Source organism: Humibacter ginsengisoli, from assembly GCF_054780095.1.
The window spans coordinates 112,856-170,526 of sequence record NZ_BAAGWZ010000011.1 but is presented as its reverse complement, the minus strand read 5'-3'; the positions used below and the strand labels follow the sequence as shown (position 1 = coordinate 170,526).

Here is a 57,671-nt window from a genome sequence, read left to right as displayed (position 1 = left end):
CGAAGCCGGCGTACTCGGCCTTGACAGCCTTCTGCTGGCTAGCGTTCCCGTAGAAGACGAAGGTGAGTTTTCGCGATCCAGTTGAGCCGCCGGACGAGCCGGACGAGCAGGCCGCGAGAGAGGCTGCCGCGGGAAGGGCGGCGGCGAGTCCGAAGAGTTGGAGCGCTCGCCGACGCGTCATGCCGGCCGACATGAAGGATCGGCCGCTTCCGGTTGTCGATTCCACGATGAATCCCTTTCGTTGCTGTGGTGGTGCAGTACCAGTGGGGCGAAAGACCAAATCGATCGGCGCGACGACGCGCAGCTCCTGCCCGCACGCATCCGGGCGGCGCGGAAACGATCGCCACAACGAAATCGATTACAGACATTAGGCCGCTAATGAGGGCGAATGTCAAGATTCGCCTTTCCGGAACCTGCGACACACGGCCAACTCCGTCAAATCGTGAAGCGACGCCGCCGCTTGCACCCGTCGACGATGTGCCCACATACTTGAAACCGATTACAAGAAGGGTTGCGTCGACGATGACAGTTCAGCAAGCGACATCGGCCTCAGCTGCCGCGAGGGTGCTGGGCCCCCAGGCATCCGTCGCGGCGTTCCCGCTCGGCGGCATCGGAACCGGCAACGTGTCGATCGGAGCCAGGGGAGAGCTGCGCGACTGGGAGATCTCGAATCACCCGGACAAGGGAACCTGGCTGCCGTTCACGTTCTTCGCGATCCGGGCAGAGCCGGTCGGCGGAGACACTGTCGTGCGCTTACTGGAGAGCCGGCTGCACGCGCCGCACGAAGGGGACTCTGGTCATCACATCGGCAAGGTCGCCGGGCTGCCGCGTATGCAGTCGTCGCGCTTTTGCGGCGAATATCCGATCGCGACCGTCGACTTCACCGACGACGCGCTGCCCGTGACCGTGCAACTGACCGCCTTCACGCCGCTCGTGCCGCTCGACGCGGATGACTCCGGCATCCCGGGCGCAATCTTCCGCTACACGGTCACGAATCCCACCGACGACGTCGTGCGCGTGAACCTCGCCGCCGCGATGTCGAACCCGGTGGCCATCACGGGCCACAACGTGTTTCAGTTCCCGGAGTATGCCGGCACGCCCACCGTGCAGCTCCGCGACGACGGGCGCATGCGTGGTCTCGCGTTCGGCACCGACCTCGAACCCGACGACGTACGGTATGGCACCGCAACGCTCACCACTACCGACGACGCCACCGCCACGCCGTGCTGGCCCGTGGACTTCTGGCAGGACGGCATCCAACTGTTCTGGGACGCCTTCGTCGCGACCGGCCGGCTCGAACCGTCGCCGGTCTTCAGCCTCGACGGCGATGACGTCGCCACGCTGCCCAAGCTCCGAACCGGCAGTATCTCGGTCGAGCACGAGCTGGCGCCAGGGGAGTCTTGCGATACCGAGTTCGTGCTCGCCTGGCACACGCCGAATCGCCCGAAGGCGTGGAACGGCATGGTCGGGCTTCCCAACACGCACGCCGACGAGATCGTGCAGAACCAGTACGCCACCCGGTATGCGGATGCCTGGGCCGTCGCCTCCGACCTCACCGGGCGCCTCCCGCGGCTGGAGGCGGCGACGCGAGCGTTCCACGACGCGCTCTACGGCTCCACGCTCCCGGCGGAGGCGGTGGATGCCGTCACCTCCACGCTCGTGGCGGCACGCAGCACCACGTGCTTCCGCATCGCCGACGGCACCCCTGAGGGCCGGTTCGCCGCGTGGGAGGGCAGCTTCGACCATGCAGGCAGCTGCGAGGGCACGTGCACCCATGTGTGGAACTACTCGCAGACGCTCGCGGCACTGTTCCCGACGCTTGAGCGCAACGCACGGCGCAACGAGTTCCTCAACGAGACGCTGCCAGACGGACGGATGCGGTTCCGCACGAACTCCGTGTTCGACGCCGAACCGCTGGAGTTCCACCCGGCGGTGGACGGGCAGATGGGCACCATCGTGCGGCTCTACCGCGAGTGGCGCTTCAGCGGCGACGACGACTTCCTGCGCGAGCTGTGGCCTGCCGCGAAGCGAGCCCTCGACTTCGCGTTCACCGCGTGGGACTCGAACGGCGACGGCGTGCTCGACAGCCAGCAGCACAACACGTACGACATCGAGTTCTACGGTGAGAACTCGCTCGCCAACTCGATGTTCATCGCAGCACTCGCTGCAGCGGCCCGCATGGCCGAGCACCTCGGCGACGGGGACGCAGCCGAACGGTACGCGCGGGCGGCCGACACGGCATCGGCGCTGGTCGACAGGATGCTCTACAACGGCGAGTACTACGACCAGCGCCTCGACGACGTCGACGCCCACCGCTACCAGTACGGCACCGGATGCCTGAGCGACCAGCTGCTCGGCCAGACGCTTGCGCATCTCGTCGGACTCGGCCACATCCTTCCCGCCGACCACGTGCGCAGTGCGGTGCACTCGATCCACCGGCACAACTTCCGCCGTGGGTTCGACGACTACGCAAGCGTGCAGCGCACGTACGCGCTGAACGACGAGGCAGGACTCGTGCTCTGCACCTGGCCGAACGGCGGACGCCCGCGCATCCCCTTCGTCTATTCCGACGAGGTGTGGACCGGCATCGAGTACCAGGTCGCCACGAATCTCATCTACGAGGGATTCGTCGACGAGGGCCTCGAGATCGTGCGGGCGACGCGGTCCCGGCACGACGGCATCCGCCGAAACCCGTGGAACGAGGCCGAGTGCGGCAACCACTACGCGCGTTCGTTGGCCAGCTGGGGTGTGCTCCTCGCTCTGACCGGAGCGCAGTGGGATGCCCCGGCCAGGCGGCTGAGCATCGCCCCCGTCGATGCGGTCTTCCGCGACGGTCACGCCAGTGTTCCGTTCACCACTGGCACGGGTTGGGGCGTGGTCGAGCTGGACGATGACGGCGCGCGGATGCGCGTACTCGGCGGGCGCGTGACCGCGGGCGTCGTCGAGGTGGCGCATCCGCGACTCGGCCAGCTCACGGCATCCGATGTCGCACTCGACACGGGCCAGACGGTCGAGCTCCGCTCTGCGGCAACAGGTCTTTCCACACTCGCGCATCCGACCCAACAGGAGATCTACCGATGAGCACGTACACCCTTCCCAGGCCGCTGGACCGCCCCGAGGTGAAGCCGAAGACGCTCTACACGGTGGCCAGCGGTGACCTGCGCCCGAGCGCCAACGTCAAGTGCTGGCCGACGCAGCGCAGGCTGGAGGAGGACTTCGCCGCGGCCGCCGAATCGTTCGGGTGGTCGATCGAGCGGACGCATCCGTTCGACCCGGAGAAGGGTCACGGCTTCATCGACAGCCAGCGTGCGGGCATCGAGGTGTTCAAGAACATCCCGGCCGACGCGCCCGTCGTCGTGGTCGACGCGGTGTGGCAGTACAGCCACCACGTGCTGCCCGGGCTGCGCACGCATCGCGGGCCGATCCTCGTCGTGGCGAACTGGGCGGGCGACTTCCCCGGACTCGTCGGGCTGCTCAACCTCACCGGCAGTATGACGAAGGCGCAGGTCGACTACTCCGCTCTCTGGAGCGCGGACTTCACGGATGCCTGGGCTCGCGCGAAGCTCGGCGAGTGGCTCGAGACCGGCACCATCGTGCACGACACATCGCACGTTCGCGACCTCCCCGGGCTCGACCCGGAAACCCCCGAGGTGCAGCTGGGAACGGCGCTGGCCAGGCAGCTCAAGGACGAGAAGGCGATCATCGGCGTCTTCGACGAGGGCTGCATGGGCATGTACAACGCGATCTTCGACGACGAACTGCTCAACCCGCTCGGAATCTATAAGGAGCGGCTCTCGCAGAGCGCGCTCGTCGCCGAGATGAAAACGGTGACGGATGCCGAAGCCTTCGCAGTGAAGGCGTGGCTGGACGACCGCGGCTTCGAGTTCCGATTCGGTACCGACCCGGCCACCGAGCTCACCGAAGACCAGGTGATGAGCCAGTTCCGCATGTACGTTGCCGCGCTGCGCATCGCCGACGATTTCGGGCTGGATGCTGTCGGCATCCAGTACCAGCAGGGCCTGAAAGACACGGTACCGGCCAGCGACCTCGCCGAGGGGCTGCTGAACAACGAGGAGCGCCCCGCAGTGCTGACTCGCGACGGGAGTCGCGAGCTCTATGCGGGACATCCGCTGCCGCACTTCAACGAGGTGGACGAGGGCGTCGCGGTGGATGCTCTCGTCACCAACCGCATCTGGACCGCGATGGGACTCGATCCCGCCACCACGTTGCACGACATCCGCTGGGGGGAGGAGTACGACGGGGAGTTCGTGTGGGTGTTCGAGATCTCCGGATCCGTTCCCGCCTCGCACAACGGCGGGTATGACAAGAGCTACGCCATGCGGCAGGACCCGATGTTCTTCCCTCTCGGCGGCGGGACGCTGGCCGGATGCTCGAAACCCGGCGAGATCGTCTGGTCGCGAGTGTTCATCATGGACGGCGAGTTGCACGTCGACCTCGGCAGAGGGCACGTCGCTGACCTGCCGGCCGAGGAGACGCAGCGGCGGTTGAACGCGACGAACCCGGAGTGGCCGATCATGCATGCCGTGCTGCACGGTGTGAGCCGCGACCAGCTGATGGCACGGCATAAGGCGAACCACGCCCAGGTGGTGTACGCACCGGATGCCGCCACTGCCGATCGCGCGCTGCTCGCGAAGGCCGCGCTCTTCGCCGAACTGGGCGTGCACGTGCACCTCTGCGGCGACGTGGCGGTGTAGTGGCAGCCGTTCCGGCGCAATTGCCGGACCGCAATCGCTCCGTGATCGCACCCCGGGGGATGATGCTTCAGTGCTTCCGAAGCTGATCCTGATCAACGGCGTGCCCGCCAGCGGCAAGACGACGCTTGCCAGGTCGTGGTGTGACCAGCATGGCGAGCAGCTCCCACTGTGCCTCGACGTCGACTCGATCCGAGCGATGCTCGGCGGATGGCGGTACGCGCTGCACGATGCCGGTCTCGCGGCAAGAGACATCGCGATCGCGGGAATCGAAGCGCACTTGCTCAATGGTCGGAATGTGGTCGTCCCGCAGTACCTTCGTCGCGCGGAGTTCATCGAACGCCTCGCAGCGACCGCTGCTCGCCGTGACGGGTTGTTCGTCGAGACCGCACTGAGCATCGATGCGGCCATCGCGCAGGCTCGGTTCCTGGCACGGGCAGAGTCGGTCACAGATGCTGATCCCCACGGTGCCCTTCCCATTCGCATGGCGGATGTCGTAAGCGAGTTCGAGGACTTCATGACGTCGCGGCCGCGAGCGGTGCGGATCCCGAGCGGCGAGGGTGCCCTGGTGTCGCTTGAGGCCGCGATCGCGGAGGCGGAAGCGACTCGCGGGTAGAGCAGGCTCGCAGCGTGCCACAGTCCTGCCATCAGCAGGGCGCCGTCCAGTGGCGGGTGGTGTCGAATTGTGCGCATCGAGCGGATCGGGGTGGTGAGAGAGCGGATGCGCCGGCGGGCCGCGTAACAGATCGTCACGCTGCAACCGCTTACCGCGGCCGCTCACTAACGTGTCTCGGCGTGACATCGACGACTTCGGCAGACCGGCATCCGACAGGCGACGACACCGCGGGCGACAAGCCCGGACGTAAGCCGAAGCCCTGGTACACCTCCTTCGGCGTGCAGATCATCGCCGGTCTCGTCGCCGGTGTCGTGGTAGGTCTCATCGCCCGCACACTCGGCGGCACGACGCTGAACCCGAACTGGCTCACGGCGACCGTGACCACGATCGGCGGCGCCTACGTCTCGCTGCTGACGGCAGCGGTTGTGCCACTCGTCTTCACCGCCGTCGTGAGCTCGATCGCCAACTTGCGCAAGGTGTCCAACGCCGCGCGGCTCGCCGTGCAGACGCTGATCTGGTTCGCGATCACGGCATTCATCGCCGTGCTCATCGGAATCGCGCTCGGCCTCATCGTGCAGCCCGGCTCGCACACCGGTGTCAGCAAGGCGGATGCCGCCGACCCGACCCACGTCGGCTCCTGGTGGGCTTTCCTCACCGGACTCATCCCGGCGAACGTGTTCGGCCTGTCCGCTCAGTCCCAGGTCGTCGGGACCGGCGCGCAGGCATCCGTCACCACGGCGGTCTCGTTCAATGTGCTGCAGGTCATCGTGATCTCCGCCGCGATCGGAATCGCCGCGCTCATGGTGGGCAAGAAGGCGGAGCCGTTCCTCACCCTGACCACCTCGGTGCTGGCGATCATCCAGAAGGTGTTGTGGTGGATCATCCGCCTGGCCCCGATCGGCACTCTGGCGCTCATCGCCAAGGCCGTCGCCACGTATGGGTGGGATGCCCTGGGCTCGCTGGGCGTCTTCGTGATCTCGATTTACGTGGGGCTCGTGATCATCCTGTTCGTCGTGTATCCGATCATCGTTCTCATCAACGGACTGTCGATCAAGCAGTACTACTCGGGCGCGTGGCCGGCTATTCAGCTCGGCTTCGTTTCCCGCTCGTCGATGGGCACCATGCCGCTCACGGAGCGCATCACCGAGCGCAACCTGGGTGTGCCGCGGGAGTACGCGTCGTTCGCGGTGCCGCTCGGTGCGACCACCAAGATGGATGGATGCGCCGCCCTCTACCCGGCGCTCGCCTCGATCTTCGTCGCGCAGTTCTACGGCATCCACCTGTCGTTCGGGCAGTACCTTCTGATCGTGGTCGTCGCGGTGATCGGATCCGCCGCCACGGCGGGCACAACGGGTGCGACCGTGATGCTCACGCTGACACTGTCGACGCTCGGCCTGCCGCTCGCCGGCGTCGGCCTGCTTCTTGCGATCGACCCGATCATCGACATGGGCCGCACCGCGATCAACGTCGCAGGGCAGGCGCTCGTGCCGACGATCGTGGCCAAGCGCAACGGCATCCTGAACCTCGGTCTCTACAACGCACGGCGGAACGCCAGCGACCCGTTCAACGACGACGACGTGGACGAGAAGGAGCAGGAGCCGGCCGCCGCCTGAGCGGCAGCTCCCGTCCAACCACCCTTGTATTGCCGAGCCACCCGGAAAACTGACGCAGTTATCCGGGTGGCTCGGCAGTTTGCGGGTGGATCGCGTCAGAGGCGGGCCCGCCTACGCTAGACGGGTGCGCAGGCCGACGACACGGATGCTCCGCGCGGCCGCCGTGGTCGCGCTCGCCGGGTCGCTCGGGTCGGGCCTGCTGACCGGGTGCGCCGCACCGGCTCCGAAGCCGCACCGCACGGCATCCGTCGCGCACAGTCATCGGCCCACGCCCACGCCCACGCCGACTCCGGCGGACCCGCTTGCAGGAATGACGCTCCAGCAGAAGGTGGGGCAGCTGTTCATGGTCGGCACGCAGGCGAATGCCGCCGATCCGGCCACGCTTGATGCGGTGACATCGCTGCACGTCGGCAACGTGTTCCTCGCCGGGCGGTCGCACGGCGGCATCGATGCGACGAAGGCCGTCGTGTCGCGGTTCACCGCGCTCGCCACCGCGGACGCGACGGCAGGGCTGCCGCTCTTCGTCGCCACCGACCAGGAGGGTGGCGAGGTGCAGGTGCTGCAGGGTCCTGGATTCGACCAGATGCCGACGGCACTGCAGCAGGGTGCGATGGACCCTTCCGCGCTGAAGGATGCCGCACTCGGGTGGGGAGGCGAGCTGAAGGCATCCGGTGTGAACATGAACCTCGCGCCGGTAGTCGATCTGATCGCGTCGCCGGAGGCCGCCGCGAACAACCCGCCGATCGGCGGATTCGACCGGCAGTACGGCTATGACCCGGCCACGATCGTGACGCACGCGGATGCCTTCCGTGCCGGCATGGACACCGCGGGCGTCGTTCCCGTGATCAAGCACTTCCCCGGCTTGGGCGATGTGACCGCGAACACCGACACGGACTCCGGTGTCACCGACAGCACCACCACGGCGGCAAGCCCGAGCGTCGGGGTGTTCGCCACCGAGATCCAGCGCGGAGCCCGAGTGGTGATGATGTCGACGGCGATCTACACCGAGCTCGACCCCGGCGGTCCCGCGGTCTTCTCGTCCGCGATCGTCACCGGCCTGCTGCGCCAGAAGCTCGGTTTCAACGGCGTGATCATGAGCGACGATCTCTCGGCGGCGGAGCAGACGTCCGCATGGTCGCCCGCGGACCGGGCGATCCTCGCGTTGCAGGCGGGTGTCGACATCGTGCTCGTCTCGGCTGAGCCGTCGCTCGCGGCGCCGATGGTGGCGGCGGTGGTGGCGAAGGCGCAGTCCGACCCGGCGTTCGCGAAAGTGGTCGACGAGGCCGCGCGTCGCGTCGTGGAGCTGAAGCGCTATCAGTTCGGGTGACTAGGGCGCAACGCTCGGCTGCTGCTGCGTGATGCAGTGGATGCCGCCGCCGCGCTCGAAGATGGCGCGGGCATCCACTCCGACCACCTCGCGGCCGTCATATGCCTCTTCGAGTATGTGCAGCGCCTGCTCGTCGTTCGAGTCGTCGAATGTGCACGCGATGACGCCACCGTTGACGACCAGGTGGTTGATGTAGCTGTAGTCGACGAAGTCCTCGTCGTCGCGCAGCACCTGCGGAGCGGGCACCTCGACGATGTCCCATTCCGCTCCGTCGACCGTGCGGGACGCGCGAAGCGTGTCGAGGATGTCGCGAGTGATCTTGTGATCGGGGTGCGAGGCATCCTGCTGGCTGTGCACGAGCATCCGTCCCGGTGAAGGGATCGCGGCGACGATGTCGACATGGCCGCGCGTGCCGAAGCGTTTGGCGTCGCGGTACAGCCCGCGCTTCAGCCAGATCGGATTCGTGGTGCCGATCGTGCGGGCCAGCTCGGCCTCGACATCCTCTTTCGTGCGATCCGGGTTGCGGCCGGGGTCGAGTTGCACGGTCTCGGTGAGCAGCACGGTGCCGAGCCCGTCCACGTGGATGGCGCCGCCCTCGTTGACCAGATCGCTCACCACGCGGGTCACTCCGGCGCGGGCGGCCACGAGTGCTCCGATCACGGAGTCGCTGCCCCACTGCGCCCAGTCCTGTGCGCCCCAGCCGTTGAAGCGCCAGGTCACGGCGCCGAGGTGTCCGTTCTCGCCGATCACGAAGGTGGGGCCGATGTCGCGCATCCATGCGTCATCCAGCGGTGCGGTCACGAGGTCGATCTCACGCGAGAGGTAACGTCTGGCCGCTGCGAGATCGTGCGGGGCGACCACCATGGTCACCGGTTCGAAGCGCAGGATGCTGTGCGCCACCTCGCACCACGCGGTGCGTGCTTCGTCCAGTTCCCCGGCCGTGTCGCCGAGGTAGCCGCCGTCGGGCGGGAACGCCATCCAGATGCGGTCGTGGGGTTCCGTCTCGGCGGGCATACGCCACGCGTCGGGCTTCTCCTCGTCGGATGCTTCGGCCGGCACATCGAGCTCGATGATCTCGCCCGAGGAGTCGACGGCGAACAGCTCCGGTCCGTCGCCGGGAGCCTCACCCCTCGCGGGCGCCGTCTTGCTGTCATCCTTCGTCATTGCATTCCCCCGTAGCCCATCGTGCCCGACCCTGCCCGTGCGGTCGAAGCCTTGTTTCCGTGTTGCGACGCCGATACGCTTCGACATGTTTGATTCCGTGTGAATCTGGTCAACTCTGTGCGATGCGGCGCCAGGGTATGTGCAGGTACTGCACAAAATGCACCAGACTCCGACAACCCAAGGAAGGGACATCCCAATGGAGGGCTGTTTGATGAACACCAAGCGCCGCCGATGGGCGACCATCGCCAGAGCCGTAACCGCAGCGGCCATGACGGCAGGGCTCGCCATCGCGTTCGCGTCACCCGCGAATGCCGCTACCGCAAGAACCGCCGGCGTGGCCGCAACATCAGCCGCAACGACTGTCGCGCCCGCGACCAGCGGGTCGCCCGCGTCCGCGGCATCCACCGTGGCAGCGACGCCACCGATGGGCTTCAACGACTGGAACGCGTTCGGGTGCGACGTCGACGAGCAGCTCATCGAGCAGACGGCCGACTACTTCGTCAGCTCGGGACTCAAGGCGGCCGGCTACGAATACGTGAACATCGACGACTGCTGGATGGAGAAGTCACGCAGCGCCGACGGCCATCTGGTTCCGGACCCTGCGAAGTTCCCGGATGGGATCAAAGGCGTCGCCGACTATGTGCACAGCAAGGGGCTGAAGCTCGGCATCTACGAGGATGCCGGCACCGCCACCTGTGCCGGATATCCCGGCAGCCTCGGGCACGAACAGACGGACGCCGACGACTTCGCAGCGTGGGGCGTCGACTACCTCAAGTACGACAATTGCAACAACCAGAGCGACGGAAGCCTGGCCGACTACCAGGCCAGGTACAAGGCGATGCACGACGCGCTCGCCCAGTCGGGTAGGACGATCGTCTTCAGCATGTGCGAGTGGGGCCAGCTCGAGCCGTGGACGTGGGCTGCTCAGTACGCGAGCCTGTGGCGCACGACGGGTGACATCAGCGACAACTGGTCGAGCCTGAAGTCGATCATCAGCCAGAACATGCCGCTGTCTCAGTACGCGCATCCGGGCGCCTGGAACGACCCGGACATGCTCGAGGTGGGCAACGGCGGCATGACGGACACCGAGTACCGCACGCACTTCGCCATGTGGGCCGAGATGGCGGCTCCTTTGCTCATCGGAACCGACCTGCGCAAGGCCAGTCCGGAGACGCTGAGCATCCTGACGAACAAGCGCATCATCGCGATCGACCAGGATGCGCTGGGTGCACAGGGTGCGGTCGTCGCCGAGCAGAACGGGGGCAGCATCCTGTCGAAGCCGCTGTCGAACGGTGACAGGGCCGTCGCGCTGTACAACCCGACAGACACCGGCCTGCTGCTCAGCACGACCGCGGCGCAGGCGGGACTGCCCCAGGCCGATTCGTACCGCATGACCGAACTCTGGAGCGGGGACCAGTCGTCAACGGCCGGAACCATCGCCGCGTACGTCCCGGCCCATGGCACCGCGATCTACCGCGTGTCGGCGAACGGCACAGGGAACATCGCGCCGTCTGTCGTGGTGGGTGTCTCGTCGAAGTCGGCCAGCGGCACGGCGGATGCGCTCACACAGCCTGGCGGCAGTACCTCGCTGACGAGCACGGTCACGGATTACGCGAATCGTGCCGTGACCGGGCTTCGTGTGACCGCGGATGTGCCCGCCGGGTGGAGCATCGGCGAGTCGGGTGATTCCACCGCTCCCGCGCTGACGACAGGTGCCACGCTGTCCACGGGATGGACGCTGACCGTGCCGGCCTCTGCGGCGGGCGGAACGACGTACCCCGTCACCTTCACGGCGACCTGGCGTTACGGCGATACGCCGGCACGGCAGACGGTGACAGCCCAGGTGCTGGTGGTGACTCCGCCGCCGGCGGGCACGACATCGCTCTCCGATGTTCCCTGGGTCTCGTCGTCGAACAGCTGGGGACCTGTCGAGAAAGACATGAGCAACGGCGAGACCGCGGCGGGCGACGGTCACACGATCACGATCAACGGCACAACCTACGCCAAGGGCTTCGGCACCAACGCCACCAGCGACATCCTGTTCTACCTCGGCGGCAAGTGCACCTCGCTCACCACCGACGTGGGGGTGGACGACGAGGTCGACAACCCGCAGGCCGACGTGACGTTCCGCATTCTCGGCGACAACGGCGCGGTGATGGCCGACAGCGGTTCCATGACGGCCGCCGACAACGCCAGAACGCTCACGGCCGACCTGACGGGTGTCACCTGGCTGTCGTTGTACGTGGACGACGACGGCTCGACCGCCTATGACCACGCGGACTGGGCGGGCCCGCTGATCACCTGCGCATAGGGCGTGCAGCCGAGCCGGTCCGGGCGACACGTCGTCCGGACCGGCTCGTGCTGTTCCGCCGGTTGCGTCCGGACTCAGCCGTTGACCGCGACGCTGACGCGCAGTGCCGCCCACACGCCGGCACGGTCGGCGAAGGAACCGAAGTCTCGCCCGAGCGCCTGCTCCGCGGCGCGGATGCGCGCCGTGAGCGTGTGCCGGTGCACGCCGAGGGTTCGCGCTGCGGCATCGTACACCCCGTTGTGCTCGAGCCAGGTCAGCAGCGAGGCAGCGAGCACACCGTCGGGGTCGCGTGCGCTCAGCGGGGCGAGCAGCGCGGATGCCCGAGCTCGCGCATCCGCGCCGTCCAACGCCGCGAGAAGGTCGCCACCGGCCTCCTGGCCACCGCCCTCCTGCCCACCGCCCGGTTCGGTTGCCCGTGCGGGAGCCGGCGCGTACGCCTGGGAGGACGCGGTCACGGCTCGTCGCTTCGCCGCGACGCGCGACGCCGAACGCTCGAGGGCGGCGACCTCTGCACCGGAGAGGCCGCTCGAATCACCGAGTTCGAGTCCGAGCGAGCGCGCATCCTCGAGCGCCCGCAGCAGATTCCCGCGCATGGCCGCCTGCGCTGACGTGAGCGCGCGGCCCTGCTCTAGGGCGAGCCCCGCGAGGGCGACGACGCCGGTAACGACCTGCTGCGCCGCCTGGTCCACCTCGTCGTCGCCACCGTGTGCGAGCACCCCGAGCAGTCGGTCGCTCGCGCCGATGGTCTGGAGGGATACGACCGTCGTGTCCTCGACGATCGTGGATGCCGCGCGGCGGCGGGCGCGAAGCATCCGTGCGGCTTCGGCCTCGACGCTCGTTCGGGCGGACGCGGCCAGCGCTCTCGCAGGGAACACCCGGTCGATGACGCCATCCGAGTTCACCAGAGCCACCCAGCGACCGAGTTGCCGGGAGAGCTCGGCGAGCGTGGCGGACAGCCCGTCGGCGCGCAGGGCGGCCAGTGACACCGCGCGCTGCGCGGAGAGCGCCCAGGTGTTGCGGGCGTACGTCTGCTCGGCGACGAGGTCGGCCGCGTACCGCGCCACCGCGATGAACGGCGTGCGATACGGCACCTCGAACAGCGGGAGCCCGACCCGAAGACAGGACTCCGGCAGCCCTTCCGGGGTCGCGCGCACGACATCCGTGCCGAAGCCAAGCGCTGCCACTCCGGCTGCGACGAGCCGGTCGACGTAGCCGTTGTAGTCGTCTCCGGCGAACTGGGTGCCCGTCGTGAGCAGCACCTGCCCGGGGATGACGAACGGCGTCGGGTCCGTCAGGTCGGAGCTGTGCACCCAGGAGACATCGGCGTCGAGGGCGCCGCCCGGCAGCCGGGCCGCGGGAGTGAGGAGACGCAGGCCCAGCTCACGGTGGTTGAGCAGTACACGAACAGTAGGGCCCGGCATGTCATGAGTGTACAGAGTGGCCAGAAACGAGCATCCAGATGGACAAGATGTACAGGCTCGCCGTCCGGCGGTCGTCCTAGCCTGGGCGAGACGCAACTCCAGACGAATCGAGGCAAAGATGACCATCGTCGACACGCAGTCAGGCGCTGCACCCGCCGTACCCACCGGAGGGCCCGAGCTGCCGCAGGAGCGCCGGCTCGTCACCGAGATTCCGGGGCCGCAGTCCCGCCGGCTGCTCGAGCGCAAGGCCGAGGCCGTCGCGAAGGGCGTCGGCCACACCGTTCCGGTCGCCACGGTGGCCGCCGGTGGCGGTGTGCTCGTGGACGCGGATGGCAACTCGCTCATCGACCTCGGCAGCGGCATCGCGGTCACCGGCGTCGGCAACTCCGCGCCGCGCGTCGTCGAGGCCGTGCAGCGCCAAGTGGCGCAGTTCACCCACACCTGCTTCACGATCTCGCCGTACGACTCCTACGTCGAGGTCGCGGAGGCGCTGAACCGGCTCACGCCCGGCGACTTCCCGAAGCGCAGCGCACTCTTCAACTCCGGGGCCGAAGCCGTCGAGAACGCGGTGAAGATCGCCAGGCACTACACGAAGAAACAGGGCGTCGTCGTCTTCGACCACGCGTACCACGGGCGCACGAACCTCACCATGGCGCTCACCGCCAAGAGCATGCCCTACAAGAACGGATTCGGCCCGTTCGCGCCGGAGGTGTACCGGGTGCCCATGTCGTACCCGTACCGTGACGGTCTCAGCGGAGCGGATGCCGCAGCTCGCGCGATCGCGCAGATCGAGGTGCAGGTGCGCGCCGAGAACCTCGCGGCCATCCTCATTGAGCCCATCCAGGGCGAAGGCGGCTTCGTCGTCCCGGCCGAAGGATTCCTCCCCGCGCTGCAGAAGTGGGCGAACGACAACGACGTGGTGTTCATCGCCGACGAGGTGCAGACCGGATTCGCCCGCACCGGCACCATGTTCGCCAGCGAGCAGTTCGGCATCGTGCCCGACCTCGTCACGACCGCGAAGGGCATTGCCGGCGGCCTTCCGCTCTCCGCCGTCACGGGACGCGCCCAGATCATGGACTCCTCACAAGTCGGCGGCCTCGGCGGCACGTACGGGGGCAACCCCATCGCGTGTGCCGCGGCTCTCGCCACCATCGAGACGTACGAGCAGGACGACCTGGCCTCGCGGGCCCGCCGGCTGGGCGACATCCTGCAGCGCCGGCTGACCGAGTTCAAGGCATCAGACCCCCGCATCGGCGATGTGCGAGGACGCGGCGCCATGATGGCGATCGAGCTCGTGAATCCCGAGACCGGGGCACCGGATGCCGCGCTCACCTCACGCGTCGCCGCCGCGGTCATCCGACAGGGCGTTCTCGTGCTCACGTGCGGAACCTGGGGGAACGTGATCCGGTTCCTGCCGCCGCTGGCGATCTCGGACGAGCTTCTGAACGAAGGACTGGATGTCGTGGGGAAGGCGATCAAGGAATGCTGAGCGAACAAGAACTCCTGGAGAAGGTGCCCGGCCGGCTGTACATCGGCGGCGACTGGGTCGAGGGTGAGCGCCCGAGCGAGCTGAAGGTGCACGACCCTGCAACGGGTGCAGTGCTGAAGACGATCGCGGATGCCTCGCCCGCCGACGGTATCCGCGCGCTCGATGCCGCTGTCGCGGCAGGCGACGAGTGGGCGGCCACCGCGCCGCGCAAGCGCGGCGAGATCCTGCGGAGGGCGTTCGACCTGCTGCAGGAGCGGGCAGACGACTTCGCGCTGCTCATGACGCTCGAGATGGGCAAGCCGCTCGCGGAGGCACGCGGCGAGGTCACGTACGGCGGCGAGTTCCTGCGCTGGTTCAGCGAGGAGGCCGTGCGCATCACGGGGCGCTACGGCATCAACCCAGAGGGCACCGGGCGCATGATCGTGACGCAGCATCCGGTAGGCCCGTGCTACCTGATCACACCGTGGAACTTCCCGCTCGCGATGGCGACGCGCAAGATCGCGCCGGCGCTCGCCGCCGGATGCACGGTGGTCGTGAAGCCGGCCGAGCTGACGCCGCTGACGACCCTCTACTTCGCGAAGCTGCTCGAAGACGCCGGAGTACCGGCCGGCGTGGTCAACGTGATCACGACGACCACATCGGGCAAGGTGTCCGAGCCGATCATCGAGGACCCGCGGCTGCGCAAACTGTCGTTCACCGGCTCCACCCCGGTCGGGCAGATGCTGCTTCGACAAGCAGCCACCGGTGTGCTGCGCACCTCGATGGAGCTCGGCGGCAACGCGCCGTTCGTCGTGTTCGACGACGCCGACCTCGACAAGGCCGTCGAAGGCGCCATGCTGGCGAAGTTCCGCAACATCGGCGAGGCGTGCACTGCCGCCAACCGATTCATTGTGCACGAGTCCGTCGCCGAGGAGTTCGCGGCGAAGATGACCGAACGGGTGCGCGCGCTCAAGGTCGGCCGCGGCACCGACGAGGGTGTCACCATCGGACCCCTCATCGACGACAAGGGCGTGGCCAAGGCATCCGAACTGGTGAAGGATGCCGTCGACCGCGGCGCGACCCTCCGCATCGGCGGATCGAAGATCGAGGGCGACGGAACGTTCTTCGAGCCCACCGTGGTCACCGACGTCGTCGCGGGCAGCGACATCCTCCGCGAGGAGATCTTCGGACCCGTGGTCGCCATCGTGCCGTTCCACGACGAGGACGAAGCCGTGCGCATCGCCAACGACACGGAGTACGGCCTGGTGGGCTACGTGTACACGAAGGACCTCGCCCGCGGACAGCGGATGATCGAACGCCTGCAGACCGGCATGATGGGGCTGAACCTCGGCGTGGTGTCCAACGCGGCGGCACCGTTCGGCGGGGTCAAGCTCTCAGGGTTGGGGCGCGAAGGAGGGTTCGAGGGCATCCACGAGTACCTGTCGACGAAGTACACGTTGACGCCGAATCCTTTCGGGTAGGCCTCGCGTTGCAGGGCACGGGCAGGACATCCCCGTGGGTACTCGTGCGTGCCGTTGAGGGCAAGTGAGAATGAGGTGAGCTCGATGGAGCGGGACGTTGTCGTCGTGGGGGCAGGGGCGTCGGGGCTGACCGCCGCGTGGGAGTTGCGGAAGGCCGGGCACAGCGTGGTGGTGCTCGAGGCACGGGACCGGGTCGGCGGACGACTGTGGACCGACGAGATCGACGGGGCCATGCTCGAACTCGGCGGGCAGTGGGTGTCGCCCGAACAGGATGCCCTCAAGGACACGCTCGCCGAACTCGGCCTCGAACGGTACGAGAGGTACCGCGCCGGCGACAGCGTCTACATCGGGCGCGACGGCGCGCTCAAGCGGTTCCAGGGCGAGATCTTCCCGGTGGCGCCGCCCACCGAGAAGATCATGGTCGAGCTGATCGCGAAACTGGACGCGCTCGTCGCGCAGATGGATCCGGAACGTCCATGGGAGCATCCGGATGCCGCCGCCCTCGACCGCGTCTCGTTCGAACGCTGGCTCGAGACGCAGACCGATGACCAGGAGGCGCGCGACAACATCGCCCTGTTCATCGCCGGCGCGATGCTCACGAAGCCGGCACACGCGTTCTCAGCGCTGCAGGCGCTCCTGATGGCGGCATCCGCCGGAAGCTTCTCGAACCTGGTGGATGCCGACATCATCCTGAACGAACGCGTCATCGGCGGACTCCAGCAGGTGCCGCTGCGCCTCGCGGAACGTCTCGGCGACGACGTGCTGCTGAACGGTCCCGTGCGCACGCTGCGCTGGGGTGCGGACGGCGTGACCGCGGCCACCGACTCCGTCGAGGTGGATGCCCGCTTCGCCGTGCTGGCCGTACCGCCGCACCTGATCAGCAGGGTGAGCTTCGAGCCGCCTCTGCCGCGCAGGCAGCAGCAGCTGCACCAGCACCTCTCGATGGGATTCGTCATCAAGGTGCACGCCGTGTACGAGACGCCGTTCTGGCGCGAGGAGGGCTTGAGCGGCACCGCGTTCAGCCCCTACGAGCTGGTGCACGAGGCGTACGACAACACGAACCACGGGGATGCCCGCGGCACGTTGGTCGGGTTCGTCTCGGACCGCAACGCGGACGACGTGTTCCGGCTCAGTGCAGAGGAGCGCAGGCGGCGCATCCTCGAGTCCCTGTCCCACTACTACGGCGAGCAGGCGCTCTCGCCCATCGTGTACTACGAGAGCGACTGGGGTAGCGAGGAATGGACGCGCGGCGCCTACGCCGCGAGCTTCGACCTCGGCGGCCTCGAGCGCTACGGCTCGGACCTGCGCGAGCCCGTCGGCCCGATCTGGTTCTCGTGCAGCGACCTTGCCGGCGCCGGATACCAGCACGTCGACGGCGCGATCCGCATGGGCCGGCGCACGGCCGCGGCGATCGGCGAGCTGCTGTAGCTGCCGCAAGTCCTGTTCAAGTCGCGAAGTCGGTCGTTATGGCGTCTCAAAACGACCGATTTCGCGACTTGAATCGGGCCTGACGGTCCTGAGCCGAGGCTCGAGCTGCCGCTAATGTCGGCAGGGTGGGGGAGCGAAGGCATGTGCCGTGGTACCGGCGGCACGCCGTCATTGCGTGGGGGTCCGTCGTCATCGTGCTCGCGATCGGCACGGTGTTCGCGTTCGTCAATCCGTGGCCGAGTGCCCTGTTGATCCGAACGGTCTTCGAGATCAACGCACACCAGACGGTGCAGACGATGCTGAAGTACGCACCGACGAGCGGGCTTCGCGAGCGGATGAACGTGCCGTACGAATCCGGCGGATCATCCGACACCACATTCGACCTGTACGCGCCCTCGGGCCCGGTGCAGCAACGTACAACCGTGGTGTGGATCCACGGCGGCGCCTGGATCTCCGGCAGCAAGGAGAACGTGGACCCGTACGTGGAGATGATCGCCTCGCACGGCTACACCGGCATCAGCCTGAACTACACCGTGGCGCCGGAAGCACAGTATCCGACGGCGCTGAAGCAGCTCAACTCGGCGCTCGGCTACCTCATCGATCACGCTGCCGAGCTCGGCATCGACCCGTCGCACATCGTGCTCGCTGGGGACTCCGCGGGCGCTCAGTATGCGGCGCAACTGGCGGTGATGGTGACGAACGAGGCGTACGCGAAAGGGCTGGGCATCCGTCCCGCGTTGACCTCCGACCAGCTGGCCGCGGTCATCCTGAACTGCGGCATCTACGATGTGCGGGGCATCCCGAAAGCGCCCGGCATCGGCGGATGGGGGTTTCGGGTCGCGCTCTGGGCGTATCTGGGTACGAAGGACTGGTCTCACACGCCGGGCGGCGAGGCGATGACGACGATCGATCACGTCACGAAGAACTTCCCGCGCACCTGGATCTCCGGCGGCAACGCGGATCCGCTCACTGCCTCGCAGTCGAAGCCCATGGCCGCGAAACTGAAGGCCCTCGGGGTGCCGGTGACGAGCGTCTTCTACCCTGCGGACGAGAACCCGCCGCTCGAACACGAGTACCAGTTCCACCTGAACCACGCGGCAGCGCGGTCGGCACTGGCATCCACCATCGCCTTTCTCGGCACGATCGGATGAGTACGCGCCGGACGCCGGCTGAAAGCCGAATGCTGCCGGCCGCGTGTACCCCGTGCTCGCCGTCGCGCCGAACGACACGGTCGAGGCGACCTTGGCACGCTTCGGCATCACCGCCGACGACTTCTCTTACCTCAACCCCATCAGCGGTGACGTCGACGACGCGGAACTGAAGTGTGGCACCGTCTACAACCTGTCTTCGGCGGACCGTCGTGTGCCGCCTGGTACGTGACGCGACTTGGCCGCCACAGTCAGCACCGCACTCAGCACAAGCAGCGGGAGTACGTAGAGCGCGGCGACGGTGTAGCCCCGTGCGTCCGGGAGAAGTGCACCCGGTCGGGTCGCGGTGGCGAGCAGGAGGCCCGCGACGGCGCTGCCGATGCTGAACCCGACGCTGCGCACGATCTGATTGACGGACAGAACGCTGGACGTCTCCTGCTGTGGAACATCCTGAAGCAGGAGCCTCGGCATGGTCGCGGAGACTCCCCCGACGCCGAACCCGAGAAGCGCCATGGCAGCCAGGACCGCAGCGAGCAGGCTCGGAGCGAGGGCGAACACGACCGCGGCGAGGATGACGAAGGCGGCGTGGATCACGAAGGTCCAACGGGTGGAGACACGGTTGGTCAGCCACGGCGTGAGCCGGCCTGCGACGAACCCGAGCACGGAGAACGGAATGAGTGCAGCGCCCGCCAAGACGCCCGAAAGCGCGAACCCGTATCCCGCGCTGCTCGGAGTCTGCACGTACCGCGTGAGAAGCGAGAACAGCAGATACATTCCGACGCCGGCGGTGAGCATCGCCGCGTTGGCGCGGAGTAGGCCACCTCGTCTGAGGAGGCCGAGGTCGACCAGCGGCACCGCAGCCCGCCGTTCGACCGCGGTCCAGGCAACGAGAGCGATGGCAGATGCGGCGAGAATGGATGCTCCGGCCCACGGCATCCGCCACACCGCGGGTTGCGCCACCGTAAGCAGCACGCCGAGGGTGCCGACGGCCAGCAGGATCGCACCCGGGTAGTCGACCCTGCTGCTCCCGCTCTGAGCATCCGTTCGGCGCGGAGTATCCTTCGGGATCGTTCGCCACGCGATCAGCGCGGCCGCGAGCGAGATCACGAAGCCGACGCCGTACGCGATGCGGAGCCCTGCGACCTGATCGATGAGACCCATGAGCGGGTAGGCGACGCCGATGCCCACGGTGCCCGCGACGGAGATCGTCGCGATCGTGGAGTGTGCGCGTTCACCGGGCAGGTGGTCGCGGGCGACACTCATCAGCAACGCGATCAGGCCGAGGCCGAGGCCCTGCAAGGCGCGTCCGAGCAGCAGCGCCGTGAAGGGCAGCGCACCTGCAGGCAGCGGTAGCGCGGTGAGTAGTCCGCCGAGCGCCACGAGGGAGCTGGTGACCAGGATGCTCGCGCGTCGGTGCTCGCCTGTGCCGAGTCTGCCGAGCACGGGAGCGGTGATCGCACCTGCAAAGAGTGTCACCGTGAGCGTCCATTGCGCGGCATCCAGCGGCACATGCAGGTTCAGCGCGACGGACGTGACCAGCGGTGCGCCGACTCCGCCGATCACGGCACCGAGAAACGCGATGGCGACGAGCGCCGAGCCGAGGCGCCTCGTCGTGTTCACTTATTCGTCTCGGATGTGATGTGCTCGAACAGCCCTGGCATGATGCGCGTGCGGATGCCATCGGCCCACGGCTCGCGCACCTCCTGGATGTCGATCGCAGCGCCGGCGTTGAGCAGCATCCCATATGCCAGGAACGATTTGACGGTCACGGCATCCAGCCCGGTCACGTCGGCGACGACCTGCCACATGCGCGCCAGCCCCTCGCGGACGGCGGTCTGCACGTCCGGGTCCCCGCAGGCGGCGAAGCCCTGCAGCTGGAGGAGCAGCGACGTGCGGTTCTCGAGCTGGTCGTAGTACCGGGTGCCCATGCGACTCAGCGCCTCTCGCCCCTCGGTTCCGTCGCTCGCCCGGAGCATGCCGTTGCTGACTCGGTCGAATGCGGTTGAGACGAGTTCGAGGAACAGCGCCTTCTTCGTGCCGAACATGCGGAACACATACGCCTGCGTGATCCCCGCCTCCCGGGCGATCGCCTCGGTGGATGCTCCGTGCAAGCCGTGCTGTGCGAACTCGCGCGCCGCGATCTCCAGTACCTGCGCGCGCCGGTCGGCACCGCGCATCCGCTCAGCCATGTCAGATATGTTAATGGATAGTAACTAGTAACTATTGCGAGAGGCGCTCTCGCCACAGCCACCGCAAGGCATCGGGCAGGAGAACGCCGGCATGGTTCGGACTGTGGCCGCCATCGCCGACGACGAGTCGAAAGTCATAACCGTTCTCGGCAAGCGCGGCGGCGGTCTTGAGGTTTTCGGCGAACCAGTTCGATGTCGGCTGGTTCCAGTTCACGTCCCGATGGGCCGCGTGAAGGAAGATCCGCAACGGACGCTGCGGTACCTCTGCGAGGAGGCGTGGGTAGGGGTTGCCGCCGGGCATCTGCACGAAGCTCGAGTTGAAGGCGATGACCTTGCCGATGCTCTCCGGGCGCATCCAGGCTGCCGTGAAAGCGGCATTGCCGCCACTGCTCCCACCGCAGATGGCCCGCATGCGGCGTTCGTCTGCAATGGCGAACCGGGAGCCCACCAGTGGCAGAACTTCGTGCAGCAGGAAGTCGGCGTAGCGCGCGTCGAATGCGTCGTATTCGACGTTCCGGTTCTTCTGTGCCACGCCGTCGACAAACCGGGTTCCCGGGTCTACGAAAACTCCGATCGTGGGCGGAATGGCGCCACTTGCCGCGAGATTGTCCAGCACGGTTCCGGCGCGCACATCACCGTCGGGGTCGAGGTACAGCCATCCGTCATTGAAGAACATGATTGCGGCCGGCTCGTGCGGTTGATGACCGTGCGACGCGTGGATCCAGACCCGGCGCGATGTGCCGGGATACCTCGTGCTGTGATCGAGCACGAGGTCTTCGATATGCCCAACCTTGACTCCAGGCCGGGGCGATGAGTCCGGCCCGTACGTGTAACGGATGCCCTCCTGCTGGATCGGCAACCGGACGTACGGCAAGGCATCGGTCACGGGCCAACGCTAGCTGTCAGGTGCTGGTCCGGTCACTGCGATTGCTCTTTCGACCGCCAGGTAACGGAACGGTGTGATCGCTGCGGCGACGAGTGCGAGGCGGCCAACGACGGTCGGTGCGGCCCACGCGCCTGGTCCGGGTTTCGAAACCGTGCCCGGCACTGCACGTCGTGACGCGTCCGCCTTTCCCTCGGAGTCGGGCCCTTGCCGTGCCGCCCTCTCGTCTCGAGGTTCTTGCCCTCGCGCCCTGGGTTCTTTCCGTCCACAGGGGCGCGTTTGACGGGCTTATCCACAGGTGAAAGTCCTGGTCAGGGATTAGTTCGGAATGTCGGTGGGTGCTGGTTGACTTGGTTGTATGAACAGCTCGAACGCACCGGTCGCCGACTCGACGGCGGCACTGTCGGATGCGTTCGATGCGCTGACGGCTGCGCTGGATGACGTGCTGTCCGCGACGGGTGTGCACGGTCTCGAGGACGAGACTCTGCTCGAGGCGACCCGGGCGGTGGAGACCCTGGGTCGGAAGGTGGACGCCCTGCGTGCGCATTGTGCTGGGGAGATTCTGGAACGCTCTCCGAAGGGACTCGGCGCGGAACGGCTCTCCGCCCGTAATGGGTGCCGCACCCCAGCGGAGTTGACGGCACGGTTGACCGGGGTGTCGGAGGCGACCGCCACCCGGCGTGCCGCGCTCGGGCAGGCGGTCACGGTGCGGGGTTCGGTCACCGGTGGCCTGTTGCCGCCGAAGTTTCCCACCGTCGCACAAGCAGTCGCGACCGGGGATCTGGGTGAGGATGCTGCCCGGATCATCGTCTCCACCCTGGCCGGGATCGAGCATCGTGCTGATCCGGACGATTGGGCCGCCGCGGAGGCCGACCTCGTCGCCTCTGCCGTGCACGAGGGGTTCACGGCGGACCAGACGAGGGTGCAGGCCACGGTGTGGCGGGTCGCGTTGGATCCGGACGGGGTGGAGGGGGATGCGGAGGAGGCGATGCGGCATCGTGCGCTGACCCGGTTGGGCACGAGGGGTGGGCTGATCAGGTATCGGATGGAGTTGATGCCGGAGATCTCCGGGAAACTGGAACAAGCCATCGCCGCGGTCGTGTCCCCGAAATCGAAACCCGCCTTCCTCAACGGCGACCAGCCCGGTGACCGCGATTTGGATGACCGTACGTCGCCGCAGCGGCGGCATGACGCGTTCGCGTCCCTGATCGATGCCGCCGCCCGATCCGCTGAGGTTGCCTCGATGGGGGGTGCTGCACCCACCGTGCTGGTCACCGTGGACGAACACGACCTCCGTGAGGGTCGTGGTGCCGGGTGGATCGACGGGGTGGACGAGCCGATCCCGATGGCAGCGGTCACCCAGTTCGCCTGCGCCGGCGGCATCCAAAAACTCCTGATCCGTGAGGGGCGGATCGTGTCGTTGTGGTCACCGCAACGCTGCTTCACCCCCCAGCAACGCCGCGCGATCGCCGCCCGCGACCGTGGCTGCGTGATCCCCGGCTGCCGTATCCCGGCCAGCTGGTGCGAGATCCACCACGTGCAAGAACACTCCAACGGCGGACCGACGGAAACCGGGAACGGAGTAGCGCTGTGCTGGTACCACCATCACTACGTCGACACCGGAGGCTGGGCCATCAAGATGATCGACGGGGCACCACACGTCCGAGCACCAGCATGGATCGACCCCACCGGAACCTGGCGACCCACCGGCAACCCACGCATACGGCGACGACAGTAGGACCGAGGATCGGGTCGAACGCGAACGCGAACGCGAACGCGAACGCGTCAGGACGGGCGGTGCACGCGCACGTTTCGTAATCTTCGGGCGACGAAAGGCCGAAGAGCCGGCGGTCCTGACTAGCGTGGTCGAGGTGAAGATCGAGGACGTCTGGCCGCTGTTCAGGCTGCGACTTCGCACGCCTCGCCTCGAGTTGCGTCCCGTGCGCGACGATGACCTTCCCGCCCTGGTCGAAAGCGCTCTTGCTGGCATCCACGATCCCGAAAGGATGCCGTTCGGGGTGCCCTGGACGGATGCCGAGCCCGAAGAGCTCGCCAGGTCTTTCGCCGAATATCACTGGCGCAACCGGGTCAACACAAGAGCCGATCGCTGGGGGATCCAGTTCGCCGTGTTCCATGGCGGGCGTCCGATCGGAATTCAGGAGCTCCATGCCCGCGATTTCGCGGTTCTGCGGACCGTGGAGAGTGGATCATGGCTCACCCGAGCACACCAGGGTGTCGGACTCGGGACAGAGATGCGGGCAGGTCTCCTGATGTTCGCCTTCGACATCCTGCATGCAGAGTGGGCGCAGTCGAGCGCCGCCGAATGGAATCGCGCATCGCTCGGAGTCTCCGACCGACTCGGCTACGCCCGGAATGGCGTCAACCGCGTCCAATCGCGCCCGGGTGAGATCACCAACGAGATCCGGCTGCGGCTCCATCGTGACGCATTCGCGCGACCGGACTGGCGACTGGCGGCCGACGGAGTCGAAGCGGCCTTGCGACAACTTGGGGTCGAGGAGCGCGGCAACGCTGGAGACCAACCACACTGACGCGTGGCGATGCGAGACCTGCAGCGCAAAAGGGGTCGACGCGCACCCGCCGGATGGATATCATCGCCATCGGTGAGCCCGAACATGAAAATCATTGACATCCCTTGCGGATGTGCCCGGCCATGAGCATCCAGTCGAGCATTCAGGCGCTGACGGATGGCTACCCGCCGTCGATGAAGCGCATCGCCGAGGTGATCGTTGCGCGGCCGCAGGCCGTGCTCGAACTCACCATCACGGAGCTCGCCCGGCTCTGCGAGACGTCGGAGACCACGCTCGTGCGGTTCGCCAGAACGCTCGGATTCGCCGGATACGCCGCGCTCAAGCTGCAGATGGCGGCCGAGCTCGCCGCCGAGACCGCGCAACTCGGTGCGGAGAGCAGCTACGGATCCGACATCGCCCCCACCGACACTCTCGCCGAGACCGTGGCGAAGATCAGCGGGTCGGAGCTGTTCGGCATCCGTGAGACCGCGGCAAGCCTCGACCTCGACACGCTGCAGAAGGTGATCGACGCGGTCTCCGCGGCCCAGCGCACCATCGCGTTCGGCGTGGCGGCCAGCAATATGGGTGCCCGCGACCTCAGGGAGAAGCTGCTGCGCATCGGACGCGTCGCACTCGGATTCACGGATGCCCACGACGCGGTCAGCTCAGCATCGCTGCTCGGTCCGCACGATGTTGTGATCGGGCTGTCGCACGGCGGCCAGACCCGGGAGGTGTGCGAACTGCTGCGGGTCGCGCACGCCGGAGGGGCGACGACTGTGGCGATCACGAACGTTCCCGACTCACCCGTCACCCACGACGCCGACCTTGTGCTGACGACATCCGTGCGCGAGACCACGTTCCGTTCTGGCGCGATGGCCAGCCGCATCGCCCAGCTCACCATCGTCGACTACATCTTCGTCGGCGTCGCCCGCACCACCTACGAGGCGAGCGTTCAGGCGCTCAAGACCAGCCGCGAGAGCCTCACCCGGCTGCGCGGAGACCGGTGACGAGGATGAGCGTGGCGCGGAGGATGCCGTGAGCCCGGTAGTGACGCAGGCGAGCGACGGCACGCCGGTCGTCGCGTACGCACTGCTCGACGAACACGGGCGGATGCTCGCATCCCGTAGCCCGCGCACCGCGTTCTATGCGGCATCCACTGTGAAACTCGGTGTGATGCTCGCCGCGGTCATCGCGGCAGAGCGGGGTGAACTGAGCCTGGACGACACGCTCGAGTGCCGTCGCGAGTTCGAGTGCGCGAATGCGGATGGCGTCACTCAGGCTTTCCGCCTCCAGCCGGAGGACAGCGACCCCGAGTTTCCTGCGGACGGCGAAGAGGCGAGCATCCGTGACCTGGTAACGATGATGATCACCCGCTCGTCGAACGAGGCGACGAACGTGCTGTTCGACCGGCTCGGGCCGGCGCCGATCGCCGAGGCGTTCCGGCTCTGCTGCGCTCCGGACACGCGCATGGAGCGCAGGATCGGCGACCCGTGCGCGATGCGCTCCGGCCTCACCAACGAGTCGACTCCGGCCGATCTTGCCGCGATCATGCGCCGCATCGTCGGCAGCGGACTGACCACTCGCACCAACGCGGACTGGATGCGCGGTGTGCTGGAGGCGCAGGAGCATCCGCGCATCGGATCGGTCGTTCCCGATGGAACGCCGTGGGGCTCCAAATCGGGAGACGTGCCCGGCGTCGAACACGACGTCGCGTTCGTCGGATCCGCCGGGGCCCGGCGCTTCCTCGCGATCTGCACCAGGGGCTACGAGCCGGAGCAGGGACGCGAGGTCATCCGAGCGATCGCGGACGCACTGCTGGGCGGATAGAACTTGGTTCCGGCCCATCGGGGGATCGGAATCTCCCAAAGGAGGGACGACAAAGTGGCACATGCACACGACACAGGTCTCGGCTCCGGCCCAGGAGACGCTCCACGGCCGAGGCGCAGGCGTGGGCGCTGGGTCGCCCTGGCACTGCCTGCGGCGCTGATCGCGACGTTCGCGCTGGCGCAACCGGCCTTCGCCGACACCGCATCGACGGATGCCGCAACAACCGTCACGATGACGACCGCGTCGCAGGCATCCACTGCAGACAACAGCGCGCTGCGCGCCAAGATCGCCGGCATCGCACTCAGTCAGGTCGGAAGAGGCGACAACCCGGTGGTGACCGGGTTCGGCGGCCTCAACTGCAACCCGTACACCACCATGGTGGCGGGGTTCTCCGCCAACTCGAACGGCTGCGGATACGACTCGACGTTCAACGTTCGCAACTCGAACGAGAACTGGTGCTCCGACTTCGCCAAATGGGTGTGGCAGCAGGCCGGCGTCACACAGGACATGAACACCATCAACGCCGCGGCATCCAGCTTCGTGCAGTGGGCGCTCGACGACGGTCAGAACCCGGTGGCGGACTCCGGCACTCCACAGGTGGGCGACGCCGTCGTGTTCTTCCACGCCGGCGCCATATCCCCGGCGCGCTACGCCGACCACGTCGGACTGATCGTCGCGGTGAACGCCGACGGCACCGTCGACATGGTCAACGGCGACTTCAGCAGCTCCACCAACGTGAAGGTCGAACACGACACCAACCTCGACCTGACGACCTTCGCGCACAAGACGTGGAGCTCCGGCGAGGTGTGGGCGCTCGTCTCCCCGCCGACGGCGGCGCAGCACGCGAACCCGCAGGCATCCATCTCCGGTCCCGACACGGCGGTAGTCAGCACGGATGCCGTCTATCACGCCAGCGGCACTGAGGCAGGCGGCTCGATCACCGGGTACTACTGGACGTTCGGCGACGGGCGCGCGACCAACAGCAACGGCGCGGATGTGACGCACACGTTCGCGACGCCCGGCATGCACACCATCACGGTGACTGCGACCTCCAGCTTCGGCACCATCTCGACCATCACCAAGAACGTGAACGTGGTGGGCGCATCCGCGAGCGTCGCAGCTGTGGCGTCCACGGACACGTGGTACTCCAGCTATCCCGTCTCGTACTACAGGTTCGTGCGGGCCAGCGATGGCCTCGCGGCGGACCTGTGGGATGGCGCGAGCTGGCTCGAGCTGCAGGCGGCAGGCACGCCGGCATCCAGCGGCGCGATCGCCGCGCTGTCGTACATCGACCCCGAGGTGAATTCCGCGACCACGCCACACGCGTACTACCGTGCGCAGGACGGCTCACTGGCCGAGTCGTACCTCGGCGCGAACGGATGGGTGAGCAAGGACCTTCCGGGCACGCCCGCCGAAGGAGCCGACGTCGTCGCGGTGTACACGGCATCCGGACCCGAGTTGTTCTTCGTGGATGCGAACGGCTACCTGAACGAGACGAGCGAGAGCTCGGGCACGTGGTCGACCAGCACGCTGACCGACTTCGCCGTGAACCCCGCGCCGCTCGCTCTGAGCGAGACGGCAAGCGGACCGACGCTGTTCGCGGTCGGTCACAACGGCAAGCTCACGACGATCTCGCAGTCAGGAAGCGACTGGCCTGCCGTGCCATCGAAGGTCGGCGTGTCGAAGGATGCGACGCTGTCGGCGGTCACGACTCCCGAGGGCGTCGCGAGCGTAGTCGTCAACGGTGCGTTGGGCGTGAGCGGTGACGGCGGGCGTGCGTTGGCTCAGGTCACCGAGAGGTCGCGAGGTGCATGGAACGTCGCCACCCTTCCCGGAAGCCCTGCCGCCGGCGCCATCTCCGCGTCGACGTACGAGTTGCCGAGCGCGGTGTCCGGCCCGATCGGGAACTTCCCGAACCCGCCGGGAACGCTCGTGGACGGACCGGCTCAGCCGCTCGGAACGGTCGTCGCCTACCTGGGCGCCGACGGGCATCCCGCGGTGACGTACAACGACGGTTCGGGCTGGCAGACCGCGGCGCTTCCCGGCACGGCCACCGGCGTCACGGGCATCGCAGCCGAGCCGATCGCACACCAGCCGCTGCAGGTGTACTTCGACACGGCATCCGGTCCCGCGATGGACACCACGGGTGACACGGCACCGCCGAGCGGTCCGTGGACCACGCAGGCACTGCCGAAGACGCCGGCGACGTTCGCCGACCGGGTGCTCGTGTACTCGGCCGGGTCGGGCGACCTATCCGCGGCGCAGGCTGCGGCGGCCGCCGCCGGTCTGCCGTCGAGCCAGGTGACCACCTCGTTCCAGGTCGCATGGGCGGCGACGCTCTCCGGCAACCACTTCGTGGTCGCGGTGGGCCAGGCGGCGCTGAACGCGCTGGAGTACAACACGTGCGGGTGGACGAACCCCTCCGCCGTCGATCCGGGCAGCACGCCCTTCGACTACGTGACCCGTCTGCTCGACGTGCTTCCGGGACCCGACCTGTTCATGAACGGGGCGGCGGCGACAGCGTCGCAGACGCAGGAGCGCGCGACCGACATCGTGTACTACGCGGTGCACGGCACGCTGCCCACCGGGGAGACCACGATTCCGGCCGCGGCCCGCTCGTCGCGCACGTGCCTCGGCTCGGCGAGCTAAGGCCGATCGGACCGATCCGCAGCGGGTCGAAGAGCCTTCACCGGCCCTTCGGCCCGCTGCCCATCTGCCGGGCAAGTGCGGTGGCTCACCTGACGCCGCGTCAACCCGCCGAACACGTCACCCGCGCTCACTGTGCCGCTCCGATCGATCGAGCGGCAGCATCCAGACCGCGATGAACTGCACGAGCACCGCCGCGACGATCATGACGCCGAGCGGGATGTGCAGCCACAGCGGTCCGTGCATTCCCGCGTAGTACTGCAGCGTTTCTGCCGCCGCCAGCACTGCCGACGAGATCAGCGGCCAGAGCACGTGCAGCCGTCGCCACACCACGATCGCGATGACCAGTTGGGCGTAGCCGATGCCCGTGACCAGGTTCGCTCCGGCCTCGTGCATCGACAGCGCATCGAAATCGCCCGACAAGTAGACCCCGGCGAACACGGGCTGGCCCATGATCACCACCAGGTGCAGGCTCACGATGGAGCGCAGCACCCACCCGGCCGGCCGCGTATCCGGCAGCATCGCGTCACGGCTCAAGGTCGGTCACGCCCCTACCTGTGCTGATGTCGAACGGCACGGAAGCCTGGTCGTGCACGATCAGCCATGCGCCATCGATACGGCGGAGGCAGAACGTGGCGCGCACCCACATTCCCTCGACGACGGAGCCGTCCAACAGCGTTCCGCCGAGCCGACCGAACCCGTGCGCAAATGCCACGTCGTCGCCGACGATGACATGAAGGTCGCGTACCTCGTAGTTCAGCCGGGCGAAGACGGAGAATGCGCGCTCCCAGTTGCGCATCTTCGCCGCTCGTCCCACATGCTGCAGGGGCGGTTCGACATCGAAGGAGACGACGTCGTCCGAGTAGTGGCGAGCGAGGGCATCAAGATCTTTGGCACCCAGCAGTTCGATCAGCCGGTCGATGTGCCGGCGGATATCCGCGACGGCCTCCTCGTCGCGCGGCTTCAGCAGGGTCTTGTCGCGAGAATCCATGGGTCTGTCCTTTCGTGTGCGACTGGTCGTGAATGGATCGGTCGTTCAGGTACGGTTCGCATCGACACGCGCCGGCATCGCGGATGCCGCGTTTCCGGTCGGCCGGGGACCGCCCTTCGGCCACGGCAGTAGCCGGCGCCGATGACGACGACCCTGCTGCGAGCATGAGGTGTGCTCATCGGAGATCCTTTCTCGTGGGCGGGAGACGGGCATCCACCCGCGGACGGCGTCTCACTAGAGCGACAATGCATGACCCGGAAACGTCAGGCGCGGCATCCGCCGCCGAAGCACCTGACATTCCGAGCGGCTGCGCAGTCAGTTCTTGGAGGAGGCCGCCGACGGGATCTCCGGCAGAATGCGTTCGAGAAGGGACACAATCATGAGCGACGAGTCCGGCTCGGATGACCGGGGCGATACCGTCGAGGTCATCGAGCGTTCGCGGCGTCGCCTGATCAATCTCGCGTATCGCATGCTTGGGTCGCTCGCCGACGCCGAAGACGTGGTGCAGGAGACGTACGTGCGCTGGTACACGATGTCGCGCACCGAGCAGGAGGCCATCGAGACTCCGGATGCCTGGCTCACCACGGTTGCGAGCCGTCTCTGCCTGAACGTGCTCCGCTCGGCTCGTGTGCGGCGCGAGACCTACGTGGGGGAGTGGATTCCTGAGCCGGTGCCGGAGTCCGATGTGTGGTCGGAGAGTCGCTCCCTGGGCGTCGGTACCGACCCCGCTGATCGCATCACACTCGACGAGTCGATCAACATGGCGTTCCTCGTGGTGCTGGAGTCGATGACGCCTGCCGAACGGGTGGCGTTCATCCTGCACGATGTCTTCTGCTACTCGTTCGCCGAGGTCGGGGAGATTGTGGGACGCACCCCGGGAGCGTGCCGACAGCTCGCATCGTCGGCACGGCGTCGCATTCGCGAATCGCGTACGCCCGCGACTCCGTCTGCGCAGCAGGCCGGCATCATCCGGGAGTTCAAGGAGGCGTGGGAGGCGGGCGACATCGACTCGCTCGTCGGGCTGCTCGCGCCCGATGTCACGGCCACCAGCGACGGCGGAGGCCGAGTGAGCACCCTGCTGCACCCGGTCGTGGGAGCGGACAAGATCGTGGATGCCTTCGTACGGCTGAAGAACGTGTTCGGCGACCTGACGATTCTGGAGCGCACCGTCAACGGCCAGCCAGGGCTCATCGCACAGCGCGATGGGGTGACCGTGTCGGTCTACGCGTTCGAACTCGAGGGCGCGCTGATCAAGCACATCTGGACGATCCGCAACCCGGAGAAGCTCCGCTCCTGGAGGGAGTGACGGTCCCGCGGCGCTGAGGCTAGTGCAGCCGGCGGATGCCCAGCCCGGGCTCGGCGGACATCGTCACGGTCTCGCCGTGGTACCCGATGCCGCCTTGCACGGGCGACTCACTCAGCCACAGTCCGGCGTCGAGGTCGTGCGCGGTCGTGGACCCGGACCGCCCGTCGATCACGGCAGCAACGGCGCTCGCGGCCCCGATGCCGACGTGGCTTTCCATCATGCAGCCGACGATCGCCGACATCCCCGCGCGTTTCGCGAGGTCGAGCACGACCAGCGCCTCCCGGATGCCGCCGGTCTTCGCCAGCTTGATGTTCACCATGTCCGAGGCCCGCCGCGTGATCGCCTCGCGAGCGTCACGCGAGGTCCACACGCTCTCGTCCGCCAGCACCGGTGTGTCCACGTGCGCTGTCACGAACGCGAGACCGTCGAGGTCGTCCCGGTGCACGGGCTGCTCGACGAGCTCGACGGCGAGCCCGGCATCCTCCCACGCACGGATCACGTCGATCGCTCGTTGGGGCGCCCAGGCCTGGTTGGCGTCCGCGCGCAGCGTGACCTCGTCGCCGACGGCATCCCGCACTGCCCGCATCGCGGCCACATCGTCGCTGCCCGCACCGACCTTGAGTTTGAGTGTGCCGAAGCCGGCGTCGCGATGCCGTACGGCCGTCTCGACAAGGCCTGGTATGCCGTCGTCGCTGGCGATCGCGGAAAGCGTCATGTCGGTGCGCACGGTCGGCGAGGATGCCCCGAGCAGCGCATGCAATGGGAGTCCAGCCGCCTGCGCCGCCAGGTCGTAGATCGCGCAGTCCACCGCCATCCGAGCGGCCGAGTTGCGCACGACCGCGCGGTCCAGGGCGAGACTGGCCTCGGCTGCGGCATCCGCCGTGCCGTCGACGGGCATCCCGAGCACCGCGTCGCGCAGCGGGCCCTCGACCGCTGCGGTGACGCTCGCCGGGCTCTCGCCCGTGACGCGCCAGCTCGTCGGCGCTTCGCCCCATCCGCTGCCTCCGTCGCTGTCGACGACCTCGATCAGCAGCGCCTCGATCTGCGTCGCCGTGCGCACCGCCGTCACGAAGGGGCGCACCAGCGGAACGGTGGCGCGGTGCAGCCGGACGTCGGCGATGGTGGTCACGCGATCAATCCTTCACGCCGAGGCCCGCAGCCACTGCAGCGTGGATGCGCCGGGCACGGGCCGCAGGCGACCCGCCGGAGGGTTCGAGCAGCACCGTCTGAAGGGCTGCAGTACTCGCGCCGACGAACGCGCCCGCCAGCCCGGCCGCGCGTGCGGCGTCGAGGTGGCGAAACTTCGAACGGAGCGCGTTGCCGATCGCCTTGACACCCGCCAACTGCTCCGCGGCGGCGCGTGCGCGAACGGCGGGAACTGATTCGACGAGCCTGAGCCGCAGTATCGCCGGCTCGCTCACCATGTCGGCCGCGTCTACCTGTGCCGCGTCGTCCAGAGCCCGGAGCAGCACGCGTGCCGGGTCGTCGTCGGTAGACGCCTCCGCGATCGTCTGCACCGCGAGCGCGATACGGTCGCCGCCCGACCCGAACAGCAGCGCGTCCTTGCTCTCGAAGTAGCCGAAGAACGTGCGCGTGCCGATGTCGGCGGCCGCGGCGATGTCGGCGACGGTCGTCTCGTCGTAGCCCTTCGCGGTGAAGAGCCGCACCCCAGCCTCGATGATGCGTTCCCGCGTCTGCGCCCGTTTGCGGTCGCGCAGAGTCAACGGTTCAGGCATGGTCACAGTTGACACTCTAGCATTCAGTGCTAACTTGCAGTGGATGCGGGAATGCACTGAATGCGAATTGCGGGAGCGACGCGGATGCCGATCACAACAGCACTGATCTCGGGCGCGGGAATCGCAGGCGGAGCACTGGCGTGGCAGCTCGCCGAGCGGGGCATCGACGTGACCGTGGTGGAGAAGTCGACCGGGCTGCGCTCGAGCGGGAACCCGGTGGATGTGCACGGTGAGGCGCTCCGCATTGCGGAACGGATGGGCGTCGCCGACGAGCTCCGGGCCGCTGCCACGAGCGTGAGACGTCTCGTCGCGGTCGACCGGGAGGGACGCCGTGTCGCGGCCGTGCCCGCGTCCGCCGTTGTCGCGGGCAGCGACGGAGTAGAGGTACCACGTGCGGTGATCGCCGAGATCCTGGTGCGGGCAGCACGCAATCGTGCGCACGTGATGTTCGACGAGGCGATCGCCGGGCTTCGCGAGCGTTCCGACGGTGTCGAGGTCGACTTCGAATCGGGTCAATCCGGCCGCTACGACATCGTTATCGGCGCCGACGGGCAGCACTCCCGGGTGAGGACGCTCGCGTTCGGGCCCGAGACGCGGTTCGCGGACCGCATTGGCATGTTTGTCGCCACGGTCGCCGCTCCGGGCGCTGAGGTCGATCCGGAGGAGATGACCATGCTGAACGTACCCGGGCTCTCGTTCTCGTTGCATCCGTCGACGGGAATGCCGATCGGAGCCTTCATCTTCCACAGCCCGCTCGCCGCGGCCTTCGACTCGCGCGAGGCCGACTCCGCCCGGTCCATCGTGACGGATGCCTACGCCGGCCTGGGCTGGCGTGTTCCGGAGTTCCTCGACCGCTTCGTCGCCGCTCGCGACGTCTACTTCGACACTGTCACCCAGATTCGGCTGGATGCCTGGCACACCGCCCGCGTCGCCCTCCTCGGAGACGCGGCCTCGTCGGTGTCGTTGTTCGGCGATGGATCGTCCCTCGCGATCGTCGGAGCGAGCACGCTCGCGGATGCCGTGGCCAGGCATCCGGACGACTCCGCATCCGCGTTCGCCGAGTACGAGCGGCGGCACCGCGTGTTCGTGATGCCGAAGCAGAGGCTCGTACGCCGCAGCGCGTCGATGCTGGTGCCGAAGACCGCCTCGGGCCTGGCCTTGCGCAATCTCGTGCTGCGCGGCATCCAGGGATACCAGTCGCTGCGGCACCCGTCGCAAAACCGTCGGGAATCGGCCGATTCGTCCGTGCGGGGTGCTTCGCGGCATCCGTCGTGAACAGAATGGGGAGGCGCATCGCCGCCGCCCGAGCGCGGAAAGCGGCGCGCGATACGAAAGGCAGGGCACGATGACGAGCACCGAGACACTGACGACCGCGCAACCCGCTCTCGACGAGGCGAGCCTGCAGGCGAAGGCACGCGACCACCTGTGGATGCACTTCGCCCGGCAGTCCGTCATGGAAGACGGCCCCGGTGTGCCGATCATCGTGCGCGGCGAGGGTCACCGGGTGTGGGACATCCACGGCAAGGAGTACATCGACGGACTGGCCGGGCTGTTCACCGTCAACGCCGGTCACGGACGCAAACGACTCGCGGATGTCGCGGCCCGGCAAGCGGAGCAGCTCGCGTTCTTCCCGATCTGGTCGTACGCGCATCCGTCGGCCATCGAGCTCGCCGACCGTCTCGCCGGCTACGCACCCGGCGACCTCAACCGCGTGTTCTTCACGACGGGCGGCGGCGAGGCAGTGGAGACCGCGTTCAAGCTCGCGAAGTACTACTGGAAGCTGCGCGGCAAGCCCACGAAGCACAAGGTGATCTCACGGTCGATCGCCTACCACGGCACGACGCAGGGCGCGCTCGCGCTGACCGGCATCCCGGAGATGAAGGCCATGTTCGAGCCGCTCACCCCCGGCGGGTTCCGGGTGCCGAACACGAACTTCTACCGGGCACCAGAGCACGGTGACGACCTCGAGGCCTTCGGGCAGTGGGCGGCGGATCGCATCGCGGAGATGATCGAGTTCGAAGGGCCCGACACGGTCGCCGCGGTGTTCCTGGAGCCGGTGCAGAACGCCGGCGGATGCTTCCCGCCGCCTCCCGGATACTTCCAGCGCGTGCGCGAGATCTGCGACGAATACGACGTGCTGCTGGTCAGCGACGAGGTGATCTGCGCCTTCGGTCGAATCGGCCAGTGGTTCGCGTGCGACGAATACGGCTACGTGCCCGACATGATCACCTGCGCGAAGGCCATGACGAGCGGATACTCACCCATCGGGGCCTGCATCGTCAGCGACAAGGTGTACGAGCCGTTCAAGCACGCCGAGGCATCCTTCCCGCACGGATACACGTTCGGCGGGCATCCGGTCTCAGCCGCGGTGGCGCTGGAGAACCTCGACATCTTCGAGGAGGAGAAGCTCAACGAGCACGTTCGCGAGAACTCGCCGCTGTTCCGGGCCGAGCTGGAGACCCTGCTCGACCTGCCGATCGTCGGCGACGTGCGCGGCGCGGGGTACTTCTTCGGCATCGAGCTCGTGAAAGACAAGGCGACGAAGGAGACGTTCGACGACGAGGAGTCGGAGCGGCTCTTGCGCGGATTCCTGTCCAAGGCGCTGTTCGACGCGGGGCTGTACTGCCGGGCGGATGACCGTGGAGACCCGGTCATCCAGCTGTCGCCGCCGCTCACCATCGGTCCCACCGAGTTCGGCCAGATCCGGGACATCCTGCGCGGCGTGCTGACGGAGGCCTCCGCCCGCATGTAGTGCGGTGCCCAGAACCTCCCGTTCAGGTCGCAGTTTCTGTTGCTTCAAGCAGCTTGAGACGACAAAAACTGCGACCTGAGTCGCGTCCACCTGGACCGCGACGTACGCCAACTCGTTGAGGGCGCAGTTTCTGTCGCTTCAAGCAGCCTGAGACGACAAAAACTGCGACCTGAGTCGGGATGGCTTCCCGAGGCGACTCCGTCACCGCTTGTGGACAACGCTCAACGTTTGTGGACACCCGGTTGGGGTCATCCGCCATATGCCACGTTGTGACGATGAAACCTCCACGAGCACTACCGGCCGACTTGCCAACGCGGTTCAGCGTCGCGGAGGCAAGCCGACTAGGCGTTTCACCCGGGCGGCTCCGTCATCATGAGCTTGAGCGACCCTTTCATCGCGTTCGCTCGCTGGGAAGCGAGCCCCTGGTCGATGAGGACGAGGAGATCGACCCATACGAACTCCAGCGACGTTCGCGCGTGATGCGTGCCCGCGAGTACTTGCCACGCATGCACGAGAACCACTTCTTCTGCAAAGACACGGCGGTTTCTGCCTGGGGAGGCCCGCTTCCGCTGGTCCTCACGGAGTCCGGCGATCCCGCCATCGGAGAGGACCTACCACTACACGTCGGCGCGTTCGGCGAAGCCGCGCTGCCGCGTGCGCAGGGTGTGACGCGACATCGGGCACAGGCGCACATGACCTCGGTGCGCGAAGTCGACGGGCTCCGCGTGACCTCGCCCGCCTCGACCTGGGCCAGCATGGGAACTCTCGCCCTGCCCGACCTCATCGCACTCGGTGACTACTTCTGCCGGGTTTGGCGTACGGGATTCCGTCGTCCCCATCCGGGTAAGCCACCGTTGGCGACGCGTGAGCAATTGCGAGCCGCACTCGCTGCGGGCCGCCGTCGGGGTGCCGCACGATTGCGTGAAGCGCTCGAGCTTATCCGGGAGGATTCCTGGTCGCCGCGAGAGGCGCACGTTCGCTTCGAACTCGTAAGCCGCGGTCTACCCGAACCGGAACTGAACGTCGATGTGTACGACGCTTCTGGCAGGTTCATCGGATGCGTGGACATGCTGTACCGGCAACAGCGGGTGATTGTGGAGTATCACGGTGAGGTTCATCGCTCGACCTGGGCGGCGGACGTAGAGCGCATCGCGGCGCTACGGGCGGCAGGATGGACCGTCATCGAGGTCACGGCACCACTGCTCCGGGACCCCGACCGGTTGGCGCGTCGCGTTACCGAGGCTCTCGGCTGCTGAAGCTCGGCGCCCCCGATTGTCATGCTCAGGTCGCAGTTTCTGTCGCCATGATGCGCCGAAAGCGACAAGAACTGCGACGTGAACGGGAAGACGGGGGCCTGTGCGGAACGGATGGCACGCCGGGCTACGCTGACGGATGCCCCATCCACCTTCGTACAGCGGAGCCCGCATGCGCATCCTCGACTCCATCGACGACGCACTGATCAGCCGGCTGCGGCAGGAGCAGGAGTTCTTCTGGCTCGACCTTCCCGACCCGAACAGGGAGCAGGTCGAGCACCTGGGTGCGGTTCTGGGGCTGCATCCGCTCGCCGTCGAAGACAGCGTGAAGTTCGGACAGCGGGCGAAGCTCGACACCTACGGCGACACGGCCCTGCTCGTGCTGCAGGGCGGCGTCGAATCCGAGCCGGAGGACGAGAACCTGCATCCGCTCGAAGAGGTGCACTGCCACCTGAGCGGCGATTTCATCGTCACGCTGCACCGCAACCCGTATCCGCCGCTGCAGCAGCTCAGGGACCAGTTCACTCGCACGACGGCTCCCAAGACGGAGCGGTACTACGTGTACAAGATCGTCGACGTGGTCGTCGACAGCTACTTCCCGATGCTCGCCAGCCTGGATGAGGAGATCAACGACCTCGAAGACGCCATCGTCTCGGGCGCCGGGTCACGCGAACTCGGTGAGACGTTCCGGCTCAAGCGTCTGCTGCTCAGACTCCGCAAGGCGGTCGTGCCCATGCGGGATGTCTTCGCGCGCGAGATCGAGGTGATCACCGATCTCGCGGGGCTCGAGCCCGACAGCCACGACTACTTCCGCGACATCTACGACCATCTCATCCGCATCAGCGACGAGCTGGACTCGTACCACGAGATGGTGGCCAGCTGCACCGATCTCTATCTCTCCACCGTCGCGAACAAGCAGGGCGCGACATCCAAGCAGCTCGCGATCATCGCGTCGATCTTCCTGCCGCTGAGCTTTCTGACCGGGTTCTTCGGCATGAACTTCAGCTGGGAGGTCGGGCACGTGCTCGTCGGTCCGTGGGCGTTCTTCCTGCTCGGCCTCGGCACCATGGCGGTCTCGGCCGGCCTGATGTGGTGGTGGTTCCATAGAGAGCATGAGGGGGCGCCGGTTCTGGTGTCGTCCTGATTCTCGCTTCCATCGTCGTCGCGGCGTTGCCAGAGTGGTGCTGCTAGCTCCGACAGCCCGGTCTGACTCTTGGTTCCATTGACGCGTTGGTTGTCTTCAAGTGGATTTGTCGACCACTGCCGGGGCTGGTGCAACACAGTCACCGACGTGACGGCCGTGACTTGATAGGAGCTTGCAGTAACAGGCCCGTCTCTGTGCGGTCCAACCGTCACGCCGGCGACTTCATCACCTATCCATCTGATGAAGGACGGCAGGACAAGCATGACAAACCAACATCTGGATCGCACCGTGGTGGGCGGGGTTGATACCCACCGGTCCACGCATCATGCTGCGGCTCTGGACACTGCGACCGGGCAACTCCTCGGCGATCGCGAGTTCCCGGCGACCGCGTCCGGGTACGCGCAGCTGGTGACCTGGCTGCTCGCGTTCGGTGTTCTCCTGAAAGTCGGGGTTGAAGGGACGGGATCGTTCGGTGCTGGCCTTCAACGACACCTCAAGGACAACGGCATCACCGTCGTGGAGGTCCTGCGACCGAACCGGCAGGATCGCAGAGCGCGAGGGAAGTCGGATCCGATCGACGCGATCAACGCCGCGCGCGCGACACTCAGTGGCGCCGCGTCGACCACACCGAAAGATCGTGACGGGTTCGTGGAAGCAGTCCGGCTGATCCGTACGACACGGCGCAGCGCTGTCCGCGCCCGGCGAGTGGCGATCCAACAGATCCATGGCGTGCTCTACTCCGCTCCGGAACAGCTCCGCGAACGCCTGGCCGGTTACGACCGGGCTGCACTGGTGACACGTTGCGCGAAACTGCGCCCGCCCACTGACCTGGCACTGGACGACCCGGCGGCGGCCGCGCAGCGCATGCTGCGTCGCCTTGCCCGCAGAATCGAGCAACTCGACAACGAGATCACCGAAGCCAACAAGGAGCTCGAACTCATCCTGCACCAGCATGCCCCGACGCTGATGAAGACCTTCGGCGTCGGACCCGAAGCGGCCGGACAAATCCTCACTACCGCCGGCGAGAACCTGAACCGACTCCACTCCGAAGCCGCCCTCGCCCGCATCTGCGGCGTCGCCCCCATCCCGGCAAGCTCAGGCAACACCACCCGCTACCGACTCCACCGCGGCGGCGACCGAGCAGCGAACTCCGCGATCCACATGATCGTCATCAACCGGCTGCGCTGGCACGAACCCACACGCACCTACCTCGCCAAACGCACCGCCAACGGCAAAACCAAGAAAGAGACCATCCGATGCCTCAAAAGAGCCATCGTCCGAGAGCTCTACCGAGCACTCCGAAAAGACCTCGAACTCACCCTTGACACTGCATAGGAGCATCCACAAGGGCTGGACCCACGCCGACGGATGACCGACCCTGGTATCGGTGACCGGGTCCCGTCGGTCGCGTGCAGGGAGTGAGGCGAAGGATGCCTGCGGTCAGCGTGCGTTACATCGTCAACGACGTCGACGATGCGATCGGCTTCTACGTCGACCGGCTCGGGTTCGAGTTGATCATGCATCCAGCTCCGGCTTTCGCCATGCTGGCGCGCGGCGAGCTCAGGCTGGTGCTGAGCGCGCCGAGCGGAGCTGCCGGCGGTGGCGCGGCGATGCCGGACGGCACGCTGCCGCGGCCCGGCGGCTGGAACCGCTTCGCGCTGGAGGTCGACGACCTGGACGCACTCGTTGAACGGCTCCGCGAGCAAGGCGTGCGGATGCGGAACGACATCGTCGACGGCGTCGGCGGCAGGCAGATCCTCATCGAGGACCCGTCCGGCAATCCCGTCGAGCTCTTCGAGCCAACGATCCCGGAGGCGCGGCTGTAGCAGGCGAGCGGCCGGGCGTTCAGGTCGTCGTCACGTCCACCTGCTTACGCATGATCCAGCGTTCCCGCCCGCCGCTATGGGCCGTGGTTTTCATCGCGCGTTCGAAACCGGCGCGCTCGAACAGGGTTGTCGTGCCGACGTAACCCGAGATGATGTCGACCCGTGCCTCGCCCGTCACCTCGATCGGGTACCCCTCGACGAAGCGCGCACCGTGTTCGCGCGCGTGCCGCACGGCGCCCTCGAGGAGCGTGTTCATGAGCCCCTGGCCGCGGTAGGCGGGCTTGACCACGAAGCAGACGGCGCACCAGGCATCCTCGTCGTCCACGAAAGGTATGGTGCGCGAGTTCATCAGCCTGCGGTAGGAGGAGCGCGGGGCGATGGAGCACCATCCGGCCGGTGTGCCGTCGACGTAGGCGAGCACGCCGGGGCCGGGTTCGCGCTCGCACTCGGCCTTCATGTAGGCGCCGCGGTCGGGCACGCTCGTGTCGCGATATGACATGCACCAGCATCCCTTGCCGCCCGGCTTCTTCACGCCGATGACGTCGTAGAAGCCGTCCCAGTGATCGAAGGCGGAGACCACCTCGACCTCGGCGCCCTCCAACGGGATGCGTTTCGCCATGCGGTCAGGGTATAGCGGGGCACCGACAGAGCAGCTTGAGCCTGTTGCGCGGCGGGCCGCGAGCGCAGGGCGCTGCGCGAGCGGTGGTACGGTGTGCGGCCTACGCCAGCGAGTCGATCTCGGCCAGGCTCGCCGCTTCAGCCGTTGTGAGCCCTTCGTCGGCGAAGACACACTTGAGGAACGCAAGGCGTCGTTCGGCTGCCAATTGTCCTCCGCCCTCGTGCCCGTTGAACGGGTACACGTCGATCGTCTTCGGCCCCGCATAGCGGTTGTACGCGGCGAACACGGTCGAGGCAGGGGCGACGTCGTCCATGAGTGCGACGGAGAACCGGGCAGGAGCCGTGGACCGTGCCGCGAAGTTCATGCCATCGAAGTAGCTCAACGTGGTGAAGGCGCGATCGATCAGCTCCGGCCGTGCGCGCCCGAACTCCGTGAGCTCGAGGTAGGGACCCGCTGATGCGACATCCGCCGCTCGGCGGATATGGCTGAGAAAGGGGAGGTCAGCGAGCACGGCGACCGGAATGTCGTCGAGCGCTGCGACCGCCAGCGCCAGAGCGGCCCCCTGGCTGCCGCCGGCGACCGCGACCCGAGCGGCGTCGACCACCGGATGCTCCACTGCCGCGCGCACCGCGCCGACCGCATCGACGATGAGCCTGCGGTAGTAGAAGGTCTCCGGGCTCAGCACGCCCTTCGTGAGGAACCCGGATGCCTGCGCCGCCTGCGTCCCGTCGCCGTCGGCGGTGTCGCTGCCCGCCTGGCCCCTGTTGTCGACGATGAGATTGGCGTACCCCGCGGCGCTGTAGAGCAGGTTCTGCAGCGTGACCGGCGTTCCTCGCCCTGTTCCGTATCCCATGTACTGCACGACGCACGCCAGCTCGCTCTCGCGATGGCGGGGGAGGTGCAGCCATCCCTTGACCGGCTGCCCGTCGAACCCCGGAAAGGTCACGTCATACGTCTCGATCGTCTCCAACGGAGAATCGACCGGTTCGAATCGGGCGCTCGTGGATGCTCGCGCGTGCTCGGCGAGAGTGTGTCGCCAGAAATCGTCGAAGTCGGGTAGGTCGGTGCTCGCCGGCAGGTAGTTTCGGAGCTGGTCGATGGGCAGATCGAGCACGGGCATGGACTCACCGTCCTTTCTGGTCGCGATTTCGCGACGGCGTTGGCGCACTGTCGAGAGCGCTTCGACGCGGCGTGCCGTCGTCCGGCACGCTGGGCGAGTCACCGGATGCGACGCCACCATTGACGAGCATCCTAGCGACTATCGATGAACGATAGCATTGACGAGAACTGAGGAGGAAGACATGGCGAGGATGCCGGTCGATGTCGACGACGAGTCGGAGCGGAAGGCGCGGGCCGCCGTCGGCAGGGATTTCGAGGGCCGCGTCGCGGTGGTGATCGGAGGCGCCTCGGGAATGGGGCAGGCCACCGCAGAGCTGTTCGCGGCCCGCGGCGCCAAGGTGAGCGTCTCCGACCTGGATGCGGAACGCGGAGAGCGCGTGGTGGCCGACCTGCTCGGCGAAGGTTCGGAAGCGATCTTCACGAGGGCGGACATCCGGGTGCTCTCCGAGCTCGAGCAGCTCGCCGAGCGAACGGTTGCCGAGTTCGGACGCATCGATGCGGTGTTCCTGAGTGCAGGCAGGGTCGAGGCCGACCTCGGTCCGATGCTCGAGCTGTACCTGCAAGGCCCGGCGAACTGCGTCACCGCGCTGGTACCGCACCTCGCTCGCTCGGATGCAGCGAGCATCACGTTCACGGGCTCGACCTCAGGACTGCGGGCGCACCCAGGCGCGCCCTGGTACGCCGCGGCGAAGGCCGGGCTCGTCGGCATGACGCGCACGCTCGCAGTGGACCTCGCATGGCAAGGCATCCGGGTGAATGCGGTGTGCCCGAGCGGTGTGGACACACCGATGCTGCGCGCGACGATGCGCGGCACGGCGGAGGAGATCGACGCGAAGCTCGCCGAGCAGGCAGAGCGGAAGCCGCTCGGGAGATGGGTGACGGCCTCCGACGTGGCCGAGGCCGCCGTGTTCCTGGCGTCGCAGCACGCGTCCATGATCACCGGGGTATCGCTGCCGGTCGACGGCGGAGAGAGCCTGTGAGCGCCGCCGAGGTCGTCGCCCGAGGACCCGCTCGGCGAACAGCCCGCCCTCTGAGCTTCGACCTAGCGTGCGTCCCCGGCTTGACGCCGGCATCCGCTCGTGTCATTCTTTCGACTATCGATAGTCGTTCGCGCATGGACGATGGTCGAAACGAGCAACGAGGCTAAGGTCTCTTTTCTCGCCTCACCCCCAGACATCAGAGTGGAGTCGGAATGAAAGGCAAGGGGATCTGGCGGCGCATCGGCGCCGTTGCAGTGGTCGCCGGCGCAGCGTCTATGGTGTTGGCCGGCTGTTCCGGAAACGGTTCGTCGGGCACGGGCGCCAGTGCCTCGAAGGCGGCGAGCGCGCATCTGCGCGTCATCGTCAACATCTCGCCCAACCTCACCGTCGCGTACTGGACGAAGCTGTTCGACAAGTACGAGAAGGCGCACCCCGGCGTGACGGTCGCGCTCGAGCGCACCGGCACCATCTCGGCGAGCGACAAGCTCAACCAGGACCTCGCCGCCGGCGACCCGCCGGACATCGTGCAGCAGGTCACGCCCACCGCCGCTACGGCCAAGCTCTTCACGGACCTGTCCAAGCAGTCGTGGACGAAGGACACGCCGCTCGTCGACAACTACAAGATCGACGGCAAGACGTATCTCGTCGGCGCCGGTCAGCAGGTGCAGTCGCTCGTCTTCTACAACAAGGCGGCGTTCAAGAAGGCCGGCCTCGACGCATCCAAGATCAAGACGGTGTCGCAGTTCACCGATGCGATGGGCAAGCTGAAGGATGCCGGCTACGAGCCGCTGCAAACCGCAGGCCAGTGGGTCACCGGCTCGCAGTTCACGCTGTTCAACGACTCGACGACCATGACCAAGACGCCGGATTGGATCAGCCAGCGCAGAGCCGGCAAGGTCACGTTCGCCGGCGACAAGGACTACCTGAACTCGCTGAAGACGTACAAGTCGTGGGTCGACAAGGGTTACCTGCAGAAGAGCGACCTGGGCCTCGCATACGCCGACGGCCAGACGAACTTCCTCGAGGGCAAGTCGGCGATGTACATCATGGGTTCGTTCTTCGTCCCTGCGGCGGACCAGGCGAAGGTCAGCGACCAGTTCGGCGTCTTCTCCATGCCCACAACGGGCAAGTATCCGACGAAGCAGTTCAGCAACATCGCCGACCCGTACGTCGTGGTGAAGCAGTCGAAGAACCAGCAGGCAGCGATCGACCTCGTGAAGTGGCTGACGACGGACAAGACCGCGGTCGCCAGCGAGCTGGCAGCAGACGGCAACTTCCGCAAGGGCTACACCTACACGATGTCCAGCCTGGGCGAGGGCGTGCAGAAGATCGTGGATGCTTCTCCCGGGGCCTTCGTAGAGGCCGCGGACGAGCAGCCCTTGCCCGGGTACTCGACAGAGCTGGGCAGCCAGATCCAGTCGCTCTACTCGGGGTCGACCCCGCAGCAGGTCGCGGAGAACTTGGACAAGTGGTGGGACTCGCAGGCGCAGTGATCGCCGACGCACGCTCTCCCCGGACCAGCTCCGGGGAGAGCGCTGCGGCGCGCAAACGCAACAGAAGGCTCAGGGACACGGCGATATCGCTGGGCATGGCGGGCCCCGCGGTGCTGCTCTACTCCGTGCTCATGGTCGTTCCGGTGATCGTGGCCATCTACCTGAGCTTCACCGACTGGGACGGCTTCTCCGAGGCGAACTTCCTGGGCATCCAGAACTACCTGCACCTCTTCCAAGACCCGAACACGACGCACTCGATGTGGGTGACGGGTCTCATCGTCGTCTTCGGCTCGGCGTTCGAGATCGGGCTCGGCCTGGCATACGCCCTCGCGCTGCGCCAGAAGTCCCGCACCAACTCGGTGTTCCGGGCTCTGACCTACTACCCGCATGTGATCAGCGCGCTGATCCTCGGGTTCCTGTGGAACGCCATCCTCGGCACCAAGGGTGCGCTCAACACCCTGCTCGCGCCGTTCGGCATCGGACCGGTCGGGTTCCTCTTCGAGCAGAATCTCGCCCTGATCTCGCTCATCGCCGTCATCGTCTGGGCCGGGTTCGGCTTCAACGTGGTGCTCTTCGTCGCCGCGCTGCAGACCGTGCCGCTCGAACTCATCGAGGCAGCGGAGATCGACGGGGCAAGCCGCTGGAAGATCAACCGGCACATCGTCATCCCGATGATCGCCCCGGTGGTCACGGTGGCATTGATACTCAATCTGATAGGACTGCTGCGCGCCTACGACATCGTCGTCAGCCTCACCGGCGGAGGACCGGCAGGAGCGACCTCGACCTACGCGTATGTGATCCTCGTGCAGTCCTTCGGGGGCACGAAGATCGGCTACGCCAACGCGCAAGCGGTCTTCCTGATGATCGTCTCAGCGGCGCTCGCGCTGCTCGTGACGGCGCTGCGCAATCGCAGCGACCGAGCGGCAGGAGGGGATGCATGACCACCGAGATGCTGACCGCAGAGGCGATGGCAGCCGAGGCGAACCAGATGCCGCGGCAGCGCCTGCACGCGCGGAAGCGGCCCAATGTCGTGCGCATCATCATGCTCGCGCTGTTGGTACCCCTCATGGGCGGGCCGGCGTACATCCTGGTGATCAACGCGTTCAAGACGCAGCAGGACATCCAATCGCAGCCGTTCGGCATCCCGTTCGACAGGCTGACGCTGCAGCCGCTGATCGCGGCCATCACGAGCCCCGAGTACAACGTGGTGGCCGCGTACGGCTTCACGGCCTCGATCGTGATCGTGGTCGACCTCATCTGCATCGCCCTAGCCGGGCCTGCGGCGTACGTCATCGCTCGCAGCACGAGCCGCAAGACCCGCCTGCTGTTGCTGTACTTCCTGGCCGGCACGTTCATCCCTGGCGCGGCGATGGTCATCCCGGCCATCTATGTGCTGCGCACGCTCGGACTCGTGAACAGCTTCGCGGGTCTGGTGCTCTACGACTCGGCGACCACTCTTCCGGTGAGCATCTTCCTCATGGTCGGCTACATCTCGACAGTGCCGAGAGACATCGACCAGGCGGCCTCCATCGATGGGGCCGGGCGGCTCCGCACGTTCTGGACGATCATCTTCCCGCTGCTGCGGCCCGCAGTCGTGACGATCCTCATCCTCAACTCGATCGGCCTTTGGAACGACTTCGTCAGCCCGCAGATCCTGCTCGGGCCGTCCTCCAACCAGTACACCGTCACGACCGCGATCTACACCGGCATCAGCCAGTACACGACCGACCTCACCAAGGTGTTCCCGAACCTCCTGCTGGCGATCGCGCCGGTGATCATCTTCTTCATCTACATGCAGCGGCACATCATCAGCGGGCTCACGGTCGGGGCGACGAAGGGATGACCGCACCCGAGTGGGCGCTGCTGCAGCTGAGCCTGCGGGAGCGGCTCGAGGCGGCGTGGCGGGAATTCGCGGCGAAGTACGTCGCTCCTGACGGGCGACTGAAGCCGGGCGGACGACCGATCGGCAGAGACGGCGCCGATGACTTTCTCGAGGCGATCTTCAACTGGCCGACCTTGTACCTGGTCGGCGGCAGCCCTGAGCTTCTCGAGTGCAGTCTGCGCGTGTGGCGTGGAGTGACGACTCAACTGGAGGAGCTCGGCCTCTTCAGCGACGGCTTCGAGATCGGCTACGACTGGTTCCACATCGGCGAGGGGCTGGAGCTGTTCTACGGGCTGTGTGCAGCGGCGCCGCAGAACGCGGAGTTGCGGGATGCCGTCATCCGATTCGCGTCCCTCTACCTGCCCGACTCGCCCGCGAGGAACTATGACGACACGCTCAACCTGATCAGGGCTCCGCACAACGGCGCGGGTGGTCCTCGGACAGGGCTCGAGGATGAACTGCCCCGCTTCGGCACGGAGCGCGTCGAGTTGCGAACGTACGGGCTTCCCGTGCGAGGGCTGCCCGGCATCGACACCTGGGACGACCTCGACGAGCCGGGCAACGCAGATCGCATGGCCGAGGCGATGCAGCGCCGCTTCGGAGCGGGCGACGTGGCCGTCAACCTCAACGTGGTGTCGCTCGTCACTCTTGCGTGGCTCCTCACGGGGGAGACACGCTGGCGCGATTGGATCGAGACGTACGTCACCGGGTGGGTCGAGCGGGCGCGCGACAACGGAGGACTGCTGCCCGACAACGTGGGAACCGATGGGACGGTCGGCGGTGACCCAGTGGGATCGTGGTTCGGTGGCCTCTACGGCTGGACGTGGCCGCACGGCATCCACAGCCTGCTCCCCGCCGCACTCAACGCGGGGGCCGGCCTGCTCACCGTGAGCGGCGACGAGAAGGCGCTCGATCTGACCTCCGAGATCCTCGAAGCCATTCGGGCGCGAGCCGTGCGGGATGTTCCCGCCGGCCGCGAGATGACCATGAAGCGTCGCTGGAGCACGCACTTCGCAGACGAGTTCGGGACCGAGCTCGAGCTGTGGCCCACGCGGCTCTCGCCCGACGGATGGTTCGACCACCAGCCGCCACAGGTCGCGTTCCCGGTCTGGCTGTGGTGGCACGGCAGGCGCCAGAGCGACCGAAAGCGACTTGAGGTGCTCCGAGCGGCTGGAGGCTGGGACTGGACGCGCGTGCGCCCGTTCCGCGACAAGGAAGAGGCTGGCCACGAGGATGCGTGGTTCGCTGCACTCGAAGACGGCGACGTCGAGCGATTCGCGGCCTCGTTCCTCGCCGTGGCGCACCGGCAGGTGGACGAACGGCTGGAGGCACTACGCGCCGACGACATCGGCTCGGGATTCGACCAGGACCGGTGGCAGCGTGTGAACCCGGTGGTCACCGAGGCGCTCACGATGACTGCTCTCGGCGCGCCGCAGGCGCTCTACAACGGCGGACTGCAGCACTCGTTCGTGCGGTATCTCGACCCGGAGACCGGGCGACCAGGGCTCCCGGCGCAGGTAGCGGCGCTGGTGGAGTCCATAGAGCCGGAACGGGCAGCTGTGCAGCTGGTCAGCATGCGCGACACTCCGGTCGAGCTCGCTCTGCAGGCCGGCGGCTTCGGTGAGCACCTGATCGAGCACGCCGTACTGCAGAACCTGGGAACAGGGACGGAAGCCCCGCTGCGACCCGACGGCCCTTCACGGGTCACGGTGAGCCTGGGAGCGGGCGAACATGTGCGCATCGGCCTGCGTCTGCGGTTCAACGCCGGGCAGGCGAGGCTCCGCTGAGGCGATGCTCGCGTGGCCGGCCCGTTTCTACGAGCTCGATGCGCAGCGCCGGTTACGGGCTCTGCAGCGAGGCGTGCCTGGCGAATGCTTCGGCTGCGGCATCCGCGGCGTCGGCATGCAGCAGGCCGAGAAGCTGGGCGTGGTCGTCGGCGATCTTGCTCCAGTCGCCCCCGAACAACGGGTCGCCCACGGCACGAGACGACCGCAGGGCCGGCTCGATGACGTCCCAGCACTTCACGATCAGCGGATTGCCGCTCGCGATGCAGACGTGGCGGTGGAACGAGAAATCGAGCACGCGGAACGCCGCGACGTCTTCGAGTGCCGCCGCCTCTCGCATCCGCTCGACGATGGACTCGAGCTCGGTGCGCGTCACGTCATCGATCTCGGACGCGGCGAGCCTCGCCGAGGTGCGCTCGATCATGGTGCGTGCTGCGACCGCGTGCTCGAGGTCTTCCTCGAGCGCGACGGTCACGAAGTGGCCCCGGCGCGGAACGTGCGTCAACACTCCCTCGTACGCGAGCCGCTTGACGGCATCGCGGACGGGCGCCTGGCTGATGCCGAGTCGCTGGGAGAGCTCGAGCTCGACCACCCGGTCGCCCGGCTTCAGCGCCTGCTCCATGACGAGTCGGCGAACCAGGTCGTACACCTGGTCGGAGAGGAGGTCGCGTCCGAGGTTGCCTCGCTCGGCCTCCAGGCTGCGCCTGAGCGCCGCCCGCGAGTCGGCGGGATTCTGTGCCGGGCCCTCGTCGGGAGCGGCGTTGGTCTCAGGCTGTGAAGCCGAAGTGTTCGACACGGGCATGAGTCTATCTATCGATAATCCAGTAATTCGTGGTTGACGGGACCTCGACGGTCGCGCTAGCTTCATCGATTATAACCTATCGATAGGAGCAAGGATGCTTGCTATCCGCCCACGGAAAAATTCACCTCGGCTCGTCAGGCGCGCCGGCGTTAGCCGATCGCGTACGCACGACGTCGGCCTGTACCGACGCGTGCTGACACTCGGCTTCGTCGCCATGGCGGCCACTGCGCTTGCTGTGCCCGCATCGGCGGCAGCGGTGACGCCTCAAGGAACCACCTATTACGTCTCTACGCACGGTGACGATCACGCGAACGGCCGCTCACCAGGCGCAGCGTTCGCGACGATCCAGCAATGCGCTGATGTCATGATCGCCGGCGACACCTGCGTTATCGCAGGCGGCACGTATCACGAGACCGTCACACCGAAATCATCCGGAACTGCTGACGCGCCGATCAAATATGAGGCCGAGCAGGGCGCAACGGTCACGGTGTCCGGCGCCGATGTCGTGCACGGCTGGCACAGGGTTCGCGCCGGCGACGTTGCAGAGCTGGCTCAGTCGGATCCGTTCGTCGTCGGCTCCGCGTTCAGCCAGGCGGTCGATGCCGGCGACGTGTACAGAATGCTCATCGATCTCGGCGACGACGTGAGCCCGGTCCAGGTGTTCACCGACGGCCAGATGGACGTCGAGGCGCAGTGGCCATACCCCGGAACGGACCCGATCCATCCGCTGACGATCGAGAGAGCGGCGACGGGGAGTGCCGGTGCCACGCTCGTCGATCCGGCCCTGACGCAGCCGGCGGGCTACTGGACCGGTGCTCGGGTGCTGACGAGCTACTGGTACGCAACGGAGACGGGGACCGTCGTCGACTCGGCTCCTGGTTCGCTGACGCTGAATGCCGCGCCGCCCTGCGTGCACACGATCAAGCCGGCTCAAACCCGGTACACGCTCGCCGGTCAGATCGCTGAGCTGTCACACGATGGCGAGTGGTACTACGACGCATCCGCCAGGCAGCTGTACCTGGTCAGCCAGGATCAGCCCGACAGTCATCGCATCGAGACGAAGCAGCGCCAACTCGGCTTCGACCTCACGCAGGTGAGCCACACGACGATCAGCGGCATCCATCTCTTCAGCACGTCGATCGCCACCGGAGACAACAGCACGGGGATCGTGCTCGACGGGATCGTGGGAACGTACCTGTCCCAGTACACCGACATCACGGAGGGCGCGACCAACTGCGGCACAACGGTGAACCGCGGGATCACCGACAGCGGCATCGTCATCAAGGGCACAGGGAACACGGTGCGCAACAGCACGCTCTCACTCAGCGCGGGCAACGGCATCGCGCTGCTGGGGAGCGGCAACACCGCAACGGGGAACGTGATCACCGACGTCGACTACGCGGGCACCTATGCCGCCGGTATCGCCGTGCAGGGCAATGGACAGACTGTCATGCACAACACGATCTCGAGAGTGGGCCGCAGCGGCATCAACCTGCAGTGGACGCTGCCTGGCGGTGCTGCCGGCGCACCCGACCGCATCGCTTATAACGACATCTCGCAGTACGGCAACCTCAACCTCGACACCGCGGCGATCTATGCCTGCTGCAGTTCGTCGATGGCTGGCACATCGGTCGACCACAACCTGCTCCACGATGCGACGCCCGCGATCGGCACCACCGAGAAGTTCGCCATGGCGGGCGTCTATGCCGACAACGGACAGAGCGATCTCGTGATCGCGAACAACGTGGGCTGGAACAACCCGACACAGACGGTCATGCTGAACGGGCTGGGAACCGGAACGCACGACGTCGGCGTCTACAACAACACCGGTGGCGTCTACATGATGTATGTCAAGGGTCCGGGGGAGTCGACGGGCACCGTTGTCGAGAACAACATCGGACCGATGGTCGGCACGACCGACGCGACGAACGGCGGAATGGTGTTGAGGAACAACATGGGCTCCGACGTCGATCCGCTGTTCACCGACCCGGCGCACAACGACTACACGCTTCAGGCCGGCTCGCCCGCGCGCAATGCGGCCATTCCGCTGCCGGGCATCAACGACGGATCGACGGACCCGATCCCCAGCCTGGGTGCCTACCAGTACGGTGCTCCGCGCTGGACGGCGGGGGCGGAACGCGACTCGTCACGATGAGGGTCGACGCGCACGTTCACGTGTGGGCCGGAGGGCCCACGGCAAGTGACGTGCGTGAAGGAACGGGGGTGCTCGACCGTAGGGACACGGTCGAGCGCCTCCGGCCGCTTGCGGCGACCGCCGGAATCGACGCGGCAGTGGCCGTGCAGACGGTGGGCAGCGAGGCCGAGACCGAGCGGCTCCTCGCACTCGCCGCCGGCGAACCCTTCATCGGCGGTGTGGTGGGCTGGGTCGACCTGGCGGCTGCGGATGTCGCGACCCGACTGGACCGCCTACGTGCGGGAGCGGGAGGCGAACGATTGGTGGGCATCCGCACCATGCTTCCGGCCACCAATGCGGCCGTGCCCGAGCCGGCCCTTCGCCGCGGAATGCGTGCCCTCGCCGACTGCGGCCTCACGCTGGACCTGCTGCTCTCGCCCGAGGGTCTGCCCCGTGTGCGTGCCGTCGCCGACGCCATGCCGGAGCTCCGCATCGTCGTGGACCACCTCGCCAAACCGTCGTTGAACCAGGACGAGCTGCAGCACTGGGAGCGCGGAATACGGGTGCTCGCGGAGCGCCGGAACATCGCGGTCAAGCTATCCGGGCTTCTCACGCAGTTGGGGCCGACGCTGGGGACCGATGCGTTGATGCATCCGGTCTCCGTCGCTCTCGACGCATTCGGTGGACAACGCGCGATGATCGGATCGGATTGGCCGCTCTGCGAGCCGTTCGGCGGGTACGAGCGTGCGATCACCGCCATGGAGCGGCTCGCTGCCGAGTGCGGGGCGGATGCCGGGCTCGTGAGCGGCGGAACCGCGGCGGCCTGGTATGGGCTCGCGGTTCGCGCCCAGGGTGAGTCGTGAGGCCGGGGACGAGACGGACGGGCGCGATGCTCGCACCGCCGATGAGGGAACAGTACGGCTTCGATCCCACGCACGGCTTGGACCTCGATGCGCTGCTGGAGATACGAGCGCCCGAGCACGAGCCGCCCGATCTCGATCTGTTCTGGGCGGGACTCGTTCATGAGGCAGCCGAGCTCGACCCTCAGCTCGAGGTCGGCGAATGGCGGCCGCTCGAGAGCGAGCCGCAGGTGCAGGTAGCCGACGTGCGCTACCGCAGCCTGGACGGCATCCGGATCGGAGGCTGGCTGACGCGACCGAACGGCGCGGTCACACGGGGGCTGGTCGTCGGACACGGCTACGGCGGTCGCGACGCTCCGGATGCGGCGATCGTTCCGAATGACACGGTCGCACTGTTCCCGGTCGCGCGGGGACTTCCTTCCCGAAGCCAGGTGGAGGGCGTCGGCGGTGACACCGGTCTGCATCACGTGTTGTGGGGCATCCGCTCGCCGCGCGGCTACAGCCACGTGGGATCCGTTGCCGACACCTGGATCGCGGCAGGACTCCTGCGCACCCTGTTCCCGCACCTGGGCCGTGTCGACTACCTCGGGTCGAGCTTCGGCGGCGGCATCGGCGCCCTGGCCATGGGGTTCGGGGACTGCTTCGACGCCGGCGTGCTCGAGGTGCCGAGCTTCGGCCACCATGCGTGGCGGGTTTCCGTGCCGAGCACGGGGTCCGCTCACCTCGTCGCGGAGCACGTGCTCGATCACCCGGAGGCGATGCACACGCTGAGCTATGTGGACGCCGCCTGCGCCGCTCGGCGGGTGCAGGTACCCGTGCTCGTGCTGCCTGCGCTCGCAGACCCGTCGGTTCCCTCTCCCGGTCAGTTCGCGATCGCGAACTCGCTCGGCGGGCCCACCTGGATGCACGTGCTCGCGCACGGCCACTGCGCGGGCGGCGACGGATGCGACGACGCGAGTCGCGGCGACATGATCAGCGTGTTTCTGGAGGGCCTTCCGAGCCATGCGTGAACAGACACTGGAGAACGACCTCACCGTGGTCGGCGGTGGTCTCGCCGGAGTGTGTGCGGCGATCGCGGCGGCGCGCCTCGGCAAGCGCGTCGCGCTCGTCACGAATCGTCCGGTGCTCGGAGGCAACTCCTCGAGCGAGATCCGGGTGTGGGTGTGCGGCGCGACGGCCCACGGCATGCAGCGCTTCGCCCGGGAGACCGGCATCATGGGCGAGCTGTATGTGGAGAACCAGTACCGCAACCCCGAGGGAAACCCGGTGCACTGGGACGAGGTCGTATTCGATGCGGTGCGTGCCGAGCCGAACATCCAGCTGTTCCTGAACACCGACGTGCACGTGGTGCACGCGACGGGTCCGGATGCGGATCGTGTGATCGATCATGTCCGCGGTTGGACCATGGGTTCCGAGCTCTGGACCACCTTCCGCAGCACGTTCTATGTGGATGCGACCGGCGACGGCCTCGTCGGCGCGCTCGCCGGCGCGCACTTCCGGGTCGGACGCGAGGGAAGGGACGAGTTCGGCGAGAGCTGGGCACCGTCGGAGCCGGACGGGCAGTTCCTCGGATCGACCATCCTTTTCTATACGAAGGACGCCGGGCACCCCGTCGACTTCGTGCCGCCGGCGTCGGCCAAGGACATCACGACGACGCCCATCCCCAAGGCGCGAATCATCCGCAGCGGAGACCGCGGCGCGCACTACTGGTGGATCGAATGGGGCGGCGAACTCGACATCGTCGCCGACAACGAGCGCATCCGTGACGAGCTGCGCTCGGTCATCTTCGGCATCTGGGACCACATCAAGAACTCCGGAGAGTTCGATGCAGAAAACCTCGATCTCGAGTGGGTGGGCGCGCTGCCGGGCAAGAGGGAGTACCGCAGATTCGTCGGCGACCACACGCTCACGCAGAACGACATCCTCGACCAGACCGAGTTTCCGGATGCCGTTGCCTTCGGAGGCTGGTCGATCGACCTCCACCCCGTCGAGGGCATGTACGCCACGACGGCCGGTGCGCACCAGCGGTTCCCTCGCGGGGTCTACGGCATCCCGCTGCGCAGCTACTACTCCGCGAACGTGCGCAATCTCTTCGTGGCCGGGCGCGACATCTCCGCCACGCACGTCGCGTTCGGATCGTCCCGCGTGATGGCGACGTGCGCGGTCGGCGGGGAGGCGGTGGGCACCGCGGCGTCGCTGGCGATCGATCTCGGTGTGTCCCCGCGTGAGCTGGCGACAGAAAGTGCGGAGCGATTGCGACAGCTGCTGCTTGCACAGGATGCCTCGGTGATGGGAGTGCGCAACGACGATCCGCTGGACCTGGCCCGCCGTGCCCGGGTGAGCGCATCCAGTGAGCTTCGCTCGTTCGATCCACGCTCTTGGAGCGCGGAAGATCCTGCCGGTCGGGAGCAGCTCGAGTGCGCGGACGACGTCGAGACCGGCGACGAGCTGTTCCCCTTGGAACGTGACCTCGGCATCCTCATCCCGGTCGACCCGGAGTTGCGGCTGGTGCGCGTACTCGTGCGCACCGAGCGCGACACGACGCTTCACGTGTCGCTGTACACGACCGGTGCGCGGCAGAATGCTGTTCCCGCGCATCGTCTCGGCGCTGTCTCGGTGGCGGTGGAGGCGGCTTCGTCGCCGCGGTGGATCGATCTCCCGCTCGAATGGATGCCTGGAGCGGCTGAGAACGTCGTCGTCGTGCTGCACGAGAACCGCGACGTGCACGTCGTGCTCACGGACCGCCCGGCTCCCGGAGTTCTGCTCCTCTCGCATCGGCCCGAGAACGACGGTGACGCGAACGTGGCGTTCGACGAGGCGGATCTGCTCGTGCAGTGGCCTGCGCACATCCTGCGCGGTCGCGGACTGCGATTTCGGGTGCATCCGGCCACCGAGGCGTTCTCGGCGAGCAAGGCGGTGGGCGGGTACCACAGGCCGTACGGCGGTCCGCAGCTGTGGGTGTCGGAGCCTCTCCGCTCAGGCTCGACTGAGTGGCTCGAGCTACGGTTCGACGAGCAGACGGCGGTCGGCGAGGTGCGGCTGGTGTTCGACGACGACGTGGATGTCGAGCTCAACACGCTGCATCATCATCGAACGCCGCACCGTGTCTTCCCGACTCTCGTGCGGGACTACAGTGTGGAGCTCCAGGTGGATGGCGAATGGCAGGTGGTCGCGACGATCACCGGCAATCGTCGCCGGCATCGGATCCACGCGCTGTCGGCGAGAACAGTCGCTCAGGCCGTGCGCGTGATGGTGACGGCGACGAACGGAGACCCGTCGGCACGGATCGTGAGCGTGCGAGTCTACTGACTCCGGAAGATCGAACGGCTCAGCGTCCCAGCACGGACTCGATGAGACCGGGGAACCGCTCGTCGAGCTCCGCCCTGCGGAGAAGGATGTCGTGCTGCCGCCCGTTCACGATCGTGCGGGTGAGCCCTGCCTCGCGTAGCGTCTTGAAGTGGTGCGACAGCGTGGACTTCTGCACGTCGAAGTCCCACAGCTGCACGGTCTTGGGGCGCGGCTCCCCGTCGGCGAGACGTCGCACGACTTCGAGGCGGATCGGGTCGGCGAGGGCGCGAAGCACATCGACCAGCTGAACGTCGGCCAGATCGGGAATCGGGTAGGCGACGGGATCGGACGGATCGGGTGCCCCGGCGTCTTCGCTCACGACTTCTCCGAAAATAGTTTGACGAACATCGAACTGGCGGACTACCTTGATGGTATGACCGTTATCGAACAATCGTACCGCGGTTCCACACTCAAGCTCCTACTGCTCGCCCTCGGCCTGTTCGCGGTGGGCACGAACGCCTTCGTGATCGCCGGCCTGCTGCCGCACATCGCGCATGAGCTCGACGCGAGTCAGGCATCCGTCAGCTACACGATCACGCTCTACGCGCTGGTCGTCGCCGTGGCTTCGCCGGCGGTTTCGATCGGGTTATCGCGGGTGCCGCGATGGCTGCTGATGGCATCCGGAGCACTGCTCTTCGCGATCGGCACAGTCGTCGCAGCGCTGAGCACCTCGCTGATGGAATTCGGCGTGGGCCGCGTGATCGCGGCGCTCGGCGGTGCGGCACTCGTGCCCACCGCGACTGCCGTGGCCGCGACGATCGTGCCGGCGGAACGACGCGGCCGGGCACTGGCCATCGTCGGCGCCGGGTTCATCGTCTCGATCGCCGTCGGATCTCCGCTGGGCACCGAGCTCGGCACGCTCTTCGGCTGGCGCATGCCCATGTGGTGCCTGGTCGTCATCGGCGTGCTGGTCACGGCCGCGATCGTGCCGATGTTCCGCGGTGTGCCGCATCCGGCACCTGTTTCGCTGCGCACGAGGCTGCGCCCGCTTGCGGATGCCCGTGTGCTCGCCACCCTCGGAGCCACGCTTTTCATCACCACCGGCTTCAACGTGGTGTACATCTTCTCGGCGGAGGCGACGTCGGCCGCGACGGGCGGATCCGGCACACTGCTGGCGGTGCTGCTGGCCGCCTATGGTGTGGCGGGCATCGTCGGCAACGCGTTCGCCGGCCGGATGACCGACCGTTTCGGCAGCCGCTCGAGCGCGACGGTGGCGATCACCGTACAGATCGTCGCCCTGCTGGCACTCGCGGCGCTCGCGTGGTCGTTCGCGGCATCCATCGTCGTGTTCGTCGTGTGGGGCGCCGTCGTGTCGGCGATGATCATCCCCGTGCAGCATCGGCTCGTGAGCATCGAGCCGGCGCACGCGCAGCAGACCATGGCTTGGTACTCGACAGCGATGTATCTCGGCATCTCCATCGCGCCGCCGCTCGGCAATGCCTCGCTCGCACTCGGCGGGCCGTGGCTGGTACCGATCACCGGCGCCGTGGTGAGCGCGATCGCGCTGACGTTGTTCCTGCTCGGTTTCCGCAACCGCGCCTCGTCGCTTCGCGTCGCAGTTTCGGTCGCCTCAGGGCGCGTGAAGCGACAGAAACTGCGACCTGAACGGGATGTGCCGGGCCTGGCGGCCGCTCCGGAAGCCCCTATTGAAGGCTGACCTTCTTCGGCAGCGCGAACACCAGCAGGAAGGCGGCGACGGCGAACACCGCGCTCGTCAGCATCGCGAGCGCGGCCCCGTTGCCGAATGCCGTTGCGAGCTGATGGTCGACGTACTGCTGGATCGCGTGCTTGACGGCATCCGCTCCGCCTGTCGCATGTTGCTGTGCGATCTCCGCGGCCTTCGCCTTGCTCGGCGCGAATGAGGCGGGCACCTGCGCGAAGAGAATGCTGCCGATCACGGCGATGCCGATCGCGGAGCCGATGCGCTGCATGGTCTGGATGACGCCTGCCGCAGCGCCGGCCTCCGCGTTGTCGACCGTGGCGACGATGAAACGTGCGTTCGGCGCGACGAACAGGCCGCTGCCGAAACCGGCGACGAACAGTGGCGGCAGCAGGTCCCAGTTCACGAGGTCTTGGGTGGGCTCCCGCCAGATGATCAACCACAGGGCGATGAGTCCGAGCGCGACGAGGCCGGTGCCGAGGCTCAGCACGTTGCGACCGAGCCGACGGGCGAACCGGTCGCTGAGAGGTGCCCCGATGATGCTTCCGATCGAGAACGGGAGCGAGACCAGGCCCGACTCGAGTGCGGTGTGCTGCAGTCCGGCCTGCCAGAGCAACGAGATCGTGAAGAAGATGCTGGTGAACGCCGCGAAGTAGACGAACGCGAGAAGCACACCGCCGGTGAACTGCGGATGCGAGAACAGGTGCGGCGGCACCAGCGGCTCCGTCTTCGTGGTGGCGACGTGTCGCTCCCAGAACGCGAACAGCACGAGCAGCACGGCGCCGCCGGCGAGGCTCAGCCACGTCCACAGTGGCCAGCCCTGATCCTCGCCCTCGATGAGCGGAACGAGCAGCGCGACGAGGCCGGCGATCGCGAGAAGCAGGCCGACGGCATCCGTCGAGAGCCGCTTGCCCTCCGCGCCGCCCGGTACGAACAGCACGGCGGCGATCACGGTGAGCACGCCGATGGGGGCATTCACGAAGAAGATGAAACGCCAGCCCTCCTTCTCGCCGAACGCTTCGATGAGCAGCCCACCGATGAGCGGTCCGAGCGCCGTCGAGATGCCGATCACGGCGCCCATCACCCCGAACGCCTTGCCGCGAACGAGCGGCGGGAACATCAGCTGGATGAGGGATGCCACGGCGGGCACGTAGATGCCGCCGCCGATGCCCTGCACCACCCTGGCGACCACGAGCTCCGTGCTCGACTGGGCGAGTCCG

At 67.2% G+C, this 57,671-nt stretch carries 49 protein-coding genes (2 of these 49 running past the window's edge); 33 read left to right on the top strand and 16 right to left on the bottom strand.

The features are described 5' to 3' along the window. Positions 1–226 carry the 5' end (the start) of an ABC transporter substrate-binding protein gene (locus tag ACYVI5_RS15045; RefSeq protein WP_460580925.1) on the bottom strand. The gene continues 1,112 nt to the left of window position 1, outside the view, so only the first 226 of its 1,338 coding nucleotides appear in the window; it begins with the start codon at positions 224–226; the stop codon falls past the left edge of the window. 296 nt (positions 227–522) lie between these two features. On the opposite strand from ACYVI5_RS15045, the gene ACYVI5_RS15040 reads away from it, so the two are divergent. From ACYVI5_RS15040 to ACYVI5_RS15020, 5 genes are all read left to right on the top strand, one after another. Then, positions 523–3,081 (top strand): GH116 family glycosyl-hydrolase, encoded by a 2,559-nt coding sequence (locus ACYVI5_RS15040; protein WP_460580924.1) that lies wholly within the window; start codon positions 523–525, stop codon positions 3,079–3,081. Next, positions 3,078–4,715: a fucose isomerase gene (locus tag ACYVI5_RS15035; RefSeq protein WP_460580923.1), complete on the top strand. Its 1,638-nt coding sequence runs from the start codon at positions 3,078–3,080 to the stop codon at positions 4,713–4,715. The genes ACYVI5_RS15040 and ACYVI5_RS15035 overlap by 4 nt, the downstream gene beginning before the upstream one ends. 70 nt (positions 4,716–4,785) lie before the next feature. Beyond that, the gene (locus tag ACYVI5_RS15030) at positions 4,786–5,328 is read left to right on the top strand and encodes an AAA family ATPase (protein WP_460580922.1); all 543 of its coding nucleotides are present in this window, start codon (positions 4,786–4,788) and stop codon (positions 5,326–5,328) included. Between the two features lie 179 nt (positions 5,329–5,507). Then, positions 5,508–6,941, top strand: coding sequence for a dicarboxylate/amino acid:cation symporter (locus ACYVI5_RS15025; protein WP_460580921.1), 1,434 nt, complete (start codon positions 5,508–5,510; stop codon positions 6,939–6,941). 124 nt (positions 6,942–7,065) lie between these two features. After that, a complete protein-coding gene (locus ACYVI5_RS15020; RefSeq protein WP_460580920.1) occupies positions 7,066–8,268 on the top strand; it encodes a glycoside hydrolase family 3 N-terminal domain-containing protein in 1,203 nt (400 codons plus the stop codon). Here ACYVI5_RS15020 and ACYVI5_RS15015 read toward each other — a convergent pair whose 3' ends face one another. Further along, on the bottom strand, positions 8,269–9,282 hold the full coding sequence (locus tag ACYVI5_RS15015; RefSeq protein WP_460581288.1) for an agmatine deiminase family protein: 1,014 nt from the start codon (positions 9,280–9,282) through the stop codon (positions 8,269–8,271). It lies immediately after the preceding gene. Positions 9,283–9,643: 361 nt separating this feature from the next. Between ACYVI5_RS15015 and ACYVI5_RS15010 the strand changes: the two genes are divergently transcribed. Next, positions 9,644–11,743: an NPCBM/NEW2 domain-containing protein gene (locus tag ACYVI5_RS15010; protein WP_460580919.1), complete on the top strand. Its 2,100-nt coding sequence runs from the start codon at positions 9,644–9,646 to the stop codon at positions 11,741–11,743. A 74-nt stretch (positions 11,744–11,817) separates the two neighbouring features. On the opposite strand, the gene ACYVI5_RS15005 is transcribed toward ACYVI5_RS15010, so the two are convergent. Next, entirely contained in the window at positions 11,818–13,164 is a 1,347-nt protein-coding gene (locus ACYVI5_RS15005; protein ID WP_460580918.1) for a PucR family transcriptional regulator ligand-binding domain-containing protein, read from the bottom strand. A 118-nt stretch (positions 13,165–13,282) separates the two neighbouring features. On the opposite strand from ACYVI5_RS15005, the gene gabT reads away from it, so the two are divergent. The 5 genes from gabT (at position 13,283) to ACYVI5_RS14980 (ending at position 18,921) form a co-directional block, all read left to right on the top strand. Continuing rightward, the gene (gene gabT / locus ACYVI5_RS15000) at positions 13,283–14,653 is read left to right on the top strand and encodes an aspartate aminotransferase family protein (protein WP_460580917.1); all 1,371 of its coding nucleotides are present in this window, start codon (positions 13,283–13,285) and stop codon (positions 14,651–14,653) included. Beyond that, the gene (locus tag ACYVI5_RS14995; protein ID WP_460580916.1) at positions 14,647–16,113 is read left to right on the top strand and encodes an NAD-dependent succinate-semialdehyde dehydrogenase; all 1,467 of its coding nucleotides are present in this window, start codon (positions 14,647–14,649) and stop codon (positions 16,111–16,113) included. Before gabT ends, ACYVI5_RS14995 begins: the two co-directional genes overlap by 7 nt. Positions 16,114–16,167: 54 nt before the next feature. Beyond that, a complete protein-coding gene (locus ACYVI5_RS14990) occupies positions 16,168–17,541 on the top strand; it encodes a flavin monoamine oxidase family protein (RefSeq protein ID WP_460581287.1) in 1,374 nt (457 codons plus the stop codon). A 125-nt stretch (positions 17,542–17,666) separates the two neighbouring features. After that, the gene (locus ACYVI5_RS14985; protein ID WP_460580915.1) at positions 17,667–18,692 is read left to right on the top strand and encodes an alpha/beta hydrolase; all 1,026 of its coding nucleotides are present in this window, start codon (positions 17,667–17,669) and stop codon (positions 18,690–18,692) included. Between the two features lie 52 nt (positions 18,693–18,744). Then, positions 18,745–18,921 (top strand): hypothetical protein, encoded by a 177-nt coding sequence (locus ACYVI5_RS14980; RefSeq protein ID WP_460580914.1) that lies wholly within the window; start codon positions 18,745–18,747, stop codon positions 18,919–18,921. Here the strand turns inward: ACYVI5_RS14980 and ACYVI5_RS14975 are convergent. Genes ACYVI5_RS14975 through ACYVI5_RS14965 form a run of 3 tightly spaced genes read right to left on the bottom strand, consistent with a single transcriptional unit; the run spans position 18,876 to position 21,764 of the window. Beyond that, positions 18,876–20,309 carry an MFS transporter gene (locus ACYVI5_RS14975; RefSeq protein WP_460580913.1) on the bottom strand — a complete coding sequence of 478 codons (1,434 nt, stop codon included), beginning with the start codon at positions 20,307–20,309 and terminating at the stop codon, positions 18,876–18,878. The two genes, ACYVI5_RS14980 and ACYVI5_RS14975, sit on opposite strands and share 46 nt — an antisense overlap. Beyond that, complete coding sequence (locus tag ACYVI5_RS14970) at positions 20,306–20,878, bottom strand: TetR/AcrR family transcriptional regulator (RefSeq protein ID WP_460580912.1); 573 nt, start codon at positions 20,876–20,878, stop codon at positions 20,306–20,308. The genes ACYVI5_RS14975 and ACYVI5_RS14970 overlap by 4 nt, the downstream gene beginning before the upstream one ends. A 31-nt stretch (positions 20,879–20,909) precedes the next feature. Further along, complete coding sequence (locus ACYVI5_RS14965) at positions 20,910–21,764, bottom strand: alpha/beta hydrolase (protein ID WP_460580911.1); 855 nt, start codon at positions 21,762–21,764, stop codon at positions 20,910–20,912. 355 nt (positions 21,765–22,119) lie between these two features. Between ACYVI5_RS14965 and ACYVI5_RS14960 the strand changes: the two genes are divergently transcribed. The 5 genes from ACYVI5_RS14960 to ACYVI5_RS14940 all read left to right on the top strand — a co-directional run bounded on the left by ACYVI5_RS14960 (position 22,120) and on the right by ACYVI5_RS14940 (position 28,765). Beyond that, the gene (locus ACYVI5_RS14960) at positions 22,120–23,499 is read left to right on the top strand and encodes an HNH endonuclease signature motif containing protein (protein WP_460580910.1); all 1,380 of its coding nucleotides are present in this window, start codon (positions 22,120–22,122) and stop codon (positions 23,497–23,499) included. A 133-nt stretch (positions 23,500–23,632) separates the two neighbouring features. Further along, positions 23,633–24,310: a GNAT family N-acetyltransferase gene (locus ACYVI5_RS14955; protein WP_460580909.1), complete on the top strand. Its 678-nt coding sequence runs from the start codon at positions 23,633–23,635 to the stop codon at positions 24,308–24,310. Between the two features lie 122 nt (positions 24,311–24,432). Continuing rightward, the gene (locus tag ACYVI5_RS14950) at positions 24,433–25,296 is read left to right on the top strand and encodes a MurR/RpiR family transcriptional regulator (RefSeq protein ID WP_460580908.1); all 864 of its coding nucleotides are present in this window, start codon (positions 24,433–24,435) and stop codon (positions 25,294–25,296) included. A gap of 28 nt (positions 25,297–25,324) precedes the next feature. Beyond that, the gene (locus ACYVI5_RS14945) at positions 25,325–26,116 is read left to right on the top strand and encodes a serine hydrolase (protein WP_460580907.1); all 792 of its coding nucleotides are present in this window, start codon (positions 25,325–25,327) and stop codon (positions 26,114–26,116) included. Between the two features lie 54 nt (positions 26,117–26,170). Next, positions 26,171–28,765 (top strand): PKD domain-containing protein, encoded by a 2,595-nt coding sequence (locus ACYVI5_RS14940; protein ID WP_460580906.1) that lies wholly within the window; start codon positions 26,171–26,173, stop codon positions 28,763–28,765. A gap of 117 nt (positions 28,766–28,882) precedes the next feature. Here the strand turns inward: ACYVI5_RS14940 and ACYVI5_RS14935 are convergent, their stop codons facing one another. After that, positions 28,883–29,299, bottom strand: coding sequence for a hypothetical protein (locus tag ACYVI5_RS14935; protein ID WP_460580905.1), 417 nt, complete (start codon positions 29,297–29,299; stop codon positions 28,883–28,885). Next, positions 29,289–29,753, bottom strand: coding sequence for a YybH family protein (locus ACYVI5_RS14930; RefSeq protein WP_460580904.1), 465 nt, complete (start codon positions 29,751–29,753; stop codon positions 29,289–29,291). Before ACYVI5_RS14930 ends, ACYVI5_RS14935 begins: the two co-directional genes overlap by 11 nt. A 379-nt stretch (positions 29,754–30,132) precedes the next feature. Here ACYVI5_RS14930 and sigJ point away from each other — a divergent pair, with 379 nt between their 5' ends. After that, the gene (gene sigJ / locus ACYVI5_RS14925; protein ID WP_460580903.1) at positions 30,133–31,059 is read left to right on the top strand and encodes a sigma-70 family RNA polymerase sigma factor family protein; all 927 of its coding nucleotides are present in this window, start codon (positions 30,133–30,135) and stop codon (positions 31,057–31,059) included. 19 nt (positions 31,060–31,078) lie between these two features. Here the strand turns inward: sigJ and ACYVI5_RS14920 are convergent, their stop codons facing one another. Next, positions 31,079–32,188, bottom strand: coding sequence for a dipeptide epimerase (locus ACYVI5_RS14920; protein WP_460580902.1), 1,110 nt, complete (start codon positions 32,186–32,188; stop codon positions 31,079–31,081). A 4-nt stretch (positions 32,189–32,192) separates the two neighbouring features. After that, positions 32,193–32,795, bottom strand: a complete 603-nt coding sequence (locus ACYVI5_RS14915; protein WP_460581286.1) for a TetR/AcrR family transcriptional regulator — start codon at positions 32,793–32,795, stop codon at positions 32,193–32,195. Between the two features lie 84 nt (positions 32,796–32,879). On the opposite strand from ACYVI5_RS14915, the gene ACYVI5_RS14910 reads away from it, so the two are divergent. After that, entirely contained in the window at positions 32,880–34,070 is a 1,191-nt protein-coding gene (locus ACYVI5_RS14910) for an FAD-dependent monooxygenase (RefSeq protein ID WP_460580901.1), read from the top strand. A gap of 70 nt (positions 34,071–34,140) precedes the next feature. Next, positions 34,141–35,547 (top strand): aspartate aminotransferase family protein, encoded by a 1,407-nt coding sequence (locus tag ACYVI5_RS14905; RefSeq protein WP_460580900.1) that lies wholly within the window; start codon positions 34,141–34,143, stop codon positions 35,545–35,547. Between the two features lie 350 nt (positions 35,548–35,897). Here the strand turns inward: ACYVI5_RS14905 and ACYVI5_RS14900 are convergent, their stop codons facing one another. Continuing rightward, positions 35,898–36,059, bottom strand: a complete 162-nt coding sequence (locus tag ACYVI5_RS14900; RefSeq protein ID WP_460580899.1) for a hypothetical protein — start codon at positions 36,057–36,059, stop codon at positions 35,898–35,900. Here ACYVI5_RS14900 and ACYVI5_RS14895 point away from each other — a divergent pair. The 4 genes from ACYVI5_RS14895 (at position 36,054) to ACYVI5_RS14880 (ending at position 39,770) form a co-directional block, all read left to right on the top strand. Beyond that, entirely contained in the window at positions 36,054–36,803 is a 750-nt protein-coding gene (locus tag ACYVI5_RS14895) for a DUF559 domain-containing protein (protein ID WP_460580898.1), read from the top strand. The genes ACYVI5_RS14900 and ACYVI5_RS14895 overlap by 6 nt on opposite strands. A gap of 136 nt (positions 36,804–36,939) precedes the next feature. Next, a complete protein-coding gene (locus ACYVI5_RS14890) occupies positions 36,940–37,944 on the top strand; it encodes a magnesium transporter CorA family protein (protein ID WP_460580897.1) in 1,005 nt (334 codons plus the stop codon). 240 nt (positions 37,945–38,184) lie between these two features. Then, positions 38,185–39,279 carry an IS110 family RNA-guided transposase gene (locus ACYVI5_RS14885; RefSeq protein WP_460580896.1) on the top strand — a complete coding sequence of 365 codons (1,095 nt, stop codon included), beginning with the start codon at positions 38,185–38,187 and terminating at the stop codon, positions 39,277–39,279. A 95-nt stretch (positions 39,280–39,374) separates the two neighbouring features. Further along, the gene (locus tag ACYVI5_RS14880) at positions 39,375–39,770 is read left to right on the top strand and encodes a VOC family protein (RefSeq protein WP_460580895.1); all 396 of its coding nucleotides are present in this window, start codon (positions 39,375–39,377) and stop codon (positions 39,768–39,770) included. A 19-nt stretch (positions 39,771–39,789) separates the two neighbouring features. Here the strand turns inward: ACYVI5_RS14880 and ACYVI5_RS14875 are convergent, their stop codons facing one another. Next, positions 39,790–40,389: a GNAT family N-acetyltransferase gene (locus ACYVI5_RS14875; RefSeq protein WP_460580894.1), complete on the bottom strand. Its 600-nt coding sequence runs from the start codon at positions 40,387–40,389 to the stop codon at positions 39,790–39,792. Positions 40,390–40,489: 100 nt separating this feature from the next. Continuing rightward, positions 40,490–41,509 carry an acetylxylan esterase gene (locus ACYVI5_RS14870; protein WP_460580893.1) on the bottom strand — a complete coding sequence of 340 codons (1,020 nt, stop codon included), beginning with the start codon at positions 41,507–41,509 and terminating at the stop codon, positions 40,490–40,492. A gap of 181 nt (positions 41,510–41,690) precedes the next feature. Between ACYVI5_RS14870 and ACYVI5_RS14865 the strand changes: the two genes are divergently transcribed. The 5 genes from ACYVI5_RS14865 (at position 41,691) to ACYVI5_RS14845 (ending at position 47,650) form a co-directional block, all read left to right on the top strand. Continuing rightward, entirely contained in the window at positions 41,691–42,488 is a 798-nt protein-coding gene (locus ACYVI5_RS14865) for an SDR family NAD(P)-dependent oxidoreductase (RefSeq protein WP_460580892.1), read from the top strand. 212 nt (positions 42,489–42,700) lie between these two features. Further along, positions 42,701–43,981 (top strand): ABC transporter substrate-binding protein, encoded by a 1,281-nt coding sequence (locus tag ACYVI5_RS14860; protein ID WP_460580891.1) that lies wholly within the window; start codon positions 42,701–42,703, stop codon positions 43,979–43,981. Between the two features lie 95 nt (positions 43,982–44,076). Continuing rightward, a complete protein-coding gene (locus ACYVI5_RS14855) occupies positions 44,077–44,922 on the top strand; it encodes a carbohydrate ABC transporter permease (protein ID WP_460580890.1) in 846 nt (281 codons plus the stop codon). After that, on the top strand, positions 44,919–45,824 hold the full coding sequence (locus ACYVI5_RS14850) for a carbohydrate ABC transporter permease (RefSeq protein WP_460580889.1): 906 nt from the start codon (positions 44,919–44,921) through the stop codon (positions 45,822–45,824). The genes ACYVI5_RS14855 and ACYVI5_RS14850 overlap by 4 nt, the downstream gene beginning before the upstream one ends. Further along, entirely contained in the window at positions 45,821–47,650 is a 1,830-nt protein-coding gene (locus ACYVI5_RS14845; RefSeq protein ID WP_460580888.1) for a hypothetical protein, read from the top strand. The genes ACYVI5_RS14850 and ACYVI5_RS14845 overlap by 4 nt, the downstream gene beginning before the upstream one ends. A gap of 52 nt (positions 47,651–47,702) precedes the next feature. Here the strand turns inward: ACYVI5_RS14845 and ACYVI5_RS14840 are convergent, their stop codons facing one another. Continuing rightward, positions 47,703–48,443 carry a GntR family transcriptional regulator gene (locus ACYVI5_RS14840; protein ID WP_460580887.1) on the bottom strand — a complete coding sequence of 247 codons (741 nt, stop codon included), beginning with the start codon at positions 48,441–48,443 and terminating at the stop codon, positions 47,703–47,705. A 220-nt stretch (positions 48,444–48,663) separates the two neighbouring features. Between ACYVI5_RS14840 and ACYVI5_RS14835 the strand changes: the two genes are divergently transcribed. Genes ACYVI5_RS14835 through ACYVI5_RS14820 form a run of 4 tightly spaced genes read left to right on the top strand, consistent with a single transcriptional unit; the run spans position 48,664 to position 54,752 of the window. Further along, complete coding sequence (locus ACYVI5_RS14835; protein ID WP_460580886.1) at positions 48,664–50,604, top strand: right-handed parallel beta-helix repeat-containing protein; 1,941 nt, start codon at positions 48,664–48,666, stop codon at positions 50,602–50,604. After that, the gene (locus tag ACYVI5_RS14830; RefSeq protein ID WP_460580885.1) at positions 50,601–51,446 is read left to right on the top strand and encodes an amidohydrolase family protein; all 846 of its coding nucleotides are present in this window, start codon (positions 50,601–50,603) and stop codon (positions 51,444–51,446) included. The genes ACYVI5_RS14835 and ACYVI5_RS14830 overlap by 4 nt, the downstream gene beginning before the upstream one ends. 41 nt (positions 51,447–51,487) lie before the next feature. After that, positions 51,488–52,453, top strand: a complete 966-nt coding sequence (locus ACYVI5_RS14825) for an acetylxylan esterase (protein ID WP_460580884.1) — start codon at positions 51,488–51,490, stop codon at positions 52,451–52,453. Next, positions 52,446–54,752, top strand: a complete 2,307-nt coding sequence (locus ACYVI5_RS14820) for an FAD-dependent oxidoreductase (protein ID WP_460580883.1) — start codon at positions 52,446–52,448, stop codon at positions 54,750–54,752. Before ACYVI5_RS14825 ends, ACYVI5_RS14820 begins: the two co-directional genes overlap by 8 nt. A gap of 19 nt (positions 54,753–54,771) precedes the next feature. On the opposite strand, the gene ACYVI5_RS14815 is transcribed toward ACYVI5_RS14820, so the two are convergent. Then, positions 54,772–55,110: an ArsR/SmtB family transcription factor gene (locus tag ACYVI5_RS14815; protein ID WP_460537734.1), complete on the bottom strand. Its 339-nt coding sequence runs from the start codon at positions 55,108–55,110 to the stop codon at positions 54,772–54,774. Between the two features lie 54 nt (positions 55,111–55,164). Here ACYVI5_RS14815 and ACYVI5_RS14810 point away from each other — a divergent pair, with 54 nt between their 5' ends. After that, the gene (locus ACYVI5_RS14810; RefSeq protein ID WP_460580882.1) at positions 55,165–56,448 is read left to right on the top strand and encodes an MFS transporter; all 1,284 of its coding nucleotides are present in this window, start codon (positions 55,165–55,167) and stop codon (positions 56,446–56,448) included. On the opposite strand, the gene ACYVI5_RS14805 is transcribed toward ACYVI5_RS14810, so the two are convergent. Beyond that, positions 56,435–57,671, bottom strand: the 3' portion of a protein-coding gene (locus ACYVI5_RS14805) for an MFS transporter (protein WP_460580881.1). The gene runs 350 nt beyond the window's last position; only the last 1,237 of its 1,587 coding nucleotides appear in the window; its start codon lies beyond the right edge, outside the window; the stop codon is at positions 56,435–56,437. The two genes, ACYVI5_RS14810 and ACYVI5_RS14805, sit on opposite strands and share 14 nt — an antisense overlap.

Excerpts from the sequence above, each read along its gene's own strand:
- ACYVI5_RS14830 (WP_460580885.1), top strand. The coding sequence starts at position 50,601 with ATGAGGGTCGACGCGCACGTTCACGTGTGGGCCGGAGGGCCCACGGCA.
- ACYVI5_RS14855 (WP_460580890.1), top strand. The coding sequence starts at position 44,077 with ATGGCGGGCCCCGCGGTGCTGCTCTACTCCGTGCTCATGGTCGTTCCG.
- ACYVI5_RS14875 (WP_460580894.1), bottom strand. The coding sequence starts at position 40,389 with ATGGCGAAACGCATCCCGTTGGAGGGCGCCGAGGTCGAGGTGGTCTCC.
- ACYVI5_RS15010 (WP_460580919.1), top strand. The coding sequence starts at position 9,644 with ATGAACACCAAGCGCCGCCGATGGGCGACCATCGCCAGAGCCGTAACC.
- ACYVI5_RS14890 (WP_460580897.1), top strand. The coding sequence starts at position 36,940 with ATGCCCCATCCACCTTCGTACAGCGGAGCCCGCATGCGCATCCTCGAC.
- ACYVI5_RS14905 (WP_460580900.1), top strand. The coding sequence starts at position 34,141 with ATGACGAGCACCGAGACACTGACGACCGCGCAACCCGCTCTCGACGAG.
- ACYVI5_RS14810 (WP_460580882.1), top strand. The coding sequence starts at position 55,165 with ATGACCGTTATCGAACAATCGTACCGCGGTTCCACACTCAAGCTCCTA.
- ACYVI5_RS14850 (WP_460580889.1), top strand. The coding sequence starts at position 44,919 with ATGACCACCGAGATGCTGACCGCAGAGGCGATGGCAGCCGAGGCGAAC.
- sigJ (WP_460580903.1), top strand. The coding sequence starts at position 30,133 with ATGAGCGACGAGTCCGGCTCGGATGACCGGGGCGATACCGTCGAGGTC.
- ACYVI5_RS14950 (WP_460580908.1), top strand. The coding sequence starts at position 24,433 with ATGAGCATCCAGTCGAGCATTCAGGCGCTGACGGATGGCTACCCGCCG.
- ACYVI5_RS14820 (WP_460580883.1), top strand. The coding sequence starts at position 52,446 with ATGCGTGAACAGACACTGGAGAACGACCTCACCGTGGTCGGCGGTGGT.
- ACYVI5_RS14825 (WP_460580884.1), top strand. The coding sequence starts at position 51,488 with ATGAGGGAACAGTACGGCTTCGATCCCACGCACGGCTTGGACCTCGAT.
- ACYVI5_RS14895 (WP_460580898.1), top strand. The coding sequence starts at position 36,054 with ATGCACGAGAACCACTTCTTCTGCAAAGACACGGCGGTTTCTGCCTGG.
- ACYVI5_RS14845 (WP_460580888.1), top strand. The coding sequence starts at position 45,821 with ATGACCGCACCCGAGTGGGCGCTGCTGCAGCTGAGCCTGCGGGAGCGG.
- ACYVI5_RS14860 (WP_460580891.1), top strand. The coding sequence starts at position 42,701 with ATGAAAGGCAAGGGGATCTGGCGGCGCATCGGCGCCGTTGCAGTGGTC.
- ACYVI5_RS15015 (WP_460581288.1), bottom strand. The coding sequence starts at position 9,282 with ATGCCCGCCGAGACGGAACCCCACGACCGCATCTGGATGGCGTTCCCG.
- ACYVI5_RS14995 (WP_460580916.1), top strand. The coding sequence starts at position 14,647 with ATGCTGAGCGAACAAGAACTCCTGGAGAAGGTGCCCGGCCGGCTGTAC.
- ACYVI5_RS14960 (WP_460580910.1), top strand. The coding sequence starts at position 22,120 with ATGAACAGCTCGAACGCACCGGTCGCCGACTCGACGGCGGCACTGTCG.
- ACYVI5_RS14930 (WP_460580904.1), bottom strand. The coding sequence starts at position 29,753 with ATGGATTCTCGCGACAAGACCCTGCTGAAGCCGCGCGACGAGGAGGCC.
- ACYVI5_RS14885 (WP_460580896.1), top strand. The coding sequence starts at position 38,185 with ATGAAGGACGGCAGGACAAGCATGACAAACCAACATCTGGATCGCACC.
- ACYVI5_RS14910 (WP_460580901.1), top strand. The coding sequence starts at position 32,880 with ATGCCGATCACAACAGCACTGATCTCGGGCGCGGGAATCGCAGGCGGA.
- ACYVI5_RS14970 (WP_460580912.1), bottom strand. The coding sequence starts at position 20,878 with ATGGCTGAGCGGATGCGCGGTGCCGACCGGCGCGCGCAGGTACTGGAG.
- ACYVI5_RS15035 (WP_460580923.1), top strand. The coding sequence starts at position 3,078 with ATGAGCACGTACACCCTTCCCAGGCCGCTGGACCGCCCCGAGGTGAAG.
- ACYVI5_RS14835 (WP_460580886.1), top strand. The coding sequence starts at position 48,664 with ATGGCGGCCACTGCGCTTGCTGTGCCCGCATCGGCGGCAGCGGTGACG.
- ACYVI5_RS15040 (WP_460580924.1), top strand. The coding sequence starts at position 523 with ATGACAGTTCAGCAAGCGACATCGGCCTCAGCTGCCGCGAGGGTGCTG.
- ACYVI5_RS14865 (WP_460580892.1), top strand. The coding sequence starts at position 41,691 with ATGGCGAGGATGCCGGTCGATGTCGACGACGAGTCGGAGCGGAAGGCG.
- ACYVI5_RS14870 (WP_460580893.1), bottom strand. The coding sequence starts at position 41,509 with ATGCCCGTGCTCGATCTGCCCATCGACCAGCTCCGAAACTACCTGCCG.
- ACYVI5_RS14880 (WP_460580895.1), top strand. The coding sequence starts at position 39,375 with ATGCCTGCGGTCAGCGTGCGTTACATCGTCAACGACGTCGACGATGCG.
- ACYVI5_RS15005 (WP_460580918.1), bottom strand. The coding sequence starts at position 13,164 with ATGCCGGGCCCTACTGTTCGTGTACTGCTCAACCACCGTGAGCTGGGC.
- ACYVI5_RS14915 (WP_460581286.1), bottom strand. The coding sequence starts at position 32,795 with ATGCCTGAACCGTTGACTCTGCGCGACCGCAAACGGGCGCAGACGCGG.
- gabT (WP_460580917.1), top strand. The coding sequence starts at position 13,283 with ATGACCATCGTCGACACGCAGTCAGGCGCTGCACCCGCCGTACCCACC.